This window comes from Gillisia sp. CAL575 (assembly GCF_000403785.1).
In the GTDB taxonomy this organism is placed as follows: Bacteria; Bacteroidota; Bacteroidia; order Flavobacteriales; family Flavobacteriaceae; genus Gillisia.
The window spans coordinates 57,672-115,342 of record NZ_APHJ01000021.1 but is presented as its reverse complement, the minus strand read 5'-3'; the positions used below and the strand labels follow the sequence as shown (position 1 = coordinate 115,342).

Sequence of the window (57,671 nt, the reverse complement as noted above, 5' to 3'; positions counted from 1 at the left end):
GAAATGGAATCTCCGGCAGATAATCCTCAAGTGGTTTTTCAACCGGTAATGTGTCAGCACTGTAACCATGCACCATGTGAAACTGTATGTCCGGTTGCTGCAACTTCACACGGTCGTCAAGGTCAAAATCAGATGATTTATAACAGATGTGTAGGTACAAGATATTGTGCTAACAACTGTCCTTATAAAGTGCGTCGTTTTAACTGGTTTAACTATACCAAGAACGATGAGTTTGACTACCATATGAATAATGACCTTGGTAGAATGGTATTGAATCCAGATGTTACTGTACGTTCTAGAGGGGTTATGGAAAAATGTTCTATGTGTATTCAGAAAACACAAAAAACGATCCTTGACGCTAAACGTGACGGAAGAGTTATAGAAGACGGTGAATTCCATACAGCTTGTTCTGCAGCATGCGATAAAGGCGCTATGGTCTTTGGAGATGTGAATGATAAGTCTGCGAAGATCGTTAATAAGGTTGAAGATAAGAGAATGTATCACTTATTGGAATCTGTTGGAACTAAGCCAAATGTGATGTATCAAACTAAAGTTAGAAATACTTCAGAAGCTTAAAAATTAATATTAGTAAAGAATCAATTATAAAAGGATATGTCTCATTACGAAGCACCTATTAGAAAGCCTTTAATTACCGGACATAAGTCCTATCACGATGTAACCGTAGACGTGGCTGCACCGGTTGAAGGTCGGGCGAATAAACACTGGTGGATAGTTTTTTCCATCTCCCTTATTGCTTTTCTTTGGGGAATAGGTTGTATAATTTATACCGTTTCTACTGGAATTGGAACTTGGGGATTGAACAAGACCGTTGGTTGGGCTTGGGATATTACTAACTTTGTTTGGTGGGTAGGAATTGGACACGCAGGAACACTTATTTCTGCAGTACTTCTATTATTCCGTCAAAAATGGAGAATGGCAATTAACCGGTCAGCAGAAGCCATGACTATTTTCTCTGTTATGCAAGCAGGATTATTCCCAATTATTCACATGGGTCGTCCATGGTTGGCATATTGGGTATTGCCTATACCAAACCAATTTGGTTCTTTATGGGTAAACTTTAACTCTCCATTGCTTTGGGATGTATTCGCAATTTCTACTTATTTATCTGTTTCTTTAGTATTCTGGTGGACAGGTTTACTTCCAGATTTTGCAATGATTAGAGATAGAGCAATCACACCTTTTAATAAAAGGATTTACGGAATTCTATCATTTGGATGGAGTGGACGTGCAAAAGATTGGCAACGTTTCGAGGAAGTGTCTTTGGTACTTGCCGGTTTGGCAACTCCTTTAGTACTTTCGGTACATACTATTGTATCATTTGATTTTGCTACTTCGGTAATCCCGGGATGGCACACCACTATCTTCCCTCCATACTTTGTTGCTGGGGCGGTATTCTCTGGATTTGCAATGGTGAATACACTTTTGATCATTATGAGAAAAGTGTCTAATCTAGAAGACTATATTACAATACAGCATATCGAATTAATGAATATTGTAATTATGATTACGGGTTCTATTGTGGGATGTGCCTATATTACAGAACTGTTTGTTGCGTGGTATTCTGGAGTAGAATACGAACAATATGCATTCCTTAACAGAGCAACAGGACCTTATTGGTGGGCTTATTGGGCGATGATGACGTGTAACGTTTTCTCTCCACAATTTATGTGGTTCCCAAAATTGAGAAGAAGTATTATGTTCTCTTTCTTTATCTCTATTGTTGTAAATATCGGGATGTGGTTTGAACGTTTTGTAATTATCGTTACTTCATTGCACCGTGATTACTTACCATCTTCTTGGACAATGTTCTCACCTACTTTTGTAGATATCGGGATCTTTATTGGAACCATTGGATTCTTCTTTGTATTGTTCTTATTATATGCTCGTTCGTTCCCAGTGATCGCACAAGCAGAGGTAAAAACGATCTTAAAATCCTCTGGAGCTATGTATAAGAAATTGCGTGAAGATCATGGAGATCATGCAGATCATCGAAATGTTGCATTTATGGCAGAGCCAGCAGCAAATGAAGCTCATGGGTTACACAATCGCATCGTAGATGAAGAAGTTAATACTCAGCATGAAGAAACTGTAAATGCAGATGCATTAACAACTTCTGAAGTTCAAAAAGATCGATTAGATCAAATGCTTTCCAGAATTGGCGTTTACGATCCTGCAACTCAAACCGCAAGTGATCTTACTAAACTGAAAGCTGTTGGACCATTCTTACAACAACGTTTACATCAAGTAGGAATTTACACTTTTGCTCAGGTAAGTAGATTAGAGTCAATTGATTTTGAATTATTGAATGAGCTTATCGAGAATTTCCCTTCAGAAACTATGAGAGAAGATTGGATTGCTCAGGCAATTAAACTTAATAATAACTAACTAGGATGGCATCAAAAGTAATACACGCTATTTATACCGATGATGATTTATTGCTTCAAGCAGTAAAGCAAGTTCGTGACGCCCGTTACCACATCGCAGAGATTTATTCACCATTTCCTGTTCACGGCCTGGATAAAGCAATGGGACTAGAGCCAACACGTTTGGCAATAGCTTCTTTTATCTACGGATTAATAGGACTGTCTGTTGCGATTGTAATGATGAACTTTATAATGATAGAAGACTGGCCACAGGATATCGGTGGGAAACCAAGTTTCAGCTTTTTGCAGAACCTTCCAGCCTTTGTGCCAATTATATTTGAACTAACAGTATTTTTTGCAGCTCACCTTATGGTTATTACTTTTTATATGAGAAGTAAATTATGGCCATTTAAAGCTGCTGAAAATCCGGATGTAAGAACTACAGATGATCATTTCCTAATGGAAATTGATGCTTCGAACCATAGTGTAGAAGAACTTTCTAAGTTTTTGTATGACACTGGAGCTCTTGAAATTAAATTAATTGAAAATTAATTAGAAGAATGAAAAGTTTATTTCATAAATCAATAGTTTTATTCTTAGTTGTAGTTACCGCTACCTCTTGTTTTAATAAGGATAAGCCAAACTATCAATATTTTCCAGATATGTATGCGCCGGTTTCTTACGAGGCTTACGGAGAATACGAGGTTTTTGCCAATGGGCAGGAAGCTAAATTGCCAGTAGAAGGAACTATTCCACGTGGATGGTCTCCTTATGGATACGAAAACACTAATGAAGCTTATACGCAAGCAAAAGCACAATTGACTAACCCGTTGCCTTATTCTGAAAAGAATATTGCTGCAGGTCAACAATTGTACACAATCTACTGTGCTGTATGTCACGGAGATCAAGGGAATGGTAAAGGAATCTTGGTAGAACGTGAGAAAATATTAGGAGTGCCAAGTTATGATGATGCTGGACGAGCAATTACTGAAGGTAGCGTTTACCATGTAATGTATTATGGATTAAACTCTATGGGTTCTTATGCTTCTCAAACAACTATCGAAGAACGCTGGCAGATAGATCACTATGTAATGAAATTAAAAGGAACCTTATTAGGGAACCCAGAAAGAGCTTTCGAAAGTGATACTACTTCCGTTAAAAAGAATTTAGTTCCGGCTGTAAATGCTGATGCTACCATTTTAGGAGCAGATGCTAATACGGAATTAGACCAAGAAAGTACAAACTAGAAATAACTGCACTTAGATATATTAATATGTACACGCTATCAAGTAGATTAAAATTAACTGCAATCATTTTCATGATTGTAGGAGCTATTGGCCTTGTTTATGCATTTATTGCTGCCCCAGATACTATAGAAGATGTAAAGGAAATGATGGCTGCAGATGAGCATCATGGTTCTGAGGATGTTGCAGTTGTAGAAAATGATATTCACCTTGCTAATCCAGAACATGCGGAAGACGAGCATATAATTGCTGAAGAGCATGCTGGAGAAGATGCTCAGGGAGAAATGGCTCACGGTGAGGAAGCAGGTCATGATAATGAACATTATGAACATTTACTGCACCAATTGCAAAACAAGCCTTGGGCCGCTGTTTATGTTGCTGCATTTTTCTTTTTTATGATTGCTCTTGGAACAATGGCATTTTATGCTATTCAACAAGCTTCACAGGCGGGATGGTCTCCAGTATTATTTAGAGTAATGGATGGAATTACGGCTTATTTATTACCAGGAAGTATTATTATGTTTATACTTCTTGCATTATCTGGGATGCATTTAAATCATCTATTTATTTGGATGGATCCAGAGGTTGTAGCCCACGATGAACTTATTCAGAATAAAACGGCATACCTAAACGTACCATTTTTATTGATTAGAGCTGCTATCTATATTGCTGGTTGGAACATTTTTAGGTACTTAATAAGAAGAAATTCTTTGAGATTAGATGAAGCTACAGACGATAGACTACACAAAACAAACTTTAAACTAGCTGCAGGATTCTTAGTATTCTTCTTAGTTTCAGAATCTATGATGTCTTGGGACTGGATTATGAGTGTAGATCCGCACTGGTTTAGTACTTTGTTTGGATGGTATGTGTTTGCAAGTATGATTGTTTCTGCCGTTACTATGATTGCTTTAGTTACTATTTACCTTAAATCTAGAGGTTTCTTAGAATATGTAAATGACTCTCATATCCACGATTTAGCTAAATTCATGTTTGGATTCAGTATTTTCTGGACGTATCTTTGGTTCTCCCAATTTATGTTGATCTGGTATTCTAATATTCCAGAAGAGGTGACCTATTTTATTACAAGAATAGATGACTATACCTTACCATTCTTTGGGATGGTTGTAATGAACTTTGTATTCCCGGTATTGTTACTTATGAATAGTGATTATAAGAGACTTAATTTGTTTGTAATTATGGCTGGAATTATTATTCTATGTGGTCATTATTTAGATATTTTTGTAATGATTATGCCATCTACAGTTGGCGAGTCATGGTTTATAGGAATACCTGAAATTAGTGCTTTATTGATGTTTGCAGGATTGTTTGTATTTATTGTGTTTAGTGGTCTTACAAAAGCACCATTGTTACCAAAACGCAATCCGTTTATTAAGGAGAGCAAGCATTTTCATTATTAATAAAAGATTGTTTAAAGAAGAAATAAAAAAATGACTGTATTTTTAATAATCATTGTAATAGCACTTTTTGCCGTAACTGTATGGCAAATGTCCAAGATATTCGATTTATCTCGCGGTACTCATACAGATTCTTCACAAGTTGCAAGTGAAAGAGACAATAAAATAAATGGGTATTTAATGCTCATGTTTGTTATCTTTTTATATGTTATTTCTATTTACTGTTTCTGGTTTTATAGCAAATTTTATTTGCCAGAAGCTGCGTCTGAACACGGTAGTGAAGTAGATACTTTAATGTTTATCTCTATTGGGCTTATTATGTTTGTGCAAGTTCTTACTCAAGGATTACTGCACTGGTTCGCATATAAGTATCGTGGTGAAAAAGGTAAGAAAGCTTTATTCTTCGCAGATAATGACAAGTTGGAATTTATCTGGACTATTATTCCTGTAATTGTTTTAGCAGGTTTAATTATTTACGGATTATTTACTTGGTCTGATATTATGAATATCAACGAAGAAGAAGATCCTTTAGTTGTTGAAGTATATGCCTACCAATTTGCATGGAGGGCTCGTTATTCTGGAGACGATAATACACTTGGAAAAGCGAATGTTCGTTTTATTCAAGGTGTGAATCAATTAGGAGTAGATGAAAGTGATTCCTACGGTAGTGATGATGTGATAACAACAGAACTACATTTACCAGTTGGAAGACCAGTATTATTCAAATTTAGATCTCAAGATGTATTGCACTCTGCATATTTCCCGCACTTTAGAGCTCAAATGAATGTTGTTCCAGGGATGATCACTCAGTTTGGATTTACTCCATCTCTCACATCAGAAGAAATGAGAGAAAGTGAATACATGGTGGAGAAAGTTGGAAGAATTAACGGGATTAGAAAAGACAAATCTAAAGAATTAATGGCTGCTGGAGAAGTGCCTTTAGACTCTTATGAATTTGAATATTTCTTGTTGTGTAATAAGATTTGTGGACAAGGTCACTATAACATGCAAATGAAGATAGTTGTTGAAAGCGAAGAAGATTATAATGCTTGGATTAAAGAACAACAAACCTTTGGTGAAACTATGGCAGCACAGAAAGAAACTAAGGAAGATGTTCCTGTAGACTTAGAAGAGGCTGCAATGGAAGCGGAAGAGGTAGCAGTGGTTGATAATAAGAACAATTAAAAGTAAAGATTAAGAGATATGTCAGCAGTAGGACACGCAACGGTAGCTCATGCACATGATGACCATGGTCATGACCATCATCATAAGCAAACCTTTATAACTAAATATATTTTTAGTACAGATCATAAGATGATTGCCAAGCAATATCTTATTACTGGACTTTTAATGGGTATCATCGGAATCGGAATGTCGGTTCTTTTTAGAATGCAATTAGCATGGCCAGAACAATCTTTCTGGATCTTCGAAGCACTTCTTGGAAAATGGGCTCCAGGAGGAGTTATGACTCCTGAGATTTATTTAGCTTTAGTTACTATTCACGGTACTATCATGGTATTCTTTGTACTTACTGCAGGACTTAGTGGTACATTTAGTAACCTATTAATTCCATTGCAAATTGGAGCAAGAGATATGGCTTCTGGATTCTTGAACATGGTGTCTTACTGGTTGTTCTTTTTATCTAGTGTAATTATGTTAAGTTCTTTATTTGTTGAAGCGGGACCAGCATCGGCAGGATGGACTATATATCCTCCTTTGAGTGCCTTGCCTCAGGCAATTGGTGGATCTGGAATGGGTATGACGCTTTGGTTAACTGCTATGGCTATTTTCATTGCATCTTCTTTAATGGGATCTTTGAACTATATAGTAACTGTAATCAACCTTAGAACTAAGGGGATGTCTATGACAAGGTTACCATTAACAATTTGGACATTCTTTGTAACAGCTATTATCGGGGTGATTTCTTTCCCTGTATTGCTTTCTGCAGCTTTACTTCTTATCATGGATAGAAGTTTTGGTACATCCTTCTTCTTAAGTGATATCTTTATCCAAGGTGAAGTTTTAAGTCATCAAGGAGGTTCTCCAGTATTGTTTGAACATTTATTCTGGTTCTTAGGACACCCGGAAGTATATATTGTGATCTTACCTGCAATGGGTCTGGTTTCAGAAATTATGGCAACAAACTCTCGTAAACCAATTTTTGGATATAGAGCGATGATTGCTTCTGTTTTGGCAATTGCATTTTTATCTACAATTGTATGGGGTCACCACATGTTCGTTTCAGGAATGAATCCATTCTTGGGATCTGTGTTTACTTTTACAACTTTGTTGATTGCAATTCCATCTGCAGTAAAAGCATTTAACTGGATCACTACCTTATGGAAAGGTAACATACAATTTAATCCAGCGATGTTATTTTCTATTGGTTTCGTTTCTACCTTTATTACTGGTGGATTAACAGGAATTATTTTAGGAGATAGTACATTAGATATTAACGTTCACGACACTTATTTTGTAATTGCTCACTTTCACTTGGTAATGGGTATCTCTGCACTTTACGGATTGTTAGCCGGTGTTTACCACTGGTTCCCTAAGATGTTTGGTAGAATGATGAATAAAAACCTTGGTTTTGTTCACTTCTGGGTAACTGCAATTGGAGCATACGGGGTTTTCTTCCCAATGCACTTTATTGGAATGGCAGGTTTACCTCGTAGATATTATACAAACACAGCTTTCCCATATTTTGATGATCTTCAGGATGTGAATGTCGTTATTACTGTATTTGCTATTATAACCGCAGCGGTACAATTGGTGTTCTTATGGAATTTCTTTAGCTCTATTTTCTTCGGAAAGAAAGCAACAATGAACCCTTGGAATGCAACAACTTTAGAATGGACTGCTCCGGTAGAACATATACATGGAAACTGGTACGGAGAAATTCCAACAGTGTACAGATGGCCTTACGATTACAGTAAGACCAATGAAAATGGAGAGTATGTTATTACAGGACAAGATTTTGTTCCGCAAAACGTACCACTTCAGGATGGTGAAGAAGAAATGAATCATTAAGCAAGACCTAACATATTTAAAAAAGCCTTTTCATTTGAAGAGGCTTTTTTCTTTTATCTTTGTTTCTATCAGTTTTGCTATAATTTCCATTAATAGAATTTTATAAATCTCATGAACGAGCATCTAGACCCCACCGGTGAAAACTTTTCTTCAGAAGAATTAGATATAGACAGAGCATTACGTCCCCTCAGTTTCGATGATTTTGCAGGTCAGGATCAAGTGCTGGAGAATCTTAAGATTTTTGTTGAAGCTGCCAACCAACGTGGGGAAGCTTTAGATCATACCTTATTTCATGGCCCTCCGGGACTTGGGAAAACAACTTTAGCGCATATCTTAGCTAATGAGTTGCAGGTGGGAATAAAAGTTACTTCTGGTCCTGTAATCGATAAACCAGGGGATCTGGCAGGTTTGCTTACTAATTTGGATGAGCGTGATGTGTTATTTATAGATGAGATCCATAGGTTAAGTCCTATTGTAGAGGAATATCTATATTCTGCAATGGAAGATTATAAGATAGATATCATGATAGAGACAGGTCCAAATGCCCGTACAGTTCAGATAAATCTTAATCCATTTACACTCATTGGAGCAACAACTAGATCTGGATTGCTTACTTCGCCTATGAGAGCGAGGTTTGGGATTTCTAGTCGGTTGCAATATTATACCACAGAATTACTTTCCACCATTCTTCAACGAAGTGCAGATATTTTGAAAGTACCATTAGCTTTGGATGCAGCAATTGAGATTGCTGGTAGAAGTAGAGGAACTCCAAGGATTGCGAATGCTTTATTACGTAGAGTTCGTGATTTTGCCCAGATTAAGGGGAATGGAAAGATAGACATGGAGATTGCTAAATACAGTCTTAAGGCATTAAATGTAGATGCTCATGGATTAGATGAAATGGATAATAAGATCCTGACTACAATTATAGATAAATTTAAAGGTGGTCCGGTGGGGATTTCTACTTTAGCAACAGCAGTAAGTGAAAATGCTGAAACCATCGAAGAAGTTTATGAGCCTTTCCTAATACAACAAGGTTTTATTTTTAGAACTCCAAGAGGTAGAGAGGTGACTGAAGCAGCTTATAAACACTTAGGTCGAATAAAAGGGGCTACCCAAAGTGGGCTTTTTTAAATCGGCAATTACCTAGAAACAAAGTTTTTTTGCAAAAAAAATCTCAAATAAGAATCCAAGGTTTCTGGGTAGGCTTTATGTTAATTTTTTCAGGTGATTTATAGTGTTTTCTATTCTGCAATACATAAGTATTCTTTTTTTGAATGAAAAAATTTTCCAAAATAAAAATTGAAACCTATAAAGTTTAGTGATTCTTTAAATCTATAGGTAAGAGAAATTTTTTAACATTCTAAATAATATTCAATTTCTGGGTAGCTATCTAACAAAACCCATAAGATCCAACAACTAGTATCGGTTTAAAAGTGAATAAACACGATGAATTACACTATTTTATTTAAAGTATATTACAATCAAAGAGCTAATTTAATATATATGGTATAGATTTGAGGTGTTTATAAGCATACTTAAAGTGCGAAAATTCTTTCAATGCTTTTTTGTTGTTTTCAATAATTCTGATGTTTTTAAAACATATACTGTAATTATAATCGTTATAGTACTTAGTTTGAAGATCTATACTACAGACTTAATAAAATTAGTATGAAGTTATATATTAAATATATGGTTAGTCTAAGGTGTAAAATTCTAGTTAAAGAAGAGTTGAAACGGCTTGATATATCCTTTGGGTTAATTGATTTGGGTGTGGTGGAACTTCTTGAAGAAATATCTATCAAACAGAGGATTGAACTTAGAAGGAATCTTTTAAGATTTGGACTGAGGCTTCACAAGGATAAAAAGAGCATTCTTATTGAAAAGATAAAAAACACAATTCTCGAAATGATCAAGTATCCTAATGGATGTCCTACAATGAATGATTCTGAATATATCAGTGAGAAGTTAAACTATGATTACACTTATCTGGCTAATACGTTTTCAGAAGTAAAAGGCATTACCATACAGCAATATATTATTGTCAATAAAATTGAAAGGGTAAAGGAATTACTTGCGTATAATGAACTCAATCTAACTGAAATTTCCTATAAACTCCATTATAGTAGTATGGCACATTTATCTGGTCAATTTAAAAAGGTTACCGGCTATTCCCCATCCATTTATAAGGAAATGAGGCAAAATCAAGAAGATCAAAAACTAAGCGCAGTTGCTATTTAATGTGAAAAGCTGATTGTGAAAGATATTGGCAATACTCATTATTAGGGACGCAAAAGTCTTTATTTTCCCTTGCTATCTCACATTTCATGTTTTTAAGTTGAAATTTTCAGTTCTTTAATTTAATTTACTCTTCATTAATCACTCTTCACTATATATTATTACCTCAATAAAACGTGGGAAATATATAATATAAGCCAATAATTATATAACACATTAGATTCTCTAAAGGCTAACATTTACTAGGTGATAATAAAGTCGCAAAACAATTGTAATTATTTATGAAATTTAAAATAATATTACCAGCCTTAGTATTCGTATTTATTGGACTATTTTCCAGTTGTGAAAAGGATGAATTAAATGACAATTCAGCAGATATGAAAGCATCTGCAGAAAATACCGTAGATCTATCTAGTGATATTTCTTCAAAAAAATCGGATGATACAAAAGAACAAGGAACATTAAAGGTTGTAAATCTTGGTGTTGCTGGAGATTTTGCAATTCTAACAAAAACTGGAATCACTAGTGTCTATAAATCTTCTATTACAGGGGATATTGGAACAAGCCCAATTACTGGGGCCGCAATGGTTTTAGACTGTGGAGAAGTAACAGGAAATGTATACTCGGTTGATGCAGCAGGTCCTGCATGTATAACTACAAGCGCAAGTATGTTAACAACTGCAATTAGTAATATGGAAACAGCATACACTGATGCAGCCGGGCGAACTACACCGGATTTTGTTAATTTAGGAGCCGGAAATATTGGAGGAAAAACACTAACTCCCGGACTTTATAAATTTACAAGTTCTGTAGTTATTCCAACTGATATTGCACTTGCCGGTGGACCAGATGATGTTTGGATTTTCCAAGTTTCCGGAAATCTTGATATGAGTTCTGCAGTAAGAGTTACTTTGAGTGGTGGTGCACAAGCTAAGAATATCTTCTGGCAAGTAGCCGGAGCGGTTAATTTTGGAACTACCAGTCATTTTGAAGGAAATATTTTAGGTCAGACTGGAATTAATCTAAAAACTGGAGCTTCTATAAACGGAAGATTATTGGCGCAAACTGCTGCAACTCTTCAAAAAAATACGGTTACCCAGCCTAAATAAAATTTTTATGTACTGAAATTCAGCTTATGATAATAACTATGAAATCAATTTAATTCAGTGCTCTTTGTTAATTCAAAAAAGGGATTTGGTTGTGGGGCATCATTTAAATTCATCTTCAGTTTCTACAACTCTCACGGAACAACTATTGAAAAAATCGATACTCCTGAACCTCGGGAATTTCAGCACCTAATTATAATAGGGTTTGAAAAACCAAACTCTAGATAAAAGTTGAACTAATTTTAATGGTTTTCAATTATGTACTTTTGTAATACTAAAGAAAATACTAGACTTTAGAGCGTTATGACAAATTCGATTTTACTAAATTCATAAATCAAACAAGAACAATGGGTCAGAAAGAAATTCCAAAGGTTTCATTTTTCAAATTTTTGAAGCATGCCTCAAATATTCTTAAGAATCCATTGCCTTTTCATCATAGTAATTTTGAGAAACATGGCGATACCTTCAGGTTAATTATTGGTCCAGGAAAATCTGTAATTTTTTCCAGAGATGCCTATTTAGCAGAATATGTACTTCAGAAAAACCAGAAGAATTATACAAAATCTCCTATACAGACTAAAGATCTTGTGAAATATGTTGGTCGTGGTCTGTTAACTGCTGAAGGGGAACATTGGAAAAAACAGAGGAAACTGATACAACCTGCGTTCCATAAAAAACAACTCACTTTGTTGTTGGAGAGTATCCATAAAGCAATTCTTACTGAGCTGGATAAAATTGAAACCGAAACCGAGATAGATATTTTTCCAATCTTTAATGATCTGGCTTTTCAAACGGTAGTGAAATCTTTATTCAGCAGTGCTGTAGGAGATAAAGATATTACCAGATTGCAATATATTACCGAAGCAGCTCAAAAAATGTTGGTTAGGGAATTAAGACAACCCTTTTTAAGTCTTTGGTTTAAATATGGTGGGGAAATTAAGAAACACACAGATCTAACAGATGAAGCCAGAGTGATCCTTAAAAAACTGGTAAAGGCAAGAAAAGAAAGTGGGAAAAGAGAAGAAGATCTGTTAGATATGCTTTTAGATGCTCGTTATGAGGATGGGAATGAGATGGATGAAGAGCAGCTAATAGATGAGATCCTGATTTTATTTACAGCAGGTCACGAGACAACATCTAATGCGCTCACATTTGCAGCCGAGTTATTAGCTAGAAATCCAGAGTCTCAGCAAAAGATTTTAGAGGAGGTTGTTAAGGCAAAAAAGGAAACAAATTCCTTAATGGAGTTTATCCAATCTTGTAGTTATACAAAAAAGGTGGTTGAAGAAACTATGCGACTTTATCCCCCGGCTTATTTTATAGATCGTATCAATAAAGAAGCCGATTCTTTTCAAGGTATGGAGATACCAAAAGGCTCTAATTTATTGTTTTCTTTTAATGAAATCCATAGACATAAATCACATTGGGAAGAACCTGAGAGATTCAAACCAGAAAGATTTTCAGATTCAGACCCCTATTTGCATACTCCGTTTTATGCCCCTTTTGGAGCTGGACCTAGGAAATGTATAGGTAATAATTTTGCAATGTTTGAGATGATAATTGCGGTTGCAGAAATGGTAACACTCTATAAGATCGCTCCGAAAACAACGCCTATTGAAATACTTCCTATGATCACCTTAAAACCGAAAAACGCGATTTTAAGGTTTGAAAAAAGATAGGGTCAATGTTACAAAATTCTAAATATTCTGAAATCATTAAATCCGAAGCCAAACGCCTCGGCTTTATGTCTTGTGGGATATCCAAAGCTGAATTTTTAGAAGTAGAAGCTCCACGTTTAGAAAATTGGTTAAATCAGAATATGTATGGCGAAATGAGTTATATGGAGAACCATTTCGATAAAAGGCTTGATCCTACTAAGTTAGTAGATGGCTCTAAAAGTGTAATCTCCTTACTTCTTAATTATTATCCTTCAGATTTTCAAAAAGTCGAAACTTACAAGATCAGCAAATATGCCTATGGTACCGATTATCATTTTGTAATTAAGGAAAAGCTGAAGCATTTACTTCAATTTATTCAGCAAGAAATAGGAGAAGTAGAGGGAAGAGCCTTTGTAGATTCTGCACCAGTATTAGATAAAGCATGGGCAGCGAAAAGCGGGTTGGGTTGGATAGGTAAACATTCGAACCTATTAACTAAACAAGTAGGATCCTTCTATTTTATTGCAGAACTAATAGTAGATCTGGAATTGGATTATGATACTCCGGTGACCGATCATTGCGGAAGTTGCACTGCCTGCATAGATGCTTGCCCGACTCAGGCCATTGTAGAACCTTATAAAGTGGATGGCAGCAAATGTATTTCCTATTTTACTATTGAATTGAAGAATGATCTGCCAAATTCTTATAAAGATCAATTTGATGATTGGATGTTTGGCTGCGATGTTTGCCAAGATGTTTGCCCTTGGAATAAATTTTCAAAATCTCATAACGAGCCCTTATTCGATCCAAATCCGCAGTTATTGAACAATTCTAGAAAGGATTGGGAAGAACTTACTAAGGAAACTTTCAATGAAATTTTTAAAAAATCTGCCGTAAAGAGAACCAAGTTCGAAGGACTCAAAAGGAATATTGATTTCTTAAAGAAGTAAGTTTTAAAATTTTATTATTCCTGCCTGTAATAATCTCATCTTTTTGAAACTAATGAATTAAAAGAAGCTTTGAGTAAAGATTTCTATACACAGTTTATTTTGCCTTACGCCGGAATAATCATTAAGATTTGCCGTGCATATACTGACAATGAAGAAGATTTTCAGGATTACTATCAAGAAGTTTGTCTTCAGTTATGGAAAAGTCGGGAGAATTTTAAGGGTGATTCCAAATGGTCTACTTGGGTTTACCGAATATCTTTAAATATTTCACTCTCATTACTTAAGAAGGATAAGAAAGTAAATAAGAAAAGTGTTGAATTACAAAATCTTGCTACTGTTGTACCACAGGAATCGAATCCCTTCAATGATGAATCACTTAAACTTCTTTATTTGGCTATAAAGCAGCTTCCCGAGCTAGATCGGGCCATTATACTTCTTTACTTAGAAGAGAATTCGTATCAAGAAATCGCAGAGATCATCGGCTTATTGCCAAATAATATCGGAGTTAAAATCACTCGAATTAAGAAAAAACTAAAAATATTACTTGATGGAAAGATCTATTGAAAATATATGGAAAGAAGGATTTGAATCTAATAAAAGTTTCGAATTGCCTGTAGTTAGGGATCTCTATACGAGAAAATCCAAGCTAATAATTGATAAGATTAAGTCTACATCAAAATGGGATAACCTTAGCCTAATTCCAATGGCAATCGTTTTGTTTGGAGTATTTATTTTTTTAGATAAGATGCTGTTAGGGTTCTATATAGGTACTTTATTGGTTTTATTATTCTTTCTGAATAAAAAAATGTTGAATAACTTGGATATGTTTAATCCAAGTTCGAATACTTATCAATATTTAATTAATTATGTTTCGCAGTTAAAATCAATCCAAAAGTTTTATATCAAATTATTAGCGATAGGCCCACCAATCTTAATCATTCCAGCATATTGGATGTATTTTCAGGGAACTTCTGTGATGTCAGGTTTTAGGGGATTAGACATCTATTTCCAAATTCTTATAATAGTAGTTACAGCAATAGTGCTATCTGGGATAGGAATATTTAGTTACAAAATAAGTACTCATGTGCTTTACGGAAAATTAATAATGAGGATTGAGGAAATTATTAAGGATATGGAAGAGCTGCAAAAATCAAAGTTTTAAGGGTGTTTTATTCTAATTTATAGGTTTAAATCAAGTTTAAAGTATTTGATATTTATATACCCGAAAAAAGTAAAGCTTACTACCTTTGCTACTCATCCAATAAATTTGAATATGAGTACGGATAGTAAAAGGAGAGAAGCGCTAGTTTATCATGCAAAACCAAAACCAGGGAAGATAGAAGTTGTTCCAACCAAGAAATATGCAACGCAAAGAGATCTTTCCTTGGCATATTCCCCAGGAGTTGCCATACCGTGTTTAGAAATAGAAAAAGATAAAGAGAATGCCTATAAATATACAGCAAAGGGGAATTTAGTAGCTGTTATATCTAACGGGACTGCAGTTCTTGGACTTGGAGATATAGGTCCGTTAGCTTCAAAACCAGTAATGGAGGGTAAGGGTCTACTTTTCAAGATCTTTGCAGATATAGATGTATTTGATATTGAAGTAGACACCAAGGATATAGAATCTTTTATTCAAACAGTAAAAAATATTGCTCCTACTTTTGGAGGGATCAATTTAGAAGATATAAAAGCTCCGGAAGCTTTCGAAATTGAGCGTAGATTAAAGGAAGAATTAGATATCCCTGTTATGCATGACGACCAGCATGGTACAGCCATCATCTCCGCGGCAGCCTTGCTTAATGCTTTACAGATTTCCAAAAAGAAAATAGAAAAGGTTAAGATAGTGATAAGTGGAGCTGGAGCAGCTGCAGTTTCATGTACCAAACTTTATAAAGCTTTCGGTGCAAAGTCAGAAAATATCGTGATGTTGGATAGTAAAGGAGTTATTCGTTCAGATAGGGCTAATCTATCTGTAGAGAAACTTGAATTTGCAACTAAAAGAAAAATAGATACTCTTAAAGAAGCGATGAAAGATGCCGATGTATTTGTAGGTCTTTCCATTGCTAATATAGTGGATGTTGCAATGCTAAAGAGTATGGCTAAACGCCCAATAGTTTTTGCAATGGCAAATCCCGATCCTGAAATTCAATATGATCTTGCTGTTTCTGCTCGTAAAGATCTTATTATGGCAACCGGTAGAAGTGATCATCCAAATCAGGTGAATAACGTGCTTGGTTTTCCGTTCATTTTTAGGGGAGCTTTAGATGTTCGTGCAACAAAAATTAATGAAGCCATGAAAATGGCAGCTGTTAAGGCTTTAGCAGAATTAGCAAAAGAACCAGTGCCAGAACAAGTGAATATAGCTTATGGAGAAACAAAACTTAATTTTGGGCCAGAATATATAATCCCAAAACCTTTTGATCCTAGATTGATATCTCAAGTTCCTCCTGCGGTTGCAAAAGCAGCTATGGAAAGTGGTGTAGCTAAAAACCCAATACTGGATTGGGAACGTTATGAGGAAGAATTACTAAATAGAATGGGGAATGATAACAAGATCTCCCGTTTATTGATGAATCGTGCAAAAATGGACCCTAAAAAAGTGGTCTTTGCTGAAGCAGATCAGTTAGACGTCCTTAAAGCTGCACAGATCACTCAGGAAGAAGGAATCGCTATTCCAATTCTTTTGGGTAGGAAAGATGTGATTTTAGAATTGATGAATGAGATAGATTTTCACGAGGATCTTGTAACGATCATCGATCCAAAATCAGATGAAGAGCAGCCTCGTCGTGACAGATATGCAGATGTTTATTGGAAATCTAGATACCGAAGTGGAGTAACCAAATACGATGCTCAAAATTTATTGCGAGAACGTAATTACTTTGCAGCTATGATGGTGAATGAAGGTGATGCAGATGCATTGCTTTCTGGATATTCCAGAGCTTATCCTACTGTTGTAAAACCAATGCTAGAATTAATTGGTATGGCTAAAGGTGTAGATAGAATAGCCGCAACCAACCTAATGAACACGTCCCGAGGACCACTTTTTATAAGTGACACTTCTATAAATATAGATCCTTCTGCCAAAGATCTTGCTAAAATAGCAATGATGACAGCCAAAACAGTAAAATTGTTTGGAATGGAACCGGTAGTGGCCATGATCTCTTATGCTAATTTTGGTTCTTCTAAAAATGAACGAGCTAGAAAAGTGAAAGAGGCAGTTGCAATTTTGCATAGATCCAATCCAGAGCTTATTGTAGATGGAGAGATCCAAACAGATTTCGCTTTGAATAAAGAAATGCTTCAAAGCAAGTTTCCTTTTTCAAAATTAGTTGGTAAAAAGGTAAATACCTTGATATACCCTAATTTAGAATCGGCTAATGGTACATATAAACTTCTTAAGGAGATGAATAATGCCGACTCTATTGGTCCTATCATGATGGGAATGAGAAAGCCGGTTCATATATTACAGCTTGGTGCTAGTGTAGAAGAAATTGTAAATATGGCAGCAGTTGCCGTTGTAGATGCACAAGAAAAAGGCAAAAAAGTAAAAACGGTAAAATAGCTTTGTTTTGAAGTCTTTTATAGACTTGGAGCTCTGCATTATTTTAGTACATTTGAAAATTAACATTTTTTTAATTCAATGATCCATCATCTTAAGGGACAGTTAATAGAAAAAAATCCTACTTATGTTGTTATAGAATGCAACGGAGTAGGATATTTTTTACACATTTCTCTCCATACTTTCGCGTTACTTAAAAATGCATCAGAGGCCATAAGCCTTTATACTCATTTACAAGTAAAAGAAGACTCACATACTTTATTTGGTTTTATGGAGAAATCTGAGCGGGAATTGTTTAGGTTATTGATATCTGTTTCTGGTATTGGTGCAAGTATTGCGCGTACCATGTTATCATCTTTAGATCCCAAACAAATAATGGATGCAATTGCGTCTGGTGATGTTGCCACGATTCAAAGTATTAAGGGCATTGGAGCAAAGACTTCTCAACGAGTTATTTTAGATCTAAAGGATAAAGTATTAAAAGTATTTGGAGAAGGAGAGGTTTTTATCTCTCAGAGCAATACAAATAAAGAAGAAGCGTTATCTGCTTTAGAGACTTTAGGTTTTGCGAGAAAACCTGCCGAGAAGGTGGTAGACCGTATTATGAAAGACGCTACAGAAGACCCTACCGTAGAAACAATAATAAAATTAGCATTAAAGAATTTATAATTTCATACTAACTAATCTTGAGGAATAATTACTTGAAACTGCAATTAACAAGCCTGCTTGGGATTTTCTGTTTATTTGCCTCTTCTCCTAGTTTATATGCACAAGATACTCTTGTGGCTCAGGATTCTATCCGTAGCGGTTATGCAACAGGAACCTTGTCATTACCCAATCCTGCGAGTATTGTAGCGAGTTATGAGTATGATCCTATTCTTAACAGATATATTTATACTGAAAAACTCGGGTCTTATAATTTGTCCATTCCTTTAATTCTTAGTCCAGAGGAATATCAAGAGTTAATCATTCAGGAGGAAATACGGAATTATTTCAAGGAAAAAAATAATGCTATTTCTGAAAATAGAGAAGGAGATCCAGAAGCCCAGCAAGATCTTCTCCCAAGTTATTATGTGAATTCTGGGTTTTTTGAAAGTGTTTTTGGCGGAAAGGAAATAGAAGTGGTGCCACAGGGAAGTGTTGCTATGGACCTTGGTTTGCTATTTACAAAACAGGATAATCCTTCTTTTTCTCCAAGGAATAGAAGTAATCTCACATTTGATTTCGACCAAAGAATCCAACTTAGTTTGCTGGGTAATGTTGGAACCAAGCTAAAGGTGCTGGCAAATTATGATACGGAGTCTACCTTTGATTTTCAGAATCAATTGAAGTTAGAATATACTCCTAATGAAGATGATATCGTTCAGAAAATTGAAGTCGGGAATGTAAATATGCCTTTAAATAGCGCCCTCATTCAGGGAGCTCAAAGTTTATTCGGTTTTAAGACTGAATTGCAATTTGGAAAAACGCGGGTTACAGGTGTTTTTTCTGAACAAAAATCGGAGAGAAGGACAGTAAATGTAGAAGGAGGAGCAACTGTTGAAGAGTTTGAGAAATTTGCTATAGATTATGATCAGGATAGACACTTTTTTTTAGCTCATTATTTCAGGGATAACTACAATAAGTCCCTTCAGAATTATCCATTTATCAATAGCAATATACAAATTCAGCGAATTCAGGTTTGGGTTACCAACCGCACCAATAATATTCAGAATTTAAACGATACTCGAAATATAGTTGCTATCCAAGATCTTGGAGAAACTAATATTCCTGGGAACATTGGTATAAATAATCCTCCTGGAGGTTTTTTTAATGTGCCTGAAGGAGCTTTTCCGAATAACCCGAACAACGATTTTAACCCATTTGGAATTAGCAGTCCCGGAGAATCTATTTTAACTCCTGCCATTAGAGATATTTCTACAGTTCAAAGTGGATTTGGCGGAGTTGTAGTTTCTGAAGGTGAGGATTATGCAAAGCTTGAGAATGCCCGACAATTAAAGTCTAATGAATTTACTTTCGATCAGAGACTTGGTTATATAAGTCTTAATCAGCGATTAAGTAATGATGAGGTTTTAGGAGTTGCTTTTCAATATACCGTAAATGGGCAAGTCTATCAGGTGGGTGAATTTGCCAATGATGGAGTAGACGCAAATACTCAGGCAGAAGATAATGGTGCCAGAATCAACCAGAACTTGGTAGTTAAAATGTTAAAAAGCACTGTCACTAACGTGAGTGAACCAGTTTGGGATTTAATGATGAAAAACATCTATGCTTTGGGTGCTTTTCAATTAGAGGCAGATGACTTTAGATTAAATATTTTATATACCGATCCGCAGCCACAAAATTATTTATCTCCAGCTCCGGGATCTGGGGTTCCATTGCCAGAAGATGTTGCAGAAACTACGTTGCTGCGTGTATTTAATCTTGATAAACTAAATACCAATAACGACCCTGTAAATGGGGGAGATGGCTTTTTTGATTACGTACCCGGGATTACTATAAACCCACAAAATGGCTTAGTAATCTTCACAACTGTAGAGCCCTTTGGAGAGTATTTGTTTGATAAACTTGATAATACAGCTAATGGGGGAGGCGAAGATTATAATTTACCAGAAACATATAATGATAATCAGCGGGAATATGTGTTCAGGTCTTTATATCGAACTACTAAGATTCAGGCAGAGCAAGAAGACGCCGATAAAAATAAATTTCAGTTAAAAGGGAGGTATAAATCATCTCAGGTAGATGGAATTCCAGTAGGTTTTAATTTGCCTCAAGGCTCCGTAACTGTTACAGCCGGCGGAAGAGTTTTACAGGAAGGAGTAGATTATGTAGTTAATTACCAGTTAGGTCGGGTACAAATTATAGACGATGCTTTACTAGCTTCAGATATTCCAATTCAGGTTTCTACAGAGAATAACGCATTGTTTGGACAGCAATCTAAAAGATTCACGGGGATTAATGTAGAACATCAGTTCAATGAAAAATTATTAGTTGGAGGAACATTTTTGAATTTAAAAGAACGTCCACTTACTCAAAAGGCTAATTATAGCTATGAGCCTGTTAACAACTCTATTTATGGATTAAACGCTTCTTATAGCACTGAAGTGCCATTTTTAACTAGGCTAGTAAATAAATTACCAAATATAGATACAGATGTTGCCTCTAATTTCTCTATTCGTGGAGAATTTGCTTATTTACAACCGGGAGCGCCACAAGTAAATGATTTTGATCAAAAAGCAACTACTTATATAGACGATTTTGAAGCATCTCAAACTTCTATCTCGATAAATAATCCTTTAAGCTGGGAACTTTCTAGCGTGCCTTTGGATTTTGGAGGCGAGCTAAGTAATGGCGATTTAGCTGTAGGTTATAAAAGAGCAAATTTATCATGGTATACTATAGATCCTATTTTTTATAGCAGTAGAAGACCAGACGGAATTACAGATGCAGACCTCTCTAATTTTGCGACAAGGCGGGTCTTTCTGAATGAAATTTTTCCTAATACCGATGTGATCCAGGGACAACCGCAGGTTATCTATACCATGGATCTTACTTTTTCTCCGACTATGCGTGGGCCCTTTAATTATAATCCGGCTGCCGCTGGGGGAAATACATTAAATAACCCTAAAAATAATTTTGCGGGTATTTCCAGAGCAATTACTTCTACCAATTTTGAGCAGACCAATGTAGAATTTATTGAATTCTGGATCATGGATCCATTTATTTATTCAGAAAATGCTGGGAATACTGGGGGAACTATCAGTTTTAACTTAGGAAATATTTCTGAAGATGTACTTAAGGATGGTAGAAAACAATATGAAAATGGACTTCCGCAAGATGGTGGGGAGCAAAATACTGTAAGTACGGCTTATGCTAAAGTACCAGCAGATCAGTCTTTAATATATGCTTTTGATACTCAGGGTCAAGAGCGAGTAAATCAGGATGCAGGATTTGATGGATTAGGAGATGCGGAAGAAGCACTGAAATTTTCAGCTTTTGGTAATCTTCCAGATCCATCTGCAGATAATTACGAATATTTTCTAAACAGAACTGGAAGTATTCTAGATCGTTACAGGAATTATAATGGAACGCAGGGAAATTCTCCAACAGAATTATCTGATACTAATAGAGGAAATACCACTTTGCCAACTACCGAGGATCTCAATAGAGATAATACTATGAATACTATTAATAGTTATTTCCAGTATGATGTGAAGATCTTCCCTGGGATGAATGCAGCTAATAGTCCATATATTACAGATGTGCGAGAATTGGATGCACCACTTCCTAATGGTCAAGACATTCCGGTTAGATGGATACAGTTTAAAGTGCCAATTTTTGAACCCACAGATACTAAAGGTGGTATTGCAGATTTTAGATCTATTAGGTTTATGCGACTTTTCTTATCTGACTTTCAGCAGGAAACCGTTTTAAGATTTGGAACAATGGATTTGGTTCGTGGAGACTATAGAAGATATAATCAAAGCTTAGATCCAGATAAGCCTAATCAGCCGGTGGAAGATGGAACTTTATTCGAAGTTTCTGCAGTGAATATTGAGGAGAATGCAAACAGAGAGCCAATTCCTTATGTATTACCTCCAGGGGTTAATAGAGAAGAATTGTTTAATAATAATTCTAATATTCGCCAGAATGAGCAATCACTGTCTATTAGAACTTGCGATTTAGAGCCACAAGATGCTCGTGCTGTTTACAAGAATTTTCAGGTGGATATGCGTCAGTATAAGAATTTGGAAATGTTCTTGCATGCGGAATCTTTTGTTAACGAAATTGCTCTAAAAGATGGGCAATTAATCGCATTTATAAGAATAGGAACAGATTTTACAGATAATTATTATCAAATTGAAATCCCGCTAACAGCTACTTTACCTGGCGCTACTTCTGCAGATGAAATTTGGCCAGATGCGAATAGGCTTTTATTGCAATTGGAATTACTACAAAAAGTGAAAACAAAAGTTTTGGGTAATCCTTCTCTAGTTCCTACAGAATTGAATTATTTTAATGAAGACCTTAGTATTGCAAATCTTAATGATCCTTATGAAGTAGGAAAGTTAAGAATTGGAATTAAAGGTAACCCAAGTTTTGGAAATGTAAGATTAATGATGCTAGGGGTGAAAAATGGAAGCCCAGAAAATACAGCTTCAGATATTTGTGGAGAAGTATGGTTTAATGAATTGAGATTATCTGATTTGGATAATCAAGGAGGTTGGGCTGCTATTGTTAATATGGATACCAATATTGCCGATTTTGCAACTGTTTCTGCAACAGGGAGAAAAAGCACCATTGGCTTTGGAGCCTTAGAAGAAGGTCCAAATCAAAGAAGTAGAGAAGACCTTCAGCAATATGATGTAGTAACCAATGTAAATGCTGGGCTATTATTACCTAAAAAATGGGGAGTTCAAATTCCATTAAATTATAGTAGAGGAGAAGAGTTGATCACTCCTAAATATGACCAAGAGTACTTAGATCTAGAGCTTCAAACAAGATTAGATGAGATCACAGATGCAGGTGAGCGAGATCTAGTGAGAGAGCAATCTGAATCTTATACTAAAAGACAGAGTATAAATGTTATTGGTTTGAGAAAAGAGAGAATAGGAGATAAGAAACCTATGCCTTATGATATTGAAAATTTCGCCTTTTCTAGTTCATATAACCAAGTAGATCATCGGGATTTTGAAATTGAAGATGCCTTGAGTCAGAATGTGAGAGTTGGAGCAACTTACGATTATGGATTTTTACCATTGACGCTGGAGCCTTTTAAAAATATAAAAGCTTTAGATAGTAGTGATTATTATTCCTTGGTAAAGGATTTTAATTTAAATCTATTACCAACAAATATATCTTTAGGATCTAATATTTTTAGACAGTATAACGAACAAAAATTTAGAGAGTTATCTTTAAATGAAAATGACATAGGAATCCCGACATTATACCAACGTAATTTTATGTTTGATTGGCAATATCGGGTGAATTATAATTTAACAAAATCTCTTCAATTTAGTTTTAGTGCAACCAACAATAGATTGGTGAGAAATTATTTTACTGAAGATAATTTTGTGGATAACAGCATTGGTATTTGGGATGAATTTTTTGAAACAGGAACTCCTAATCAGCATTTTCAATCGTTACAAGTAAACTATGAACTTCCATTCGCTAAGATTCCAGTTTTGGAATTCATTAAAACTACGTATTCCTACACTGGTGATTTTCAATGGCAACGTGGATCTCAGATTTTCGATCAATTAGAAGGGGTTCCAGATTTAGGTAATTCGGTACAAAATTCAAGCATTCATCAGATCAATGCAAATATGGACATGCAAGGTTTATATAAATATCTAAACCTTGTGCCAAGAAAATCTACAGCCAATTCCATAAAAGCTCGTAGTGCCAGTGTACCCCAATCCCCAGGTGAGACAAAGGAAGAGGTGCAGGCCACAAAGCCAAAATCTGATAAAGCCTATAATACCATGTTAGGACTTGTTACTGCATTAAAGAGAGTGCAAGTAACATATAGAGAAAATAGAGGGATCTTTTTGCCCGGTTACACTCCAAGTATAGGGTTTCTGGGAACGTTGAAACCTACAACAGGATTTACTCTGGGAAGCCAGAATGATGTAAGGGGAATTGCGGCTAGAAATGGATGGTTAACAATGTATCAGGAATTCAATCAGCAGTACACTGCGGTTCAAAATAAGCAATTGGATATGCAAGCTTCTTTAAGTTTGATCCCAGATCTTGTAATAGATCTAAATGCCAGCAGAATTTATTCAGAAACATTTAATGAAAACTATAGAGTAGATCAAAGTACTCTGGAGTATCAGTCTTTGAGTCCTTACAACTTCGGAAATTTCAATATTTCAACCGTGCTTATTAAGAGTGCATTTCAGAAAAATGATCAAGAATCATCTGAAACCTTTCAGAACTTCAGAGATAATAGATTGGAGGTTGCACAAAGGTTGGCTTCAGAAAATGGCAGGGATTCTAATGATCTAGATGCAGATGGATTCCCAGTAGGTTATGGAAAAACCAATCAAGCTGTTTTATTACCTGCATTTCTTGCTGCATATACAGGGCAAAGTGCATCATCAGTAAAATTAGGGGCTTTTAGAAATGTTCCCTTGCCAAATTGGGATTTAAAATATACAGGTTTAATGAGACTGGATTGGTTTAAAAAGAATTTTAGAAGATTCTCCTTAAGTCACGGTTATCGAGCAGGATATACGATAAATCAGTTTCAAACTAATTTAGATTATAACGATAACGTTCCTTTTGAATTTAATCAGGCTAATAACTTTAAGAATAAGCTTCTGTTTGCAAATATCAATCTAACAGAACTATTTAGCCCATTGATTAGGATAGACCTGGAAACCACTGAAGCGATTAGAATATTAGCTGAAATTAAGAAAGACAGAACAATGTCCTTAAGCTTTGATAATAACTTGCTAACAGAGGTGAAAGGGAATGAGTATATTTTAGGCCTTGGCTATAGAATTAAGGATCTTAAGATTGGGACTAATTTTGGTGGAAAACAACGCGTGCTAAGTAGTGATCTTAATTTTAAAGCAGATGTTGCTTATAGAAAAAATATTAATATTATTAGATATCTAGATCTTGATAATAATCAAGTGATCGCAGGGCAAGACTTATGGGCAATTAATTTTGTTGCAGACTATGCGGTATCTAAAAACCTAACGGCCTTGTTTTATTATGATCATACCTTCTCTGAATATGCTATTTCTACAGCGTTCCCTCAAACAACTATTCGTTCGGGATTCACTTTGAGATATAATTTTGGAAATTAATTGATAGCTGTTTGAACAGACCTAAGAATAAATTAACTTTGTGCACCTAGAAAAAAATAAATTTATGAATATACCACAAGAATTAAAGTACACCAAAGATCACGAATGGGTGAAAATCGATGGAAACATTGCCACAATTGGCGTAACAGATTTCGCACAGGGGGAACTTGGTGATATAGTTTATGTTGAAGTGGAAACTGTTGGTGAATCGATGGAGAGAGAAGAAGTTTTTGGGACTGTAGAAGCCGTAAAAACTGTTTCAGATCTATTTTTACCTCTTACTGGAGAAATCATTGAATTTAATGAAAGCCTTGAGGATACTCCAGAAAAAGTTAATACAGACCCTTATGGAGATGGTTGGATGGTTAAGATGAAGATTTCTGATGAAGATGAACTTGCGGGTTTAATGAGTCCGGAAGAATATAAAGAACTTATTGGGGGCTAGATTGTTTTTAATTTTCGCGGTTCTTTATACCGTTTTAATCACCTGTTTGTCTTTAATACAATTGGGAAAAATTTCTCTCGGAGAATTTAATCCTACAGATAAAATGATGCACTTAGGTGCATATTTTGTGCTTGGTTTTATGTGGTTTTTTTATTATCTATTTAGAAATCAAGATAATAACCTAAAGATTAAGGGTTTTTTTAACATTACAATCTTAATCATACTTTTTGGTATGTTAATTGAGGTTTTACAAGGAGCTCTTACAGATTATCGAGACCCGGATTGGGCTGATATACTGGCAAATAGTATCGGAGTTTTGTTGGCGTTGAGCATATGTTTGGGATTTTTAAAATTCTTTAAACGCTTAAAACATAAGATTAATTCATTTTTATGAAAAAATATTTTACTTTAGCAACCCTTATTAATTAGTATCGAATTATGAAACCCAAGAAAAATCCGAAAGCCGATTTAACAAAACGAAGCGTTCTCTTTCTTCAATTAGGACTTATTTTAGTCTTATTCCTTGCTTGGCAAGGTATAGAATGGAAAACTTACGATAAAAGTAATTTAGATATGGGTCAACTAGACCTAGGTGATTTAGATGATGAAGAAATTCCAATTACGGAAATTCTTAATACACCACCACCACCGCCACCACCGCCACCAGCCCCAGAAATAATTGAGGTTGTTGAAGATGAGGAAGAAGTAGAGGAGACTATTATTGAGTCTACCGAAACTAATCAAGACGAGATCGTTGAGGTTAAAGAGGTTGTTGAAGCGCCTGTTGAAGAGGTAATTGCAGATGTACCATTTGCTGTTATTGAAAACGTGCCGATTTTCCCAGGTTGTGAAAACTTGAGTAATAATGATCAGCGTAAGAAATGTATGAGTGAAAAGGTTCAAGAGTTTGTAAACAGAAAGTTTAATACAGATTTAGGGAGCCAGTTAGGTCTTAGTGGAGTAAATAGAATTATTGTTCAATTTAAGATTGATAAGAATGGTAACATTACAGATGTTCGTTCTCGTGCACCACACCCAAGATTAGAGCAGGAAGCTGCTAGAGTTATTAATGCATTACCTAAAATGCAACCAGGTAAGCAAAGAGGGAAACCAGTAGGAGTTATGTACTCTTTACCAATTGTATTCCAAGTTCAGGATTAAAACATTTTAATATTATATATAATTCCCAAATTGCTTAGCAGTTTGGGAATTTTTTTGTTTAGAGAGGTTTTAAATGGAAGAATAAAAATTTTGGTATCTTTCGGCTGTTTCAAACTATTATCTCGGCCTCTTTTATGAAATACATTGGATTCCTACTTCTCTGTTTTATTTCCTACAACTCTTTTTCGCAAGACGGACTTTCTGAATTCGAAACCTATCCATCTTTTTCTGAATGCTCAGAAATAGATTTTAGTGGAGAAGAAGCTTGTTTTAAGAATACCTTGATGAAAATATTCACCACTAATTTTCAGCTTCCTGCAAAGGTTTCGGAAGAAAATTATAGAGGGGAAGCCATCATTCTTTTTGAAGTTACCAAAGAAGGAAAGTTCAAAGTGCTTTATATAGACGCAATCTATTCAGAATTAAAAGAAGAGATCCAACGGGTATTTGAAAAATTACCTACTATTTCACCAGCAACCTATAATGGGAAGCCTGCATATGCTCAATTCCGTTTTCCACTTAAGATTCCTATTGGATATTCTGAAATGTTGTCCCTAACCGATGGGGTTAAAATTGCAAAGGAAACCAGCTCGGTTCAAAAGAAAAACACACTTACTGAATACGATAGTATAGTTTCCAAGCCCTTTATTAGTCAAATAAATTCAAGCAATCTATTTGTGCCCCTTTCTCACGAACGTTACAATAGATTTGATGCTGAAATGAATAGGATTGGGAATAATAGTCATACTGCTACCAAACCTTATTTATATAATGAAGTTTCTAAATATTACGATTTTGATGCTGAGTTTGAAAAAGGGAGAACCCGTAAGACTTGGACAGGAAGAAAAATATGGGATGAGCATTTGGTAACTTTTCAAGGAGAGAATTACTGGTTTACAGGTGATGTGGTCGTAGATCTGCAAATAGGAAAGGATTTTCAGAGCGATGTCGCTTTTACATATAATAATACACGCGGAGCAATTTTTCAAGGAGGATTGGGAAAGAATTTTAATTTCTATACGGTAGTCTTTGAAAGTCAGGGTCGCTTTGCTGATTATTTTAATAGATATGCAGAGAGTATTGATCCATTTGGAGGAAATCCAGCAATTATTCCGGGAAGAGGTATTGCAAAGGAATTTTTAGAAGATGGATATGATTTTCCTGTAGCCGAAGGTTATTTGTCTTATAAAGTTTCAGATTTCTTTAATGTGCAGTTTGGTCATGGAAAGAACTTTATTGGAGATGGTTATCGCTCTTTGTTGATGAGTGATATTGCTAGTCCGTATCCATATTTCAAATTAAACACGAGTTTTTGGAAGCTTAAATATACCAATACGTTTATGTCTTTAAGAGATGTAAGGGAAGAGGTGTCTGCAGAAGGATCCTATAGAACAAAATATATGGCAAATCATTATTTGAGTTTGAATCTTACTAAAAGATTTAATCTTGGATTGTTTGAATCTGTGATCTGGCAAAATGATAACGGTCGTGGTTTTGACGTAAATTATTTAAATCCTGTTATCTTTTATAGATCTATAGAATTCTCTACTGGTGCTAGAGGAGGAAATGCTATAATTGGAATTACAGGGAAATATAAATTGAGTGATCAAATCAACCTTTATGGACAATGGATCATAGACGAATTTTCTACTGAAAAGATCTTTGGTGGAAACCAGAGTTGGAAAAATAAATTAGGCTATCAGCTAGGAGTGAAATATTTTGATGCTTTTGATGTTCCAGATCTTTATCTGCAAGCAGAATATAATCAGGTAAGACCTTATACTTATTCTCATAATTCTATTGTATTAAATTATGGTCATAACAACCAATCTTTAGCGCATTTATGGGGTTCTAATTTTAGGGAGATTATTGGGATTGCTAGGTATAGACGAGATCGTATTTTTGGAAGTGCAAAAGTGATCTATGGAAAACGCGGATTTGATTTTGATGATGGAAGCGATGACAGGTATTATGGTGGAAATATTTACAGGAGCGAGCGTGATAGAGCTTTTGAGGATGGTGTAAAAATTGGACAAGGAAATACAACAACTACTTTGTTTTCTGAAGTGGAAGCAGGTTATATCATTAATCCTGTGACTAATCTTAAAGTCTTTGGAAGCCTTATTTATAGAGATTTTAATCCTCAAGTATCTACCAACCTTATTTCAAAAGAAAGTACAGTTTGGTTTAATGTGGGGCTTCGAACAGATATATTTAACTGGTATTACGAATATTAACACGGAGCCTATCTGGTGATGTAAATAAGGTTATTCTGTTAGTTTATTTCATTAGTTATCAGGGTTTATCATAAAATTTAATAAAGCACGATTATTCTGGTCTTTATTTTTCATAAAACGATAAAGGTTAATTTTATTTAAGTAGTAGATGTTCTAAAAATTAAGTTTTTTACATTCTTGTTAAAACGCAATTAAGAAGTATCTTTGCGCCAAATATAAAATCGCGTTTTTTGAGTAATACAAGCGTACATACCCCTTCTGTATCAGTACTTTCAGATTTTAAGGAGATCACTAAAATGCGACTGGCCATAAGTGTGGTTTTTTCGTCTGTTGCAGGTTATTTTCTTGGGGCAGAAGTAGTGAATTTTGTCACTGTGTTGTTATTAGCTATTGGAGGTTATTGCATGGTTGGCGCTTCTAACGCATATAACCAAATTATTGAGAAAGATCTTGATGTCTTGATGGATCGCACCAAAAATAGACCGATTCCTGCGGGAAGAATGTCTGTAAATACAGCTTTTATAATTGCGAGTACCTTAACTGTCATTGGCTTGGTAGTTCTATATATTATTAATCCTAAAACAGCAATGTTTGGGGCCATCAGCATCTTTTTATATGTGAGTGTTTATACACCACTTAAAACTAGAACTCCATTATCTGTATTTGTTGGAGCTTTCCCTGGAGCTATTCCTTTTATGTTAGGCTGGGTGGCTGCAACTAATGAATTTAGTATAGAGCCGGGAACTCTATTTATGATTCAGTTCTTCTGGCAATTCCCTCACTTTTGGGCTATTGGCTGGTGGTTATTCGACGATTACAAAAAAGGCGGATTCTTCATGCTTCCTACAGGCAAAAGAGACAAGGGCACAGCTATTCAGGTTATATTATATACCGTTTGGACGATATTAGTTTCTTTGATCCCTGTATTTGGAGTGACGGGCAGACTGTTTTTAACACCTTATGCAGGTGCTATAATTCTAGTTCTTGGTTTAGGGATGCTATATTATGCCTTCAAATTATATAAGAATCGCGATGCGATTTCAGCTAAAAAATTAATGTTTGCAAGTGTATCCTACATCACACTTTTGCAGATTGTTTATGTATTAGATAAATTTTTAAGAGAATGGATATAACACAAGAAACCCAAAGCTTTAAAATTGGCAGAGCTAAAAAAATGATGCTTTGGTTTGGTATTGCCAGTATGGTAATGATGTTTGCGGGTATTACCAGTGCTTATGTTGTTAGTAAGAACAGGCCAGATTGGATCTCGGATTTTGAATTACCAGAGACTTTATACTGGAGCACTTTGGTTATTATAGTTAGTAGTATCACTTTTATACTTGCCAAAAGAGCTATTCTAAATGGGAGTAGGTCACAAGCAACTGCATTTCTATTAAGCACTTTAGCATTGGGGATCGTTTTTGTGGATCTGCAATTCAGAAGTTTTTCAGAAATTATAGCTTCTGGATATTACTTTACAGGAAGCGAGAGTACAATTACTACTTCATTTATTTATGTGGTTGTTCTATTGCATCTTGCCCACCTTACGGCAGGCCTGATAGTGCTTTTGGTTGTAATTTATAACCATTTTAAACAACGATACAAAAAGGGTCAAATGCTTGGAATTGAGCTAGGTGCCACCTTTTGGCATTTTCTTGATGCTCTCTGGGTTTACCTGTTTGTGTTTTTATATTTCTTTAGATAATAAATTTGCGTATTTTTGCCCATCATATAAAATCAAATTCTTCATATGGAAGCTACTGTTATTAGAACAGGCACCGAAGGTAAAACTTGGGGCGGTGGAAATGAGCCATTAAAGGCTAGTTACGGTAAAATGATGATGTGGTTCTTCATCGTTTCTGATGCACTCACATTTTCAGGATTCTTAGCTGCTTACGGTTTTTCAAGATTTAAATTCATTGATTCTTGGCCTATTGCCGATGAGGTGTTTAATCACTTCCCATTTTTGCATGGAGTAGACGCTCCTATGTATTATGTAGCGTTTATGACGTTTATACTTATTTTCTCTTCTGTAACTATGGTGCTTGCGGTAGATGCTGGTCATCATATGAAGAAAGGAAAAGTAACTTTGTATATGTTTTTAACCATTATTGGTGGAGCAATCTTCGTGGGTTCTCAGGCTTGGGAATGGAAAAATTTTATACAGGGAGAATATGGAGCAGTAACTACAATGGGAGGAAATGTTCTTCAGTTTGTTGATGCAGAAGGAGAACGGGTTGCAATTGAAGATTTTGTTGCTGAACTACCTGTAACCAGAGTTGCTAATCAAAGAAATAATGGGATCTGGTTTTCTGAAAATGAAACTGTATCTGAATATACTATTGAAGAAGTAAAAGCAGGTTTTGCAGCCAATGAAGATATTCTAATTAGAACCAAAATGTTCGATGAGAATGGCCAGAAAACTATTCTTTCTAGAGAGGAATCTCTTAGTAAATTAAATGCTGAAGCAATTGGCGTAGTTCAAGGTGCCAATCTTACTCATAATGAATATGGTCCGCCTTTGTTTGCAGATTTCTTCTTCTTTATTACTGGATTTCACGGTTTCCACGTATTATCTGGAGTTATTATTAATATCATTATTTTTTTCAACGTAATCTTAGGAACTTACGAGCGTCGAGGAAGTTATGAAATGGTTGAAAAGGTTGGTTTATACTGGCACTTTGTAGATTTAGTTTGGGTATTTGTATTTACATTCTTTTACCTGGTTTAATTCTGAAATAAATAAAAATGGCACATAGTACTACACATCACCACGAGTCTAATACCAAAAGAATTTGGTTCGTATTTGCTTTACTTTCTTTTGTAACAATAGTAGAGGTATTTTTAGGGATAATTAAACCTGAATTTTTAGTGGATACGCATTTTCTTGCGATGAGACTTCTTAACTGGATCTTTATAATCCTTACAATTTATAAAGCATATTATATCGCTTGGGCATTTATGCACTTAGAGGGCGAATCCAAAGGTCTGCGTAGAGCAGTTGTTTGGTCTGCAATCTTTTTAATAAGTTACTTAATGTTCATTTTATTAACAGAAGGTGACTATATCTTTGATGTTTTTAAGAACGGTCAAGTAGCTTGGGATTTTTAATATTCTACTATAAGTTAAAAGCATAAGAAAAGACGGTTATTCAAAACCGTCTTTTTACTTTTGTAACCCGTAACAACACGGAATTATGAAGAAATTTTTAGTACTTGGAGTTTTATTTTTATTACCAATAGTTGCCTATTTATTCTTTTCTTCAGGAATAAATAATTTCGCAAAACTTCCTGTACTTACAGAGAAGGTGAAAGATATAAGAGATCTAGAGAATAATCGAGATACTATTGTCAGCTTTCAGAATAAGATCAATATAGTAGCCTTCTTCGGAAATGATCTTGCCGCCTTAAAAGGAAATACTTTTAATTTAGATAAGAAGATTTTAGAAAAATTTTACAAATTTGACGATTTTCAATTTGTAATCATTCTTCCAAAGGAAGCAAAGCCTAAAGCTTTACAATTTGTTTCAGAATTTAATAATATAACCAATTCCGATTATTGGAGTTTTGTCTATGCTGAACCATCCGAGATAAAGGATGTTTTTAATAGCTTCAAAACCAATCTAGAGCTAGATTCGAATTTGCAAACTCCTTATGTTTTTATAATAGATAAGGATTCTAATCTAAGAGGTAGAGATGATGAAGAAGAGGGAACACTTTATGGATATGATTCTAGGTCTGTTTCAGAACTTGGAAACAAGATGAATGATGATATTAAAGTGATTCTGGCAGAATATAGATTAGCGCTTAAAAAATACAACTCGAAATTAAATAAGAAGTAATGAACAACAAATCTTATATAGGGATATCCTTAGTGATATTAGTTTTTGGTATCATCTTTATACCTAAGATCATAGATAGGATCTCTAATGGTGAAGTTGTGGAAAATGACAGATTGAATAATGCCAGTTTGCCTTCTAAATCTGGGGATCTTGGATATATAGAATTATATGGGGAAAATAAAAAAGTTCCAGATTTTCAATTTGTAAATCAAAATGGAGATAGCATTTCTAATAATGATTATTTAGGAAAAGTATATATTGTAGAATTCTTCTTTACTACCTGTCCTTCTATCTGCCCTATAATGAATAAGAATTTGGTAGAAGTCGAAAAGGAATTAGGTAGAAATAAAGATTTCGGTATTGTTTCTATATCTATAGACCCGCAGCACGATACTCCTGCAGTTCTTAAAGAGTATGCTATTAATTACGGAATAGATAATCCTAACTGGAATTTTCTAACTGGAAATAAGGAAGATATTTACATTTTGGCTAATCAGGGATTTGGGATTTTTGCAAATATAGATGAATCTGTACCTGGAGGTTTTGCGCATTCTGGAATGTTTGCACTTGTAGATAGAGAAGGCTATATACGCTCTAGAATAGACCAATTTGGAAACCCTATTATTTATTATAAAGGTTCTATAGAGAGAGGGCTTTCTGTCTTAGAAGGGGAAGAAGAACCTCAAATAGATATTTTAATAGAAGATCTTAAAAAACTTTTATAATGGGAAATATAAAGACCGATAAAATTGCGGTTCCTATAATCATCGCATTGTCTATCCTGATCCCTATTGTAGTTATTATTTTAATGTATCTACCAGAACGTTATAATATTTTTGGAACACAATCTGGAACTTTTCCATTTTTTCACGCTGTTTTAAATGGTAGTACGGCCTTACTACTTACCATTGGTTATTTTTTTATGAGCATTAAAGAATACAAATGGCATAGAAATGTAATGATCATGGCATTTGTGCTATCCTCAGTATTTCTTGTGAGCTATGTGATCTCCAAGATCAGTAACGAACCTGTTCCTTATGGGGGAGATGGTGCGTTGCGTTATATCTATTTCTTTATTCTGATAACTCATATTATGCTTTCGGCAATTATAGTTCCCTTAGTTTTATTTACTATGTATCGTGGACTTAGTGGGCAATATGAGAAGCATGCAAGAATTGCTCGTTGGACTTTTCCAATTTGGTTATATGTAGCAGTAACAGGTGTTTTGGTGTATTTATTTATGTGGCCTTACTATTAAATTTTATAAATTTATAGTCTACATATACTGCGTTAAATTTAAAGTTACAAAATGAAAATAAAGTCGGCAATAATTTTTTTCTTATTAGCATTAATGCCAGTATTATCTAATGCTCAGTGTGCCATGTGTAGAGCTGTGTTAGAAAGCGAAGGCTCGGAAGCTGCCGCAAAAGGGATAAATGATGGCATCGTTTATCTAATGATCTTCCCATATATTCTCATTGGTGGAATCGGTTTTTTTATTTATAGATCTCTTCGGAATAAAAAGACTACTAAGTAGCATCTTAATATTCAGTTAAATTTTAACAATTTCATAACAAATAGGACTGTAACAAATTCTTCTTGTAGGGGTCTTATGCGTATACTTGTGAATAGAACTTAAGTCTTGATCAAGTAATTCTAACTTAGAAGTATGATCGAAATTAAAAATTTGCACAAATCTTATAAGATGGGGAGTAATTCTCTTCATGTTCTCAAAGGAATAAATTTTAGCGTTGCAGAGGGGGAGTTAGTTTCAATTATGGGGTCTTCAGGCTCTGGAAAATCTACTCTTTTAAATATTCTTGGGATGCTAGATGAAGCCGACTCTGGCTCTTATACATTGGATGGTCTTCCCATAAAAAATTTAAATGAGAAGATCGCTGCTCAATATCGCAATAAATTTCTTGGATTTATATTTCAATCTTTCAACCTCATATCTTACAAAAATGCCTTAGATAATGTGGCTTTACCGTTATACTATCAAGGAATAAAACATAAAGAGCGTGTAGAAATAGCGATGAGCTATCTTGAAAAAGTTGGTCTGGCAGATTGGGCCGGACACTTACCTAACGAACTTTCTGGAGGACAAAAACAGCGTGTAGCTATTGCACGAGCTTTAGCATCTAATCCAAAAGTATTATTAGCAGATGAACCTACTGGAGCCTTAGATACCAAAACTTCTTATGAAGTTATGGATTTAATTCAGGGAATAAATGATGAAGGAAGAACAATTCTAATTGTTACTCATGAGCATGATATTGCAGAAATGACTAAAAGGATTGTGAACTTAAAGGATGGAGTGATCATAGACGATTCTAAAGTGAACCAAGTAAGAGCATTAAGTAATGTTTGATCTAGAAAGATGGCAAGAGATATTTGAAACGATAAGCAAAAACAAATTGCGTACGTTTCTAACCGGGCTTTCTGTAGCATCGGGAATCTTTATATTGGTAATTCTATTAGGAATTGGGCAGGGGATGCAAAATGGAATCTCAAATGAATTTGAACGAGATGCTTCTAACATGTTATCTGTATGGACCAATGTTACTTCTAAAGAATATAAGGGTTTAAATCCAGGGAGACAGATCACTTTAAAAAATGATGATTATAATCACACTGTAAATAAATATGCGGATCAGCTAGAGTATAAATCTTCTGTTTTTAGAATCTGGAGTGGACTTGTGAATTACAAGAAAGAGTCTGGGAATTATAGAGTAGAGGGAGTTTGGCCTGATTTTCAATTCTTGGAAAATGCCGACATGACTCTAGGACGTTTTGTTAATTATAAAGATAATGATAACGTAGAAAAAGTGGTTGTTCTTGGGAATAAGGTTAAGAACGATTTGTTTAAGAATGGAGAAGATGTAATTGGAAAATATGTGCAGATCTCTAATATTAATTTTAAAGTTATTGGAGTGTTTTCAGATCCAGGAGGAGAACGAGAAGAGTCACGTGTGTTTATACCAATCTCTACCGCTCAAAAAGTATTTAATGGAGGGAATGATGTAAGAAACCTTGCTTTTACACTTCCAAAAAGAGAAAATTTTGAACAAGCATTAGCAGAGTCTGAAAAATTTTCTGAGGAACTAGTAACTTATTTAAAAGAGAAACACTCTGTTGCGCCAGATGATACTCGGGCTATCACTGTAAATAATAGCTTAGAGAATATGAAACGATTCTATGATCTTAATAAAATGATCAAGATCTTTTTCTGGGGAGTTGGTATCTGCACCATTATAGCGGGAATTGTGGGGGTAAGTAATATTATGCTCATTATTGTTAAAGAGCGTACTAAAGAAATTGGAATTAGAAAAGCTTTGGGTGCCCAACCGCTTAGCATTATAGGGATGATCCTTCATGAATCTATTTTTGTTACAACTATTTCAGGTTTTATTGGACTCATTACGAGTTTAGCTCTTTTGGAATTTGTTGGACCCCTTATTGAAACGGAATATATTGCCAATCCATCTGTAAATTTTAATGTAGCATTAACTACCGTATTTATTTTGGTATTAGCTGGAGCTATAGCCGGATTTTTTCCAGCGTGGCGAGCTGCCAGAATCAAACCTATAATCGCTTTAAGAGACGAATAATATGTTTAGTAGAGATAAATGGAGCGAAATATTAGAAGCCTTAACCTCGAATTGGTTTAGAACCCTCCTTACTGCCTTCGGTGTGCTTTGGGGAATCTTCATATTGGTTATTCTTTTAGCCGCAGGGAAGGGCTTGGAGAACGGTGTTAAGCAAGGCTTTGGTGGCATCGCAACCAATTCAATGTTTATGTGGGCACAAACCCCATCTAAACCTTACAAGGGATTACCAAAAGGGAGGCGTTACAATTTTAAAATAAGTGACGTCGCCGCAATAAAGCAAAATGTACCAAATTTAAAATATGTGTCTCCTAGAAATCAGTTAGGTGGTTTTGGAGGAGCCAATAATGTAGTTCGAGGGCTAAAAAGCGGAGCTTTTAACGTTTATGGAGATTATCCAGAGGTGATTAAACAAGAACCTATGGATATTACTTCGGGACGGTTTGTAAATTATTCCGATATAGAACAAAGTAGAAAAGTTGCGATTCTTGGTGCAGGAGTGATCAATGATATGTATGATCCCGGGGAAGAAATTATTGGCTCTTATATTAAGGTTAACGGAGTAAACTTTATGGTGATTGGGACCTATAAGAAAAAGGGGAATAACGGAAACCCAGAAGAGAATCAAAAACAGATCTATGTCCCATTCACCGCTTTTTCTCAAGCATTTAATATGGGAGAAACCGTAGGTTGGATGTCTATAACTGCAGAAGATGGATATTCTATCACCGATTTAAAAACTCAAATATTCGATGTTATAAAGGCTAGACATACTATCCATCCAGAAGATGATAGAGCTATTGGTAATTTTGATCTTTTTCAGGAATTCAGCAAGATTAATGGTTTATTCGTAGCCTTAAAAGCAGTGGCCTATTTTGTAGGCATCTTGGTTTTATTATCTGGGATTATTGGTATTTCTAATATCATGCTTATCGTTGTAAAAGAACGTACCAATGAAATTGGAGTTCGCAGAGCATTAGGAGCTACGCCTTGGGATATAAGAGGTCAAATTTTAATGGAATCTATTTTTCTTACCATCATTTCCGGAATGTGTGGGATCGCTTTAGCAACTGGAATAATAGCACTGGTGAATATGCAGTTGGATGGCGTAGATACTTCAGAAATGATGTTTGCCAACCCAAGTGTAGATCTTGGAGTAGTATTTATTGCACTTAGTATTTTAATAATATCTGGTCTTTTGGCAGGGTTAATTCCAGCGCAAAATGCTATTAAGATCCAGCCCGTAGACGCTTTAAGAACAGAATAACAACAAATTGATTAATACCATTTTAAAATGAAAAAAGTAGTTACAGTAATAATTCTAATAGTTATCGCGATTTCATTCGTTGGTGCTTTGTATTATTTATTTCAAAAAAATCAGGAGGATCCGGTGGTTTATGAGACCGAAACTCCGAGCAAGCAAGATATTGTAAAGAAAACTGTAGCTACAGGAAGCATCGTTCCTAAGGAAGAGGTGCTAATTAAACCAAACATTTCTGGGATTATAGACGAGATCTATATTGAAGCTGGAGATGCTATAAAATCTGGCGACCTTATTGCGAAAATAAGAGTGATCCCAAATGTGTCCTCTTTGCAAAGTGGAAAAGATGGAGTAGCAACTGCTAAGATCAATTTAGATACTGAGAAAAAATTATATGATCGTCAAAAATCACTTTTTGATAAAGGGGTGATCTCTACAAACGATTGGGACAATGCACAAGTTGCTTACCAAAGATCACTTCAGAATTACCGGTCGGCGCAGCAGAATTATGAGATTGTAAGAACCGGAACAACAAGTGGTTTAGGAAGCTCTGCAAATACGCTTATTAGATCTACGATAGATGGAATGGTGTTAGATGTTCCAGTAAAAGAAGGAAACCAAGTGATTGAAAGCAACAATTTTAATGACGGAACAACATTAGCCACCTTAGCAGATGTTAATAATATGATCTTTGAAGGAAAAGTAGATGAAAGTGAAGTTGGTAAGATTAAAGAAAATCTTCCATTAGAAATTACCATTGGAGCAATAGAGAACAAAAAATTTGATGCGATTTTAGATTATATCGCACCTAAAGGAATCAGTGAGAATGGAGCAATTCAATTTAATATAAAAGGAACTCTTAATAAAGCAGATACCACATTTATTAGAGCGGGTTTAAGTGCAAACGCCTCTATTATTCTGGCTAAAGTAGTAGATGCTTTGGCAATCAAAGAAGCTTTGGTTCAGTTTGATCCAAAGACCCAAAAACCATTTGTAGAAGTAATGACTGGCGATCAGGAATTCACAAAGAAAGATATCGAACTTGGAGTGAGTGATGGTATTTATGTTCAGGTTTTAAAAGGAATTTCAGAGAACGACAAGATCAAGGTATGGAACCAGATCAAAGCAGTTCAGGCCATGAACAATAACTAGTTTCATTTTTAGTGTAACAACTTTCTAATTTCTTAGACCAATCCTTCACAATCTTAATTATGAAAAAATCAATTTTACTGGCTTGTCTTTTTTTGATTTCCGCAGGGCTAACTGCGCAAACTAAAAAATGGACATTGCAAGAATGCGTAGCTTATGCTTTAGAAAATAATATATCTATTAAGCAGTCGGCTCTAGATGTAGAATCTGCAGAAATAGAACGATTAGACGCCATAGGGAATTTTATTCCATCTTTAAATGCACAAGTATCTGCATCTAGTAATGGAGGTTTAAGTATCAATCCAACTAATAACAGGTTTGAAAACACAAGGTTTACTTCCCTTTCGGGAGGAGCTTCCACCTCGTTGACACTTTTTGATGGTCTTAGAAATTTAAGACAGTTTGAGAGAGCTAAGCTTTCTAAACTTGCTAGTCAATATTCATTAGAACAAATGAAGGATGATATTGCTCTTTTTGTTGCTAATTCATATTTGCAGGTTTTATTCAATAAGCAAAATTTAGAAGTATTAAAGTCACAAAGTGGCATTACTAGCGATCAATTAAAAAGAACTCAAGATCTTGTAGAGGCAGGAGTTTTACCAAAAGGAGATCTTTTAGAAATTCAGGCTACTGCTGCTAATGAGCAACAACGAATTATAGTTGCTGAAAACAATATACAAATTTCACTAATTAGCCTTGCTCAATTATTGTTGATCAAGGATTATCAAAATTTCGATATCGTAGAAACTGATTATGATGTGGTAGAAAATGAAATTTTAGTGAATTCTCCTTATGAACTTATCGAGAAAGCTAAAGAGGAGCGCTATGAAATTAAAATTGCTGAAGAGCAAAAGTTGATTGCAGAGAAAGATGTGCAAATTTCAAAAGGTGCCTATTATCCAACGCTTTCAGCTTTCTATAATTATAATACACGTTATGCAGATAATGATGCTTTCAACAGAGATTTCACACAACAACTGTATGAAAATGATGGAACTTCTTATGGGCTTCAACTTAGTATTCCAATATTAAATGGTTTTGCTACTAGAAATCAGGTGAAGCGAAATATGATAAATGTAGAAAGAGCAGAGTTTCGTTTGGAACAAGCAGAGTTAGACCTGGAGGCAAATGTGTATCAGGCTTATGTGGATGCTCAGGGTGCATTAAAGGCTTTTGAGGCTGCACAGTCTGCTTTAGATGCGCAAGACCAAGCCTATTTATATGCTACAGAACGTTTTGATGTAGGATTAACTAATGCCTTCGATTTTAGTCAATCTAAAGTGAGATTAGAAAATGCGCAAACAGAATTATTGCGAACTAAATACGATTATATATTCAAATTAAAAGTGATCGAGTTATATTTTGGAATCCCAGTAACCGATCTTAAATTTTAAATCATGAAGAAAAAAACACTTATAATTATTGGTGTAATTGCAGTTTTATTAATAGTGGTCCTTGTAGTAGGTAAAAAAGCTGGTTGGTTTGGCGCTTCAGGAAACTTTAAGGAGGTGGAGATCACAAAGATTGAACCTTTAGAAATAATTGAAACTGTTTCGGCCACTGGAAAAATTCAACCAGAGATCGAAGTAAAGCTTTCTTCTGAAGTGTCTGGAGAAATTATAGATCTTCCAATTGTAGAAGGACAGATGGTAGAAAAGGGTGATCTTTTAGCCCGAGTTAATCCAGATATTTATCAATCTAGTTTGCAACGTTCCAGAGCAGGACTTCAGAATGTACGAGCAAATTTTGCACAATCTGAAGCAAGCTTAAAAGAAGCGAAATCTAATTATGATAGAAATAAAACCTTATTTGATAAAGGAATAATTTCTAAAGCTGAATGGGATCAAATAGTAGCTGCTTACGAGCGTTCTGAAGCCTCTAAAAATGCAAGTTATTATAGTATGCAAAGTGCTGCAGCAACAGTTACTGAGGCCACAGATAACCTTGCGAGAACAACTATTTACGCACCAATGCGTGGAACGATCTCTAAGTTAGATGTAGAATTAGGGGAACGAGTGGTTGGAACTCAACAAATGGCTGGTACCGAAATTATGCGTGTTGCCAATCTTTCTAAAATGGAAGTAGAAGTAGACGTTAATGAAAATGATATTGTAAAGGTCTCTGTTGGAGATAGCACTAAAGTAGAAGTTGATGCTTATTTAAAAAGAGAATTTAAAGGGGTGGTTACAGAAATTTCTAATTCTGCGATCCAGGGCTTAACTGCAGATCAGGTTACCAATTTTAAAGTAAAAGTTAGAATATTAGAGTCTTCTTACCAAGATCTTTTAGATGGTAAGAAGGAAAATTATTCCCCGTTTAGACCAGGAATGACCGCGACTGTAGATATTATTACTCGTAGAAAAAGCAATGTAATTGGAGTGCCCATTAGTGCTATTGTTATTAAAAATGATACTACTACAGCAAAATCTTCAGCCAAGAATGAGGAACTTAAAGAAAACTTGGATCAAAAATTTGAAACTGTCTTTGTAAAAGTCGGAGATAAGGCTAAATTGCGTGTAGTTAAGACCGGGATCCAGGACGATAGAAATATCGAAATTCTTTCAGGTTTAAAATCTGGCGAAACTGTGATAACCGGGCCTTATAATACAGTTACAAAATCTTTAAAATCTGGAGATGATGTAATTTTGCTTAAAGAGGAAAAACCTACAGAATAAATAAAATAAAATTGTCTACCATACTTTGTATAGAAACCGCTTCCACTAATTGCTCTGTTGCAATTGGTGTGAACGGAAAGTTACTTGCCTTAAAAGAAGATTATGATTCTAGCTACTCTCATGCAGAAAGGCTTCATATTTTTATAAAGGAAATTCTTGCAGAGAATAATTTAGCGCTTTCAGATCTGGACGCAATTGCTGTAAGTAAAGGCCCAGGATCATATACTGGATTAAGAATTGGCGTTTCTGCCGCTAAGGGTTTATGTTTTTCATTAGACCTCCCGTTAATTTCTGTAGCAACGCTTACTTCCTTAGCCAATCAGGTTGAAAATGAGGGAACTATTATTCCTATGATGGATGCTCGTCGTATGGAGGTTTATACTGCTGTATTCGATAAGGATAAAAATCAGATTGAAGAAACTTCTGCTAAAATATTAGATGTAGACTCTTACAAGGAATATCTGGATGAACAGGTTGTCTACTTTATTGGAAGCGGGGTAGAGAAGTTTAAAAAAATCTGTGAACATCCCAATGCGCAATATATTGAAGGTAAATTACCTTCTTCCTCACAAATGGTAGATTTGGCGAATATAAAGCACAAAAAAAGCGACTTTGAAGATGTCGCTTATTTTGAACCCTATTATTTAAAGGATTTTATGGTGGGTTAACTTCTAGTTATTTTCTTTATAACCTTCCTCATTATCTTCACTATTTTCCACTTCCTTATTTTCTTTTCTATTGTCTTCTTTGTTGTCTTTATTATTCTCTTCCCTAATATTTTCAGAATGATTATAGAAATGAACATCTCTTTGTGGGAACGGAATTCCAACTCCTGCAGCTTCTAATCTCGTTTTAGCTTCTTCAATGGTGTACCAGTGACAATTCCAAAAATCTTCATTTAAAGCCCAAAAACGCAAGGATAGATTTACAGCACTATCTGCTAATTCTGTTACAACAACCTGTGGCGCAGGATCTGTGAAAATTTGTTCTTGTTCTGCCATAAGATTTATTAAGATATCCTTTGCTAGTTTAATATCGCTATCATAGGAAATACCAATAGTAATTGCATCTTTTCTCTTACCTTCTACAGTATAATTTATGATATTATCGTTGGTGAGCTGCCCATTTGGGATCACTGCTAATTGGTTTCCAAAAGTTGTTAATTTAGTATAAAACAAAGTGGTTTCTTTTACTGTTCCAGATACGCCTTGAGCTTCAATAAAGTCTCCAACCTTAAATGGTTTTAAGACAATAATAAGTACACCCCCGGCAAAATTAGATAAAGAACCTTGTAATGCAAGACCTATTGCTAAGCCTGCAGCACCAATAATCGCAACTAAAGAGGTGGTTTCTACACCTAATTTAGTGATTACCAAAATAAATAGAATTATCTTTAATGTCCAGTTTGTAAGGGTTACAGCAAAGTTCTCTAATGTTGGATCATAATCTTTCTTATCAAAATACTTACGAATATATTTCACGAATATATTTATCACCCATAATCCAAAAATTAATAAGAAAAGCGCAAAAAGAAGACTTGGTAGAAAGTCGATAAATTTATCGGTGTATTCTGTAGCGTATTTTTCCCAGTTGTCTAAGTATTTCATGTGACTTTAAATTTTTTGCAAAAAAAAGGTATTTGTTGTGGAATTAATAATTTTTGCTGTTTAAGTATTGTTAAATCTATTTTATTAACTCTAATGCTGAAGTTATTGTTTTTACAGGAAGTTGGCAAGCTCCATTGGAACATACGTAAATAAGATTTTCGTCTTTTTTAAATCGATGTTGGAATAGGGGAGAACTATTGTTCTCCACAGTTGAACCTGCAATTAGAATATTCGGAAGATACTCCTTGTTGAGTTTTGCTAATAAGTCTTTTGCATTAGGTCCCATAATTACAACTTCATAAAAACTATGACTGAAATTAAGTTTTAAAGAAAGCCAATTGGAATAACCTTGTGGATAATCTTCTAGCTGAGGTGTCACCGCAGTTAGCATTTTTTCTGAAATAGTCAGAAAATCTTCCTCCCCAAAATATTTAGAAAGTTTGAATAGATTTTGAGCCATTACAGAATTTGAAGCTGGAATCACATTATCTGAAAGTTCATAGTTTCTAGTAATAAGCGGCTGGTCTTTTTTAGATGTAAAATAAAATAGACCCGTTTTTGGATCATGGTAATTTTGAATACAATAATCTAGGAGGTCTTTTGAAAAATTAAGCCACTCAAAATCGAAGCTAACTTCATATAGCTTAATGCAAGCTTCAATTAAAAGCGCATAATCTTCCAAATAGCCATTAATAGAGCTTTCTCCATTTTTAAAAGAGCGCTGAAGATTTCCTTCGGACTTACATAGGTGCTTCTTGATAAAGGAAGCGTTTTTAAGCGCGATTGCTAAATAATCTTCATTATGGGTAATCTTATAAGCATCCACATAACCGGAGAGCATTAAAGCATTCCAGGAGGTTAATTGCTTATCGTCTAATCTTGGTTTTTCTCGAGTATTCCTTTTTGAAGAAAGAGTGGTAGTCCAATCGTCTTTCATCTTTCTAAATTCAGCCGAATTTAATTTATGTTCTTCTAAAAAAGTAGCATCTTCTTGGTTTCTTATTAAAACATACTCATTGTTTTCCCATTTTCCATAAGAATTGACATTGTAGTATTCTTTAAAAACGGAAAACTCTTCATTTAAAAGTTCTTTTAATTCATCTATTTCCCAGGTATAAAAGGCCCCCTCTTTAAGTTGTCCCTTTTTATTTATGCTGTCTGCATCTAACGAAGAGTAAAAAGAACCTTCTTTAGTCGTGAGATTGTTCTTGATGAACTCTAAGCTTTGCCCCACCACTTCTTTATACCAATCTATATTGGTTAATGCATAAGCTTTACTATACAAACTCACCATTTGAGCATTATCGTACAACATTTTCTCAAAATGAGGAATATGCCATTTTTCGTCTACAGAATATCTTGAAAAACCTCCTTCTATATGATCGTAAATTCCACCAAAGGAAATTTTGGTGAGACTCAATTTTACAAATTCTTCAACTTTTTCCTTCTTATATAGTTGAGCATATTTAAGTAAAAACTCAAAATTAGAAGGAATTACGAACTTGGGAACCTGTTTTGTTCCTCCATATCTCCAATCAAAATTCTGTTCTAATTTTTCTGAGATAAAATCTAAAGATATCTCATTTTCTGAATCAGAGGACTGTGGTATAAGCTGCATGCTAATGAGTCCTTCATTCAATTTATCTGCATATTCAAGTAGTTTGTCAGGTTCCTCTTTATAAAGTCTTGCAATTTGTAATAGGGAACTTTTCCAAGCTTCTTTCTTAAAATAGGTACCACCCCAAACTGGTCGTCCATCTGGTAAGGCCACAATATTCATAGGCCAACCGCCGCTGCCCGTCATTATTTGTACAGCGCTCATGTACACCATGTCTACATCTGGACGTTCTTCTCTGTCTACTTTAACATTATAGTAATTGGAATTCATGATCTCTGCAACATCTTCATCTTCAAAACTCTCATGTTCCATAACATGACACCAATGGCAAGCTGCATAACCCACACTAATAATGATTAGTTTATTGTCTGCTAGAGCTTTCTCCAGGATCTTAGACCCCCAAGGATGCCAGTTTACAGGATTGTGGGCATGTTGTAAAAGATAAGGGCTGCTTTCTTGGCTAAGGGAGTTGGTATGCTTTTCTGATTTCATAAAGAATAATATAATGAAATAAAAGAATTGTTTAAAACAAACAGAGCTAATAACAAGTATTTCAGTCCAAAAGGCAATTAAAATTACTTGTTATTAGCTCTACTATTTTTTTTGAAAGAAAACTTTAGCTCACTTCAAAGGAGATTTTCACGTTGACACGATATTCGGTTAGATTTTCACCTTGTACTCGTGCGCTCTGATCTTTTATATAAACAGATTTAATATTTTTTACTGTTTTTGCTGCATGCTTTACAGCATTTTTTGCTGCGTCTTCCCAACCATCGCTTGAGGTTGCCATTACTTCAATCACTTTAATTATTGGCATAATATTTCTTTTAAATAGATTATTACTAAATACCTACCTAAGTTACTAAATTATGTAGATCTTGTTTATAAAGCTTTGTTAAATGAAAATCCTTGATTAGAGAATGAAAATATTATCCGTTCACTGCTTCAACATATTCTACTTTGCCTGCTAGCATATCACGCATCATGGTTTCAATTCCATTTTTTAAAGTAGCAGTAGAAGATGGGCATCCACTACAAGCGCCTTGTAATACAACTTTTACGGTTTTGGTTTCTTCATTATAAGAATCGAACATTATATTTCCACCATCACTTGCTACTGCGGGTTTTATATATTCTTCTAAAATGTCTATCACTTGCTTGGAGACAGGATCCAGATTTTCCGTTGATACAGATGGGTTTGTTTGTTCTGAACCTTGGTCCGCTTCAGCAGGAGTTTTTAAAGTCTCTTTTAGAACGATGTCTTTCCCATCTTGAATGTACTTAGTGATAAATTCACGCAACTCCATTGCGATCTCATCCCAGTTTGCGATATCGTACTTATTGATAGAAATATAATTCTCATCTATAAAAATTTCTTTTACGAATGGAAAATTGAATAATTCTCTTGCAATAGGTGCATTTGCAGTCGCATCTATATTTTTGAATTCAGTAGGAGCGATCACTAATTTTTTGTTCGCTACAAATCTCATTACCGATGGATTTGGAGTAGTTTCAGCGTAAACAGTTACAGGTACTTTTTTTGAAGTTGAAGTTGTATTGTCCTCAGTTTTTAATATAACTCCATCATTATTTAAAAAATCCAATAATTGCTCTGAAACTTCTTCTTGTACATCTGCCCATTCAATGATATTATATTTTTCTATAGCAATAAAATTCTGAGCTATAAAAACAGTCTTTACAAAAGGTAAATGAAATAATTGCTGTGCCAATGGGGATTTTTGTGCTTCCTCAATGTTTCCAAATTCAAAACTTTCATGTCTTGTTAAAAACTGATTTGTTTCAAACTTAACGATCGCCGGATTTGATGTAGGCTCTATATTAATAGTATATTTATTCATCTTCAATATTTTGTTGCAAAATTACTAAAACAAAGTTCGGTAATCTCTATATTTACAATTGTTATTCTGGTTGAGCGTATAGTCTTAACCTATATCTCTATATTCTGAAATCATAAAGCTATAAGTGCTTTTAAAATGATTTATTTTAATGAAATTATGTCTTTACTTTAGTTTTTTCTTGTCATTCTTTGTTGCTACTTCCTCTAAAGCACAAGAGGTAATACCAACCTATTCAGATTATTTAACAGACAACCTATATTTACTACATCCCTCAATGGCGGGAGCCGCAAACTTTAATAAAATTAGACTTACTGCTAGACAACAGTGGTTTGACGTGAAAGACGCGCCAAGTTTACAAACTTTAAGTGTTAATGGGAGAGTAGGGGAGAAAATAGGGATTGGAGCAATTGCGTTCAACGATAAGAATGGAAACTACTCTAAACAAGGTGCTTATGCGACTTTGGCTTATCACCTATTGCTGTCTCGAAGTGAATTGGATCTTAATCAGTTTTCTTTCGGGATAAGCCTCGGCGTTATACAACACAGTCTGGATCAATCTGGATTCACAGACTTCGATCCACTAATTGGTGGAGGAAATCCTTCAGATATCTATGCCAATATGGATGTTGGAATTTCTTATTATTATTTAGATTTTTTCGCACATGCCACTGCCAAAAACATACTTCCAGTAAGTAGAGATTTATTCTATTCTGATGCAGTGCCTAACAATCAGCGTAAATATTTGTTTTCTACAGGTTATGTGTATACTAAGGATAATAGTGAATGGAGTTTTGAGCCATCACTCTTATTTCAGCTTAGAGAGCAAACTTCAGAAAAATCATTGGATGCCAACTTAAAGGCTTATAAAACTTTAGATTTTGGTGATATTTTTGGAGGTGTTTCTTATAGACGAAGTTTTGAAGGTGCAGAATATACTACGGACGGTTCAAAAATCGAAAATCAACAACTACAATATGTAACTCCGTTTATTGGGTTAGAATACAAAAAATTCCTTTTCGCCTATACTTATTCACATCAACTTAACTCGATCGTTCTAAGTAACAGCGGATTTCATCAAATTACCTTAGGCTATGATTTTGGTAGAGATCGAGGAAGATATGATTGTAAGTGCCCGGCTATCAATTAAAATTCCAGATAAGAAACTTCACTAAGTTCTGCAGCTTCACCATTTACAAGCTTTGCTAATACCTTTGGGTTTGCATTGCTAAAAAGCAAGTGTTTAGGTTTATCAATAGAATTATTCATGAGATCGTTCTCTAAAAGCACTTTTTTAGTTTGTCTTGCCACGGCTTCACCAGAATCTATTATGCTAACCTCTGCAGGTAAGATCTCTTTTAAAGCTGGAAGTAAATAGGGGTAGTGGCTGCAACCTAAAACAAGGTAATCCACTTTAGCAATCAACATTGGTTTTAGAAGTTTGGACAAAAGTTCTTTAGTTTCAGCAGAATCCTGTTTGCCTTGTTCAATTAGGCTTACCAATCCATTTCCAACCACCTCTATAATATTTATGTTTTTGGAGTATAACTCAGAGGTTTTAGAGAAAAGCTTGCTAGAAAGTGTTCCTTTTGTAGCAAGTATCCCAATAGATTTTGTTTGAGATTTTAAAGCTGCAGGCTTAATTGCTGGTTCTATACCAATTATTGGGAGGGAATAAGTAGTTCTTAAAATTTGGATGGCATTAGTGGTGGCAGTGTTGCAGGCAACAACAATAATTTTACAACCCATGGCTATAAGCTTTTCAGTATTTTTTTTACTTAAAGCGATAATTTCTTGAACTGTCTTTTCTCCATACGGAGCATTTATACTATCTGAGAGATAGATGCTGTTCTCATTTGGTAATAGTTGTATTACTTCCTTCCAAATGGAAGTACCACCTACGCCAGAATCAAAAAAACCAATGGGATTAGAATTACTCATTGGTACAAAAATAAAAACTGCGCTTCAAGGAAGCGCAGTTTTATGAATTATTATTTAGAAAATATTACATTCCTAATTCTTTCTTCACATCTGGCATTAAATTAAAACCATCTGCCATGATCACACCAGCTCCGTTAGAAGAGTCTAGAACGTAATCGTATCCTTTAGCTCTTGCAACTTTTTGGATTGCAACACGAGCTTTCTCATAAACAGGCTTTAAAAGGTCAAGTTCTTTTTTCTGAAGATCTTGTTGTGCTTTTTGTCCGTGTTCTTGGATTCTTCTTTGAGTTCCTTGTAATTCTTGAGCTCTTTTTCCGTTTTCTTCTTCTGTCTTAGTAGCAGCTTCAGATTCGTAACGTTGCATTGTTTTTTGTGCTTCAGTCATCATATCTCTGATCTCAGCATCGTAAGTTTTTTGTAATTTTTCTAATTGACTCATTGCTTCTTTGTAAGCTGGCATAGTTTCAACTAGTTCTTGAGATGCTACGTGAGCAACCTTGGATTGTGCATTTGTAAAAGCTGTTGCTCCGATTATTAAAGCTACTGCTATAAAAAGGGTTCTGAATTGTTTCATTTTTAATGTATTAATTGTTAAGTGTTAAAGGTTTGCGTTATTTATTAATCGTTATCTTTAGTTTTCATGTCTTCAATTTTTCGTTTCCGAACATCATCTATAGAATCTTTCTTACGTTGTCTATCTTCTAATATCTTAGCTCTTCTCTCGTCAAATTCTCTTTGCTTCACAGCTCTAATCGAATCTTTTTCTTGTTTTCTAGCTTCAATTAAAGCTTCACGTTCATCTTGAACTTCTTTTACTGCTTGTGCTTTCTCTTCAATTTCCACATCTTCCTCAACAGTACGATTCTCTTCGATCTCCATTTCAGCAATCTCACCTCTAGAACTCAATTGTTCTCTTTTAGAAGCTCTAGTAATTATCCTTAAAACCTGATCACTAATATTATGTTTTTCTGCTGAAAAAACCATACCAACATTAGATGTTCTGTCAAAAATATAGTCGTAATTTCTTTGAGTGCCTATTTCCTGGATCGCATTAAATACCTGATCTTGGATTGGCTTTATCAATTGTTTCTTCTGAAGTAAAAAATCTCCATTAGATCCAAAACGTTTTTGTTGATATTCTGAAATTTTAGATTCTTCAAAAGCGATAGTAGCTTCTCTTTCTTCAATAAGCTCCTTAGTTAATAAAGGTCTTTCTTGTTCCAGAGCAATTTGCATTGCTTCCACTTTTTTTAGATCTCTGTCCAACTCCATTTTCCATTGTTGAACTCGTTCTTCCAGTTGAGCTGAAGCTTCATTATATTCAGGAACGTTTGCCAAGATAAATTCCATATCTATATAAGCGATTCTGTTAGGTTTCTGAGCCTGAACTAATGGCTGAAATCCTGCTAAAAAAACTAGTAGAATAAAAACTTGACGTTTCATAGTAGTGCTATTAGAAATAATCGTGCCAAACCTAGAATTGCTGTCCGATTATAAAGTGAGTTTCCCAACCATTTGGTGATGATCCTCCAGGAACAGGGTCAAAACCATATCCAAAGTCAATTCCCAATAATCCAAATTGAGGCATAAAAACCCTTAACCCTGCACCGGCAGATCTGTTTAGTTGGAATGGATTAAAGTCTCTAAAATTATCATAAGATGCTCCACCTTCTATGAACATTAAACCGTAAATAGATGCGGCGGGTTTTAGAGTTATTGGGTATCTTAATTCTAAGGAATACTTGTTATAGATAGTTGCTCCATCTACATTACTAGCCTGGCTTAAACTTGTTCTATCTAAAGGCACTAGGGATTGATCTGGGTAACCTCTTAGAGCGATACTTTCTCTTCCATCTAAACTGTAAGTTCCCATTCCATTTCCACCTAGATAGAAACGCTCGAAAGGTGGAATTCCACGATCATTATTGTAAGCACCTAAGAAACCATATTCTACAGCTGTTTTCAATACTAGAGGTCCTTTAGGTCCTAAATTAAATAGGGTGGTGTACCATGCAGCATCAAATTTTATTTTGTAAAACTCTAACCATTTAAATTTTTCCTGATCTATTTTGGATTGATCACCCACAGGCAAATCTCCTTCTCTTAGCCTTAATCCATCTGAATTTAAAAGATTTCCATTATCATCTTCTAATTGAAATTCTCTTTGGTTCTCAAGATCATTATAATCTGTTCCATTCCAAAGTGAATAAGGGGGAGTAAATTTTGCTATAAAATTAAACTCTGAACCTACAGTTGGGAATATTGGATTTATTCCTTTACTATTTCTGCTTAATCCAATGGTATAAGTAAGGTTGTTAGAAAAACCATCTCCAAAAGTGAATAATCCAGTGTTATAATTATTTAAATCATATCTCTGGAAACCTACAGATTGAGATAATGTAAAGTAATCATCTGGCCACTGTAATCTCTTAGCAAGACCAACATTTACCCCCAGAATATCAAAACTTCTAGACTTATCTGCTTTCCCTCTTGTTGGGTCATAAAGGAACTGTCTAGTATAAGAAAAAGATGTAGATAAACTCTTTGGTTTTTTACCACCTAGCCATGGTTCTACAAAAGATAGACTGTAGGTTTGATAATAAATACTTGCTTGTGCTCTTAAAGATAATTTCTGACCATCTCCCATTGGAATTGGTTGATAAGCATCTTTGTCAAGTATCCCTGCTATAGAGAAGTTATTAAAAGATAGACCTAAAGTTCCAATAAAACCACCACCACCATAACCACCTTGTAGTTCTATTTGGCTTGCTCCAGCCTCTACAACAGCGTATTCCATATCTAAAGTTCCACTGTTAGGATCTACATTTAGAAAGTTTGGCTGCACGTTTTCTGCATCAAAGAATCCAAGCTGACCTATCTCTCTAATAGTTCTAACTACGTTTTCTTGACTATATTTTTGACCTGGTTTAGTGCGTAATTCACGATAGACTACATGATCTTTCGTTTTTGTATTACCAACAACGCTAATTTTATTGAAGTACGCTTCTTTTCCTTCTACAATTCTTATTTCAAAATCTATAGTGTCATTATAAACTTTAGTTTCTACGGTATTTATTTGAGCAAATAAATAACCGTTGTTTTTGTATTGATTTGCGATGTCCTGAGAATCCGGCTTGGATGGATCTGAGATTCTTTTTTCTAACAAAACCCCATTGTAAACATCCCCTTTGCTAATACCAAGAAATCTTGTTAATAGGTCATCTGAATACACCACATTTCCAACGAAATCTATATTTCCAATATAATGTTTGTTTCCTTCTTCTACCTGAAGTTGTAATGCAACGGTCTTAGGGTCTTTAATTAATAGAGTGTCAGATACTATTCTTGCATCTCTAAATCCGTTTTCTTTATACTTGTTTATGATTCCAACCTTATCTGCTTCAAAATCATCAAAATTGAACTTAGATCTTTTCCATACTCTAAAGAAATTCTTCTCTTTAGTGTTGCTCATTGCACCTTTAAGTTTGGCATCACTCAGCTCATCGTTACCAATAAATTCAATGTCTCCAACCTTAACTTTCTCACCTTGATCTACATTAACGACCATGTTAACCTTGTTGGTACCAGTAGTGTCTACAATTGGTGTAGTACTAATAACTACTTTGGTATTAAAATAGCCTTCTTTTTTATACTTGTTCTCTATGAAGTTCTTAGTTGTAGTGGTAAGATTTTCTGTAACCTTTGAACCCGGAGTTAAAGAATTCTCTTTTATTAGTTCCTCCTGAGTGGATTTCTTCTTTATTCCTTGAATTCTCACTTCTGCTAAAGCTGGAACTTCCTGAATTTCAAGTTCAAGATCTGCAACATTTCCCTCTATATTGGTAACGTAAAAATTAATATCACTAAATAGACCAAGATCCCATAATTTCTTAAGGACCTTACTAATTTTATCGCCAGGAATAAAAATTTCATCACCAGATTTTAAGCCTGTATAGGCTACTACAGTTTGTTCGTTATAACTAACTGTTCCTGTTACTTCAATCTTTCCTATTGTATATTTACTTCCTCCACCTAGCGGTAAATCTTGTGCCTGAAATGATAGGGTATACAAAAAACAAAATGCCAAAAGGCTTAAAAACTTTTTTGACATGTTTGTATTAACTAATCTGCTCACTGGTTTTTCCAAATCTTCGTTCTCTCGTTTGATAATTATAAATGGCCTCATATAAATCTTCTCTACGAAAATCCGGCCATAAAATCTTGCTAAAATATAATTCTGCGTATGCTATTTGCCATAATAAAAAGTTACTTATTCGTTGTTCGCCACTAGTACGAATCAGTAAATCTACGTCTGGTAAATTTTGGGTGTAAAGATGCTGATTTATAATTGATTCATCAATAGCATCTAAAGATAATTCCTCATTTTTTACTTTTTGACTAATATCCTTAACTGCATGAATCAATTCTTCTCTAGAACCATAGCTTAAAGCTAAAGTTAGGATCATTCTATTATTATTTTTGGTCTTCTCGATAACTTCATTAAGCTCTTTTTGTGCCTTTTTGGGTAATGTGTCAAGATTTCCTATCGCATTTAGCTTAATGTCATTTTTGATAAGAGTCTTTATTTCTTTCTTAAGCGAGGTAACCAATAGTCGCATAAGAGTATCTACCTCCAATTTTGGACGATTCCAATTTTCAGTAGAAAAAGCATATAATGTAAGATTTTCAATACCTAATTCAGCAGATCCTTCTACAACATCACGAACGGCCTTTGTGCCTTCTTCATGTCCAAGTGCGCGTAAAAATCCTTTTTGCTTTGCCCATCTACCATTTCCATCCATAATAATAGAGATGTGTTTGGGTAAACTTTCTGGGTTAATTTTTTCTTTGAACATCCTATATATTACAGTAACATGGTTTTTTTCCAAATGTAAAGGTAAAGCTTACGCCGGAAAATACATACCAGTCTTTAGTATTTGTGTTCCCAAATTCTCTAGGAGGATCTCTTCTTCCTAATAATTCTTGAGGATTACTCCCGTCAATATTATCTGTAAAGCTATATCTAACCCCAATTTCAAAGGCTCCAATTATCTTTGGAGTTATGGTCTGCTTATATCCAAAAATTACAGGAATTGCAAAACTCCAATTGTCCCCTTGAGGCTCTAAAGTTCCTGAATTTGGGAGATCCGCGCTTAAATATTGATGGTTAGAATTAAAATAAGATACCCCAGTATATAGATATGGAGTGCTTTGTGGTACGGCATCATGAAGATCAAAAGTATAAAAATTAAATTCTAATCCTAAAGAAGCCTCGGCGATATGATTTGTAAAACTATAACCCCTTTGTTGTCTTCTAACTTCATTAGATTTTGAATCATCTGCTTGAATTTCGGCATATAACAAACTAAATCTAAGACTATGCCGGTCGCTCCTGTTCCATTTCACTATCCCTCCACCTACAAGAGTAGTGGGGTTGATATAAGATGATTTTCCCACATCTCCAATATAGTTTGCGCCTCCAATAAATGGTCCTACTTCGAAGGTTTGAGCAACAGAAGACTGAAAAAATGCAAACAAAATAAGTAGTAATAACAGGTGCCTCATAGGTTTTTAAAAGTTTGCAAATATAGTAATATTGTTTACCCAGCAATAATTTGGGCATTTTAGTATATGTTTATAAACAAATATTGGAAGCTTTTATTGTTTAGTTGCGTTTATCCTCGCCCCATAAAAGCTTTTTTCTAAGTGTTTCAAGAAAACTGTCTTTTTCTATTTCTACCATGCTAATTGTGAAGGGTGCAATTTTAATGCTAATCTCTGTTGCATTGCTCAGGGTTGCAATTCGGGAATCCATAGATACTAGAAAAAAGTCTTCTCTACCAGATATTTTGAGTTTTATTTCGGTATCATCTTTTATTACTAATGGTCTTGCGTTTAAATTATGTGGCGCAATTGGGGTTATTACTAAGGCTTTAGTATCTGGTACAATTACCGGGCCACCACAACTTAGGGAATAACCAGTAGATCCTGTAGGTGTAGAAACTATTAAGCCATCTGCCCAATAAGAAGTTAAATATTTATCATTTAACCAAGTTTCTACAGTGATCATAGAGGTTGTGTTTTTTCTGCTTACCGCTATTTCATTCAAAGCATAATTCGTTTCACCAATTTCTTCGCTTGAAGGATTAGTTTCTATGCAAAGTACCGTTCGTTCTGAGATCTCATATTTTTTATGAAGAATAGATGAAATACTTCTCTTTATTTCTTCCTTCTGAATGGTGGCAAGAAAACCTAGTCTTCCAGTATTGATGCCCAAAATCGGAATATTAAGATTCTGAATATAATTGATAGATTTTAATATAGTTCCATCTCCACCAATACTAAAAAATAGATCGTAAGTATCATCAAGCTCTTTAAATGTGCTGAAATGCTTATAATCCTTGTTTAATATTTTATGTTCATGAATAAGGTTTAGAAAGTTTTTTTCAATCGACACTTCGATATTTTCATGATCTAGAATATCAAAAAGTTCTTTAATATAAATGCCAGAATCTTTGTGATAAAACTGACCATAAATCCCTACTTTCATTATTATATATTAAGGTATTTGTCCAAATATCTGGAGCGCTCTTTTAAATTGTTGGTATATAGATCTTCCTGATGGTCAGAAATTATTGTGTATCCATATCTTCTTAGCGTTTGTAATATTTCATTTAAGCCAGAGGCGTTTACTTTAACCGTGATCTGAGTAAGATCATTCTCTTGTGAAGAAACAAACATTCCAGAAATTCGGGCATTTTGAGATTCTATGATCTGTCCTATTTCACTAAAAGAATAATCTAAACTACCTTTTTCTAAGACAACTATTCCGCCAGGCTCGTTAAGAAATGGAGTTTCGTTAAACTGGTGCAGAATGTCGCTCAATTCTACATAGCCTAAGTATTGATTTTCTGAATCTAAAACCGGTACAATATTAGCCTGATTTTGAGCAAATGTCTCTAAGGTGTCTAACCAGTTATCCGATTCTCGAGCGTAAAATCCTTCTAAAGCATATTGATAATCCGCAAGAGTCTTTTCGGCATCAAAACATCTCACATCATTTTCAGAGATACTTCCCAAGTAAACGCCGTCATTTCCAACAGGCATATGGGAATAGGTGAGTTCATTGAATTTTTTCTTTAGATCCCCGATTTTTTCAGTGATCTGGCAGATTTCCATGTCATTAACGATATAACTTTCAATACTCATAATTCCTCTTCATTTTAATGCAAATTAATTAAAATTATATTCAATAGGGCATCCTCATCTTTGTATTTTTGTTAATTCAAAGCCAAATATAATGACCCATTTAAGTGTAAATATCAATAAAATTGCCACACTAAGAAATGCTAGAGGTGGTAATGTTCCAGATTTAGTTCAATTTACAAAAGATATAGAGTCTTTCGGAGCCCAAGGAATTACAGTTCATCCAAGGCCAGATGAGAGACATATTAGATATCAAGATGTTTTTGATCTTAAACCTGTGATAACAACAGAGTTCAATATTGAAGGAAATCCTATTCCCCAATTTGTAGACATGGTTCTAAAAGCGAAACCCGCTCAGGTGACATTAGTGCCAGATGCTATAGATGCTATTACTTCAAATTCCGGTTGGGATACTATTAAGCATAAGGATTTTTTGAAAGAAGTTATATCAGAATTCAAAAGGAATGATATTAGAACTTCCATTTTTGTAGATCCTAATCTAAGTATGGTTGAACATGCAGCAAATACTGGAGCAGATAGAATAGAATTGTATACTGAAGCTTACGCAGAACAATTCAGCAAAGGAAATAAAAATGCAGTAAAAATATATACAGATTGTGCTAATAAAGCTATTGAATTAGATCTTGGTTTAAATGCAGGTCATGATCTTTCTTTAGAGAATATTCAATATTTTAAACAAGAAGTTCCAGGTTTATTAGAAGTGTCTATTGGCCATGCCTTAATAACAGAATCTTTATATTTTGGTTTGGAAACGACTATTAAAAGATATTTAAATTTATTGAAAGGATGATGAAACTAAATGCAAGCGTTATAGGTGAAGGTACTCCATTTTTAATTCTTCACGGATTTTTAGGAATGAGTGATAATTGGAAAACTCTTGGAAGTAAGTTTGCAGAAAAGGGATTTCAGGTTCATTTAATAGATCAACGAAATCATGGTAGAAGCCCTCATACTTCAGAAATGAATTATGAGGTTATGTCTCAGGACGTTAAAGATTATTGTGAAGATAACAATTTAAAGAATATCATTTTATTGGGTCATTCTATGGGCGGTAAAGTTGCCATGCAAGTTGCAGGTGATTTTCCAGAGCTGATAAAAAAACTTATAATAGTTGATATTTCTCCCAAATATTACCCGCCACATCATCAGGAAATATTGCAGGGTTTAGAAGCTTTAGATAATGAAAAAATAACCTCCAGAGGAGATGCAGAAGATTTTTTGGCCAAGTTTGTACCAGATAAAGGAACTCGACTTTTTCTTCTAAAGAATTTATATTGGAAAACTAAAGAGAAGCTTTCTCTAAGACTGAATTTAGATGTGTTAAGTAAATCTGGAGAAGAAATAGGAAATGCGCTATCTGATAATATCACTTTTTCTGGGCCAAGTCTATTTATTCGTGGAGGAAAGTCGGGATATATCACTGAAGAGGATAAACCTTTGATAAAAAAGCATTTTCCAAACGCTACAATTCAAACCATAGAAGGTGCGGGGCATTGGGTGCATGCTGAGAAAATTGCTGATTTTTTTACGATTGTAACAGATTTCATTTAAACTTTAGTGGTATTATTATGTATGCATAATAAATTCCGTCAATTCCTTGCGTAATTTATAATTTTTGCTAATCTTGGAGCA

Annotated in this window: 51 protein-coding genes (1 of these 51 only partly in view); 39 read left to right on the top strand and 12 right to left on the bottom strand. The window is 34.7% G+C overall.

The window, feature by feature from the left end; translation table 11 throughout:
- The 36 genes from I130_RS03355 to tsaB all read left to right on the top strand — a co-directional run.
- A protein-coding gene (locus I130_RS03355) for a TAT-variant-translocated molybdopterin oxidoreductase (protein ID WP_034919429.1) crosses the window boundary here: on the top strand, nt 1–576 show its end. 2,505 nt of this gene lie to the left of the window's left edge; 576 of the gene's 3,081 nt are visible here — the last part of the coding sequence; the start codon falls outside the window, past its left edge; the stop codon is at nt 574–576.
- Between the two features lie 36 nt (nt 577–612).
- A complete protein-coding gene (nrfD, locus tag I130_RS03350; protein WP_083932856.1) occupies nt 613–2,406 on the top strand; it encodes an NrfD/PsrC family molybdoenzyme membrane anchor subunit in 1,794 nt (597 codons plus the stop codon).
- A 5-nt stretch (nt 2,407–2,411) separates the two neighbouring features.
- Nucleotides 2,412–2,936, top strand: a complete 525-nt coding sequence (locus I130_RS03345) for a DUF3341 domain-containing protein (protein WP_034919426.1) — start codon at nt 2,412–2,414, stop codon at nt 2,934–2,936.
- Nucleotides 2,937–2,944: 8 nt separating this feature from the next.
- Nucleotides 2,945–3,631: a c-type cytochrome gene (locus I130_RS03340; RefSeq protein WP_034919422.1), complete on the top strand. Its 687-nt coding sequence runs from the start codon at nt 2,945–2,947 to the stop codon at nt 3,629–3,631.
- Nucleotides 3,632–3,657: 26 nt separating this feature from the next.
- The gene (locus I130_RS03335; RefSeq protein ID WP_034919419.1) at nt 3,658–5,049 is read left to right on the top strand and encodes a hypothetical protein; all 1,392 of its coding nucleotides are present in this window, start codon (nt 3,658–3,660) and stop codon (nt 5,047–5,049) included.
- A 30-nt stretch (nt 5,050–5,079) separates the two neighbouring features.
- Nucleotides 5,080–6,231 (top strand): cytochrome c oxidase subunit II, encoded by a 1,152-nt coding sequence (locus I130_RS03330; protein WP_034919414.1) that lies wholly within the window; start codon nt 5,080–5,082, stop codon nt 6,229–6,231.
- Between the two features lie 18 nt (nt 6,232–6,249).
- On the top strand, nt 6,250–8,076 hold the full coding sequence (locus tag I130_RS03325) for a cbb3-type cytochrome c oxidase subunit I (RefSeq protein WP_034919411.1): 1,827 nt from the start codon (nt 6,250–6,252) through the stop codon (nt 8,074–8,076).
- 111 nt (nt 8,077–8,187) lie between these two features.
- Nucleotides 8,188–9,210 carry a Holliday junction branch migration DNA helicase RuvB gene (gene ruvB / locus I130_RS03320; RefSeq protein WP_034919405.1) on the top strand — a complete coding sequence of 341 codons (1,023 nt, stop codon included), beginning with the start codon at nt 8,188–8,190 and terminating at the stop codon, nt 9,208–9,210.
- Between the two features lie 537 nt (nt 9,211–9,747).
- On the top strand, nt 9,748–10,317 hold the full coding sequence (locus tag I130_RS03315; RefSeq protein ID WP_034919402.1) for a helix-turn-helix domain-containing protein: 570 nt from the start codon (nt 9,748–9,750) through the stop codon (nt 10,315–10,317).
- A gap of 278 nt (nt 10,318–10,595) precedes the next feature.
- Nucleotides 10,596–11,423: an ice-binding protein gene (locus I130_RS03310; RefSeq protein ID WP_034919398.1), complete on the top strand. Its 828-nt coding sequence runs from the start codon at nt 10,596–10,598 to the stop codon at nt 11,421–11,423.
- A 344-nt stretch (nt 11,424–11,767) separates the two neighbouring features.
- Nucleotides 11,768–13,099: a cytochrome P450 gene (locus I130_RS03305; RefSeq protein WP_034919395.1), complete on the top strand. Its 1,332-nt coding sequence runs from the start codon at nt 11,768–11,770 to the stop codon at nt 13,097–13,099.
- A 5-nt stretch (nt 13,100–13,104) separates the two neighbouring features.
- The gene (gene queG, locus I130_RS03300; protein ID WP_034919391.1) at nt 13,105–14,028 is read left to right on the top strand and encodes a tRNA epoxyqueuosine(34) reductase QueG; all 924 of its coding nucleotides are present in this window, start codon (nt 13,105–13,107) and stop codon (nt 14,026–14,028) included.
- Nucleotides 14,029–14,097: 69 nt separating this feature from the next.
- Nucleotides 14,098–14,592 (top strand): RNA polymerase sigma factor, encoded by a 495-nt coding sequence (locus tag I130_RS03295; protein ID WP_034919387.1) that lies wholly within the window; start codon nt 14,098–14,100, stop codon nt 14,590–14,592.
- A complete protein-coding gene (locus I130_RS03290) occupies nt 14,576–15,190 on the top strand; it encodes a hypothetical protein (protein ID WP_034919384.1) in 615 nt (204 codons plus the stop codon). The genes I130_RS03295 and I130_RS03290 overlap by 17 nt, the downstream gene beginning before the upstream one ends.
- Before the next feature lie 111 nt (nt 15,191–15,301).
- Nucleotides 15,302–17,593, top strand: a complete 2,292-nt coding sequence (locus I130_RS03285) for an NADP-dependent malic enzyme (RefSeq protein ID WP_034919380.1) — start codon at nt 15,302–15,304, stop codon at nt 17,591–17,593.
- Between the two features lie 78 nt (nt 17,594–17,671).
- Complete coding sequence (ruvA, locus tag I130_RS03280) at nt 17,672–18,259, top strand: Holliday junction branch migration protein RuvA (RefSeq protein ID WP_034919377.1); 588 nt, start codon at nt 17,672–17,674, stop codon at nt 18,257–18,259.
- A 32-nt stretch (nt 18,260–18,291) separates the two neighbouring features.
- Entirely contained in the window at nt 18,292–25,413 is a 7,122-nt protein-coding gene (gene sprA, locus I130_RS03275; protein WP_034919373.1) for a cell surface protein SprA, read from the top strand.
- Between the two features lie 64 nt (nt 25,414–25,477).
- Nucleotides 25,478–25,858, top strand: a complete 381-nt coding sequence (gene gcvH, locus I130_RS03270) for a glycine cleavage system protein GcvH (protein WP_034919370.1) — start codon at nt 25,478–25,480, stop codon at nt 25,856–25,858.
- A gap of 46 nt (nt 25,859–25,904) precedes the next feature.
- On the top strand, nt 25,905–26,252 hold the full coding sequence (locus I130_RS03265) for a VanZ family protein (protein ID WP_232224015.1): 348 nt from the start codon (nt 25,905–25,907) through the stop codon (nt 26,250–26,252).
- 44 nt (nt 26,253–26,296) lie between these two features.
- Nucleotides 26,297–27,019 (top strand): energy transducer TonB, encoded by a 723-nt coding sequence (locus I130_RS03260; protein WP_034919367.1) that lies wholly within the window; start codon nt 26,297–26,299, stop codon nt 27,017–27,019.
- 134 nt (nt 27,020–27,153) lie between these two features.
- Entirely contained in the window at nt 27,154–29,256 is a 2,103-nt protein-coding gene (locus tag I130_RS03255; RefSeq protein WP_034919364.1) for a hypothetical protein, read from the top strand.
- A gap of 230 nt (nt 29,257–29,486) precedes the next feature.
- A complete protein-coding gene (gene cyoE, locus I130_RS03250) occupies nt 29,487–30,389 on the top strand; it encodes a heme o synthase (RefSeq protein ID WP_034919359.1) in 903 nt (300 codons plus the stop codon).
- The gene (locus I130_RS03245) at nt 30,380–30,961 is read left to right on the top strand and encodes a heme-copper oxidase subunit III (protein WP_034919356.1); all 582 of its coding nucleotides are present in this window, start codon (nt 30,380–30,382) and stop codon (nt 30,959–30,961) included. Before cyoE ends, I130_RS03245 begins: the two co-directional genes overlap by 10 nt.
- A gap of 45 nt (nt 30,962–31,006) precedes the next feature.
- Nucleotides 31,007–31,987 (top strand): cytochrome c oxidase subunit 3, encoded by a 981-nt coding sequence (locus I130_RS03240; protein ID WP_034919352.1) that lies wholly within the window; start codon nt 31,007–31,009, stop codon nt 31,985–31,987.
- A gap of 17 nt (nt 31,988–32,004) precedes the next feature.
- Nucleotides 32,005–32,367, top strand: coding sequence for a cytochrome C oxidase subunit IV family protein (locus I130_RS03235; protein WP_034919349.1), 363 nt, complete (start codon nt 32,005–32,007; stop codon nt 32,365–32,367).
- Nucleotides 32,368–32,452: 85 nt separating this feature from the next.
- Entirely contained in the window at nt 32,453–33,097 is a 645-nt protein-coding gene (locus I130_RS03230; protein ID WP_034919346.1) for a hypothetical protein, read from the top strand.
- Nucleotides 33,097–33,822 (top strand): SCO family protein, encoded by a 726-nt coding sequence (locus I130_RS03225; protein WP_034919343.1) that lies wholly within the window; start codon nt 33,097–33,099, stop codon nt 33,820–33,822. Before I130_RS03230 ends, I130_RS03225 begins: the two co-directional genes overlap by 1 nt.
- The gene (locus tag I130_RS03220; RefSeq protein WP_034919340.1) at nt 33,822–34,355 is read left to right on the top strand and encodes a DUF420 domain-containing protein; all 534 of its coding nucleotides are present in this window, start codon (nt 33,822–33,824) and stop codon (nt 34,353–34,355) included. The genes I130_RS03225 and I130_RS03220 overlap by 1 nt, the downstream gene beginning before the upstream one ends.
- Before the next feature lie 51 nt (nt 34,356–34,406).
- A complete protein-coding gene (locus tag I130_RS03215) occupies nt 34,407–34,634 on the top strand; it encodes a hypothetical protein (RefSeq protein ID WP_034919337.1) in 228 nt (75 codons plus the stop codon).
- Between the two features lie 132 nt (nt 34,635–34,766).
- The gene (locus tag I130_RS03210; RefSeq protein ID WP_034919336.1) at nt 34,767–35,468 is read left to right on the top strand and encodes an ABC transporter ATP-binding protein; all 702 of its coding nucleotides are present in this window, start codon (nt 34,767–34,769) and stop codon (nt 35,466–35,468) included.
- Nucleotides 35,461–36,708 (top strand): ABC transporter permease, encoded by a 1,248-nt coding sequence (locus I130_RS03205; RefSeq protein ID WP_034919335.1) that lies wholly within the window; start codon nt 35,461–35,463, stop codon nt 36,706–36,708. The genes I130_RS03210 and I130_RS03205 overlap by 8 nt, the downstream gene beginning before the upstream one ends.
- Nucleotide 36,709: 1 nt before the next feature.
- Nucleotides 36,710–37,972: an ABC transporter permease gene (locus tag I130_RS03200; protein ID WP_034919334.1), complete on the top strand. Its 1,263-nt coding sequence runs from the start codon at nt 36,710–36,712 to the stop codon at nt 37,970–37,972.
- Nucleotides 37,973–37,999: 27 nt separating this feature from the next.
- Complete coding sequence (locus I130_RS03195) at nt 38,000–39,118, top strand: efflux RND transporter periplasmic adaptor subunit (RefSeq protein WP_034919331.1); 1,119 nt, start codon at nt 38,000–38,002, stop codon at nt 39,116–39,118.
- 59 nt (nt 39,119–39,177) lie between these two features.
- Nucleotides 39,178–40,509: a TolC family protein gene (locus tag I130_RS03190; protein ID WP_034919328.1), complete on the top strand. Its 1,332-nt coding sequence runs from the start codon at nt 39,178–39,180 to the stop codon at nt 40,507–40,509.
- A gap of 3 nt (nt 40,510–40,512) precedes the next feature.
- Nucleotides 40,513–41,790 (top strand): efflux RND transporter periplasmic adaptor subunit, encoded by a 1,278-nt coding sequence (locus tag I130_RS03185; protein WP_034919324.1) that lies wholly within the window; start codon nt 40,513–40,515, stop codon nt 41,788–41,790.
- 11 nt (nt 41,791–41,801) lie between these two features.
- The gene (tsaB, locus tag I130_RS03180) at nt 41,802–42,458 is read left to right on the top strand and encodes a tRNA (adenosine(37)-N6)-threonylcarbamoyltransferase complex dimerization subunit type 1 TsaB (RefSeq protein ID WP_034919320.1); all 657 of its coding nucleotides are present in this window, start codon (nt 41,802–41,804) and stop codon (nt 42,456–42,458) included.
- A 3-nt stretch (nt 42,459–42,461) separates the two neighbouring features.
- On the opposite strand, the gene I130_RS03175 is transcribed toward tsaB, so the two are convergent.
- The 4 genes from I130_RS03175 to I130_RS03160 form a co-directional block, all read right to left on the bottom strand.
- Complete coding sequence (locus I130_RS03175) at nt 42,462–43,397, bottom strand: mechanosensitive ion channel family protein (RefSeq protein ID WP_083932855.1); 936 nt, start codon at nt 43,395–43,397, stop codon at nt 42,462–42,464.
- Nucleotides 43,398–43,473: 76 nt separating this feature from the next.
- A complete protein-coding gene (locus tag I130_RS03170) occupies nt 43,474–45,507 on the bottom strand; it encodes a thioredoxin domain-containing protein (RefSeq protein WP_034919316.1) in 2,034 nt (677 codons plus the stop codon).
- Between the two features lie 124 nt (nt 45,508–45,631).
- Nucleotides 45,632–45,832, bottom strand: a complete 201-nt coding sequence (locus I130_RS03165; protein WP_034919313.1) for a dodecin family protein — start codon at nt 45,830–45,832, stop codon at nt 45,632–45,634.
- Between the two features lie 112 nt (nt 45,833–45,944).
- Nucleotides 45,945–46,874 (bottom strand): NifU family protein, encoded by a 930-nt coding sequence (locus tag I130_RS03160; protein ID WP_034919310.1) that lies wholly within the window; start codon nt 46,872–46,874, stop codon nt 45,945–45,947.
- Between the two features lie 148 nt (nt 46,875–47,022).
- On the opposite strand from I130_RS03160, the gene I130_RS03155 reads away from it, so the two are divergent.
- Nucleotides 47,023–48,021: a type IX secretion system membrane protein PorP/SprF gene (locus I130_RS03155; protein WP_051119598.1), complete on the top strand. Its 999-nt coding sequence runs from the start codon at nt 47,023–47,025 to the stop codon at nt 48,019–48,021.
- Here I130_RS03155 and murI read toward each other — a convergent pair.
- From murI to I130_RS03115, 8 genes are all read right to left on the bottom strand, one after another.
- The gene (murI, locus tag I130_RS03150; RefSeq protein ID WP_034919306.1) at nt 48,018–48,812 is read right to left on the bottom strand and encodes a glutamate racemase; all 795 of its coding nucleotides are present in this window, start codon (nt 48,810–48,812) and stop codon (nt 48,018–48,020) included. The genes I130_RS03155 and murI overlap by 4 nt on opposite strands.
- Before the next feature lie 64 nt (nt 48,813–48,876).
- Nucleotides 48,877–49,386, bottom strand: a complete 510-nt coding sequence (locus tag I130_RS03145) for an OmpH family outer membrane protein (protein WP_034919302.1) — start codon at nt 49,384–49,386, stop codon at nt 48,877–48,879.
- A gap of 44 nt (nt 49,387–49,430) precedes the next feature.
- Nucleotides 49,431–50,255: an OmpH family outer membrane protein gene (locus I130_RS03140; RefSeq protein WP_034919299.1), complete on the bottom strand. Its 825-nt coding sequence runs from the start codon at nt 50,253–50,255 to the stop codon at nt 49,431–49,433.
- A gap of 31 nt (nt 50,256–50,286) precedes the next feature.
- On the bottom strand, nt 50,287–52,923 hold the full coding sequence (gene bamA / locus I130_RS03135; protein ID WP_232224014.1) for an outer membrane protein assembly factor BamA: 2,637 nt from the start codon (nt 52,921–52,923) through the stop codon (nt 50,287–50,289).
- Nucleotides 52,924–52,930: 7 nt separating this feature from the next.
- Nucleotides 52,931–53,668 (bottom strand): isoprenyl transferase, encoded by a 738-nt coding sequence (locus tag I130_RS03130; protein ID WP_034919292.1) that lies wholly within the window; start codon nt 53,666–53,668, stop codon nt 52,931–52,933.
- Between the two features lies 1 nt (nt 53,669).
- Entirely contained in the window at nt 53,670–54,377 is a 708-nt protein-coding gene (locus I130_RS03125) for a DUF6089 family protein (protein ID WP_034919289.1), read from the bottom strand.
- Between the two features lie 100 nt (nt 54,378–54,477).
- A complete protein-coding gene (locus tag I130_RS03120; protein ID WP_034919286.1) occupies nt 54,478–55,362 on the bottom strand; it encodes an NAD kinase in 885 nt (294 codons plus the stop codon).
- A 2-nt stretch (nt 55,363–55,364) separates the two neighbouring features.
- Nucleotides 55,365–56,021, bottom strand: coding sequence for a CBS domain-containing protein (locus I130_RS03115; protein WP_034919282.1), 657 nt, complete (start codon nt 56,019–56,021; stop codon nt 55,365–55,367).
- A gap of 91 nt (nt 56,022–56,112) precedes the next feature.
- On the opposite strand from I130_RS03115, the gene I130_RS03110 reads away from it, so the two are divergent.
- On the top strand, nt 56,113–56,829 hold the full coding sequence (locus I130_RS03110; protein WP_034919279.1) for a pyridoxine 5'-phosphate synthase: 717 nt from the start codon (nt 56,113–56,115) through the stop codon (nt 56,827–56,829).
- Entirely contained in the window at nt 56,826–57,590 is a 765-nt protein-coding gene (locus I130_RS03105; RefSeq protein ID WP_083932854.1) for an alpha/beta fold hydrolase, read from the top strand. The genes I130_RS03110 and I130_RS03105 overlap by 4 nt, the downstream gene beginning before the upstream one ends.
- Nucleotides 57,591–57,671 lie beyond the last annotated feature (81 nt).

What these genes read in the sequence shown, in the direction of transcription:
- I130_RS03220 (WP_034919340.1), top strand. Translation starts at nt 33,822, where the DNA reads ATGGGAAATATAAAGACCGATAAAATTGCGGTTCCTATAATCATCGCA.
- bamA (WP_232224014.1), bottom strand. Translation starts at nt 52,923, where the DNA reads ATGTCAAAAAAGTTTTTAAGCCTTTTGGCATTTTGTTTTTTGTATACC.
- I130_RS03230 (WP_034919346.1), top strand. Translation starts at nt 32,453, where the DNA reads ATGAAGAAATTTTTAGTACTTGGAGTTTTATTTTTATTACCAATAGTT.
- murI (WP_034919306.1), bottom strand. Translation starts at nt 48,812, where the DNA reads ATGAGTAATTCTAATCCCATTGGTTTTTTTGATTCTGGCGTAGGTGGT.
- I130_RS03225 (WP_034919343.1), top strand. Translation starts at nt 33,097, where the DNA reads ATGAACAACAAATCTTATATAGGGATATCCTTAGTGATATTAGTTTTT.
- I130_RS03310 (WP_034919398.1), top strand. Translation starts at nt 10,596, where the DNA reads ATGAAATTTAAAATAATATTACCAGCCTTAGTATTCGTATTTATTGGA.
- I130_RS03195 (WP_034919331.1), top strand. Translation starts at nt 38,000, where the DNA reads ATGAAAAAAGTAGTTACAGTAATAATTCTAATAGTTATCGCGATTTCA.
- I130_RS03110 (WP_034919279.1), top strand. Translation starts at nt 56,113, where the DNA reads ATGACCCATTTAAGTGTAAATATCAATAAAATTGCCACACTAAGAAAT.
- I130_RS03215 (WP_034919337.1), top strand. Translation starts at nt 34,407, where the DNA reads ATGAAAATAAAGTCGGCAATAATTTTTTTCTTATTAGCATTAATGCCA.
- I130_RS03240 (WP_034919352.1), top strand. Translation starts at nt 31,007, where the DNA reads ATGGAAGCTACTGTTATTAGAACAGGCACCGAAGGTAAAACTTGGGGC.
- I130_RS03290 (WP_034919384.1), top strand. Translation starts at nt 14,576, where the DNA reads ATGGAAAGATCTATTGAAAATATATGGAAAGAAGGATTTGAATCTAAT.
- I130_RS03170 (WP_034919316.1), bottom strand. Translation starts at nt 45,507, where the DNA reads ATGAAATCAGAAAAGCATACCAACTCCCTTAGCCAAGAAAGCAGCCCT.
- I130_RS03105 (WP_083932854.1), top strand. Translation starts at nt 56,826, where the DNA reads ATGATGAAACTAAATGCAAGCGTTATAGGTGAAGGTACTCCATTTTTA.
- I130_RS03340 (WP_034919422.1), top strand. Translation starts at nt 2,945, where the DNA reads ATGAAAAGTTTATTTCATAAATCAATAGTTTTATTCTTAGTTGTAGTT.
- I130_RS03260 (WP_034919367.1), top strand. Translation starts at nt 26,297, where the DNA reads ATGAAACCCAAGAAAAATCCGAAAGCCGATTTAACAAAACGAAGCGTT.
- I130_RS03285 (WP_034919380.1), top strand. Translation starts at nt 15,302, where the DNA reads ATGAGTACGGATAGTAAAAGGAGAGAAGCGCTAGTTTATCATGCAAAA.
- I130_RS03200 (WP_034919334.1), top strand. Translation starts at nt 36,710, where the DNA reads ATGTTTAGTAGAGATAAATGGAGCGAAATATTAGAAGCCTTAACCTCG.
- I130_RS03145 (WP_034919302.1), bottom strand. Translation starts at nt 49,386, where the DNA reads ATGAAACAATTCAGAACCCTTTTTATAGCAGTAGCTTTAATAATCGGA.
- nrfD (WP_083932856.1), top strand. Translation starts at nt 613, where the DNA reads ATGTCTCATTACGAAGCACCTATTAGAAAGCCTTTAATTACCGGACAT.
- I130_RS03120 (WP_034919286.1), bottom strand. Translation starts at nt 55,362, where the DNA reads ATGAAAGTAGGGATTTATGGTCAGTTTTATCACAAAGATTCTGGCATT.
- ruvA (WP_034919377.1), top strand. Translation starts at nt 17,672, where the DNA reads ATGATCCATCATCTTAAGGGACAGTTAATAGAAAAAAATCCTACTTAT.
- I130_RS03255 (WP_034919364.1), top strand. Translation starts at nt 27,154, where the DNA reads ATGAAATACATTGGATTCCTACTTCTCTGTTTTATTTCCTACAACTCT.
- I130_RS03245 (WP_034919356.1), top strand. Translation starts at nt 30,380, where the DNA reads ATGGATATAACACAAGAAACCCAAAGCTTTAAAATTGGCAGAGCTAAA.
- I130_RS03130 (WP_034919292.1), bottom strand. Translation starts at nt 53,668, where the DNA reads ATGTTCAAAGAAAAAATTAACCCAGAAAGTTTACCCAAACACATCTCT.
- I130_RS03115 (WP_034919282.1), bottom strand. Translation starts at nt 56,021, where the DNA reads ATGAGTATTGAAAGTTATATCGTTAATGACATGGAAATCTGCCAGATC.
- I130_RS03190 (WP_034919328.1), top strand. Translation starts at nt 39,178, where the DNA reads ATGAAAAAATCAATTTTACTGGCTTGTCTTTTTTTGATTTCCGCAGGG.
- I130_RS03125 (WP_034919289.1), bottom strand. Translation starts at nt 54,377, where the DNA reads ATGAGGCACCTGTTATTACTACTTATTTTGTTTGCATTTTTTCAGTCT.
- I130_RS03185 (WP_034919324.1), top strand. Translation starts at nt 40,513, where the DNA reads ATGAAGAAAAAAACACTTATAATTATTGGTGTAATTGCAGTTTTATTA.
- I130_RS03210 (WP_034919336.1), top strand. Translation starts at nt 34,767, where the DNA reads ATGATCGAAATTAAAAATTTGCACAAATCTTATAAGATGGGGAGTAAT.
- I130_RS03335 (WP_034919419.1), top strand. Translation starts at nt 3,658, where the DNA reads ATGTACACGCTATCAAGTAGATTAAAATTAACTGCAATCATTTTCATG.
- I130_RS03205 (WP_034919335.1), top strand. Translation starts at nt 35,461, where the DNA reads ATGTTTGATCTAGAAAGATGGCAAGAGATATTTGAAACGATAAGCAAA.
- ruvB (WP_034919405.1), top strand. Translation starts at nt 8,188, where the DNA reads ATGAACGAGCATCTAGACCCCACCGGTGAAAACTTTTCTTCAGAAGAA.
- I130_RS03345 (WP_034919426.1), top strand. Translation starts at nt 2,412, where the DNA reads ATGGCATCAAAAGTAATACACGCTATTTATACCGATGATGATTTATTG.
- I130_RS03165 (WP_034919313.1), bottom strand. Translation starts at nt 45,832, where the DNA reads ATGCCAATAATTAAAGTGATTGAAGTAATGGCAACCTCAAGCGATGGT.
- I130_RS03325 (WP_034919411.1), top strand. Translation starts at nt 6,250, where the DNA reads ATGTCAGCAGTAGGACACGCAACGGTAGCTCATGCACATGATGACCAT.
- I130_RS03235 (WP_034919349.1), top strand. Translation starts at nt 32,005, where the DNA reads ATGGCACATAGTACTACACATCACCACGAGTCTAATACCAAAAGAATT.
- I130_RS03140 (WP_034919299.1), bottom strand. Translation starts at nt 50,255, where the DNA reads ATGAAACGTCAAGTTTTTATTCTACTAGTTTTTTTAGCAGGATTTCAG.
- queG (WP_034919391.1), top strand. Translation starts at nt 13,105, where the DNA reads ATGTTACAAAATTCTAAATATTCTGAAATCATTAAATCCGAAGCCAAA.
- gcvH (WP_034919370.1), top strand. Translation starts at nt 25,478, where the DNA reads ATGAATATACCACAAGAATTAAAGTACACCAAAGATCACGAATGGGTG.
- I130_RS03175 (WP_083932855.1), bottom strand. Translation starts at nt 43,397, where the DNA reads ATGAAATACTTAGACAACTGGGAAAAATACGCTACAGAATACACCGAT.
- I130_RS03155 (WP_051119598.1), top strand. Translation starts at nt 47,023, where the DNA reads ATGAAATTATGTCTTTACTTTAGTTTTTTCTTGTCATTCTTTGTTGCT.
- I130_RS03160 (WP_034919310.1), bottom strand. Translation starts at nt 46,874, where the DNA reads ATGAATAAATATACTATTAATATAGAGCCTACATCAAATCCGGCGATC.
- I130_RS03305 (WP_034919395.1), top strand. Translation starts at nt 11,768, where the DNA reads ATGGGTCAGAAAGAAATTCCAAAGGTTTCATTTTTCAAATTTTTGAAG.
- I130_RS03330 (WP_034919414.1), top strand. Translation starts at nt 5,080, where the DNA reads ATGACTGTATTTTTAATAATCATTGTAATAGCACTTTTTGCCGTAACT.
- I130_RS03315 (WP_034919402.1), top strand. Translation starts at nt 9,748, where the DNA reads ATGAAGTTATATATTAAATATATGGTTAGTCTAAGGTGTAAAATTCTA.